The sequence below is a fragment of the Microcoleus sp. PH2017_05_CCC_O_A genome (assembly GCF_020738785.1).
Lineage (GTDB): Bacteria > Cyanobacteriota > Cyanobacteriia > Cyanobacteriales > Microcoleaceae > Microcoleus.
Genome location: NZ_JAEQCB010000048.1, coordinates 1 through 51,285 on the forward strand (window position 1 = coordinate 1; position 51,285 = coordinate 51,285).

The following is a 51,285-nucleotide window of genomic DNA, read 5'->3' on the forward strand; positions in this document are numbered from 1 at the left end:
CTTTACAACTAACAGGTATGTAGTATGTAGTAGTAGTTATGTAGGTGCACGCTGTGCACCTTATACCATTTGAGATTTGAGATTTGAGATTTGAGATTTGAGATTAAAGAATTGGAAATGACTGATGACTATAGCCTTTCTCAGTAACAGTGCGGTGCTCATAGGGCATAGGGCATAGGGCATAGGGCATAGGGCATAGGGCATAGGGCATAGGGCATAGGGCATACCTCACTTATTTGAGAAAGGCTATAGCGCGTCGCGTGAGAACCCCGGTCTTTCAAGCCGGGGATGAAACGCAGTTGCAACCTTTAGGTTGCCAGTAATCTGTGTTATAGTTTTTAACAATGTGGAACAAGTAGGCGTATCAACTACGCGTAGAACCATTCCTAGAACGGTGAAATTCCGGGCAGTAAGACACCCTCAACATCTTTGTTTGAGAAAGACTATGGCACAGCCAAGCAGCGCAGGATGGGGAGCGTACCGAACTGGCTTAGTGTTGAGAAGTGCGAACGAAAGCATAAATCAAAAAAGTAAGCGTAATTGCAACACCAAAAGGTAGTTGTTTTGAACGTCTAGATGTGTCTTGACAGCGTATTTAAGAGTGTCAAAGCTTCTTAAGAATCTCCGCACCTTCAGGTCGGAGAGTGTCAAATCATCGCTTGCAGCTTTAGGAAAGCTGTCTGCTTTTTGGGAACTGGAATCCTTACCGGGCGGGGATAAAACCCCGCCATTACTTTTATAAGTTCGATTTTTGAACCGCAAGCTTTTCGGTGATTACCCAGGGGTACCTGATTTTTCCGATCGCTATTCTACTCGCCCTGTGTCAAACCTGAATCTTGCTGCTGCTGAGAATTGCTATAAAAACTAGCAATAATCGCCACCATCAACCACCACAGCATATTAACTTCCGGCCGATACCAAACTGTATCGACAAAACCGTGAGCCATCATACCAGTTAAAGTGGCGATCGCCCCAATCAACCAAAACCCCTGATTTGATTTGAGATTTGGGGATTCTTCCTCTAAATGAGAGCTGTTAAATTGTGCGTCGCGCAATTTTTTGATCTGCAACAAACCTTGATTGACGGTAACAGTCATCAGCCACAGGAAACACATTAAACCGATAAAACCAGTTTCGACGGCAATTTCTAGCAGCACAGAATAAGCGCTCAAAGCAGTGAATTTTGGCTTCATATAAAGCGGATAAACTTTATTAAAAGCAGTATTTCCGGGCCCAATGCCGAGGATTGGCCGATCGCGAATCATGTCAATCACCGCCATCCAAACATTAATCCGAAAATTGTTGCTGCTGTCGCCGCGCCCGACAAACATACTCGAAACTCGATCGCGCAACGCTGGCACCAAAGCTACTCCCAAAATTAACGCTCCAGCCAAACCTCCTAACCCTAACGGTAGCGCCCAAGTGCGCCAGAACCTAGGCATCAAAGGGCTGTACCAGTACCAAAGCAGGACTAAAAACACTACTAGCAGTGCCACAAAACCGATCCAAGCACCGCGACTGTCGGTGTAGCGCAAACACGCGCAATTCACCACCAGCATCGTCAACGCTAAAAGTTTGGTTCCCCATCCTTGCCACACAAAAAGTGCGGCGGCGCTCAAGGCAATGGCTGGTAGCAAATAGGAACCGAGCAAGTTGGGATTGCCCAAAAAACTGTAAACTCGGGTGACATCGGCTTGAGTAGAAGTCGGATCGTTCCAAGTAGCTAATGGTGGCACTTTATCAATCCACTGCCGCACGCCGTAGAAACTGACAATTAAAGCAACATTAAGATATACGGCTATTAACCACGATCGCAAACGGGAATCTCGCAATATCCGCGCCATCAGTGCAAAAAATAGCAAATACAGCGTTAGCTTCGTCCAGCCTGTAAAAGCGGCGGCTTTCACCGGCGACATTGCTGTGGCGACGGTAGCAATGCCCCAGTACAAAAGTACCAGCAAGTGAATGGGTGTGAGGGCGATCGCGCGATCGTCCGAAACAGTCAGCAGCACCCAAAACGCAGCGGCAGCAGCCATCAACACACCCACCAGGGCGTTGTTTACAAATGGGCCCATACCGAACGTCAAGGCGAGCAAAACAAAACCCAGGGGCTCGGCCCACTGCATCAGCCAGCTACTCTGCCGCCAACTGCGCGCATTGCCGATCGCCAAATTCAATAAATAACTGCCACTTTGCCACTGAGAGAGCGGCAAATTTGCCAGAGTTAACTGTTGCCAAACTGAATTCATTTTTAGATTTGTACTTGGTAATTGGGCATCGGGAATTGGGCATCGGGCAAACAGGGAATTGGCCAAACAGGGAATTGGGCATCGGGAATTGGGCATTGGGCAAACAGGGAAAAAGGTATTTGTTATTTCTAACAACTGCCAACTGCCAACTGTCAACTGCCAACTGTCAACTGCCAACTGCCAACTGCCAACTGCCAACTGCCAACTGTCAACTGTCAACTGTCAACTGTCAACTGCCAACTGACTTCATCTTTCCAACAACTCGGTAGCATTGGTACAGGGGAGCCAGAGCACGTAGCGATATCCAGATTCTGGAGTGCCTTGAATCGAGAGTTTGCCGCCTTGAATTTCCACCAACTGGCAGCAAAGCAGCAGCCCCAAGCGTTCCCTAGCGCCGTAACCAGCTAACACAGGTGCCGTATCCGCAGCATTCTCGGCCACCAAAGCCGCCAACTCAGAAAACGCCAGCGTTAATCGCTGCGAAGCCTGTGTCTGTGACGGAAGTGGCGGTTCAAATTCCAGGGAGTCGGTTTCGGAGTTCGATCGCGCACCGCGATCGGCTCCGACCTTCAACAAGTAGTCGGAGTAGAGTTTAGCATGGGGCAAACTTTCACCCAACCAAGGATGAAAAACCCAAACTCCGATATTGATACCGTCTTGTTTCCGAGAAACGTGGACTCGAATCACGCTGCCTGCCCCAGCCGATTGAATAATGCTAAAAATTAAGTGGTGCAGCATTTGCTGAACTTTATCCTTATCGGCCAGCCAGATGCGCGGCCCGGGCCCCATTGACAAGTTAATTTCTTGCTCTCGTCTAGAGGCTGCTGGCGACAGGGTTGTCACAACTTGCTGAGACAAAGTTTCTATATCAACTGCGGTTCGCTTCAATGTGAAAGCGGTATCGTCTAGATCTGCCAGTTCCAAAATTTCTTCAACTAGCGATCGCAAAGATCGGCTGCTGTCTTGGATCACGTCGATATATTCTTTTTGCTTGCTCGTTAAGGGGCCGTAAATTTCTTGGTTCAATACGCTTGCCATGCCGAGGACAGAAGTGAGCGGGGTGAGCAATTCTTGCGCTAAATGATTCAGCAGTTTTACTTTAATTGAGTTAGTAGATAAATCGATAGGTTTGTTATTCATCGGTTATTTTTGTTGGTTCATTATCGAGCGCTTATTGTTAGATCGAGTCCGGTTAAATAATTCTAATTAAGTTTGTACTGAGGACGGCAGCCCTCAAAATCTTAAAACGCCGAACGAAAACAACTTTATTATCAGTGATTAACCGGCACTGATACTTAGTTACTTATTATACATCTTCCCCAAGTTTATAACAAGTTGTTTGCTGCACGAATTAAAAATAGAGTGGCAACCCAAAGGCAATATATAGCAGTTGACAGTTGACAGTTGACAGTTGACAGTTGACAGTTACATAGTACGAGAATCAAACCGTTTATGCTAAAGGGTTATAGGATCTATTCATGACATGATTTATGTCCTAACCTATGTGGCGGTTGCTATATCATCCTTATTTTTGCTTCTCTCTTCCTGCGTCTCTCTTCCTACTTCCCTATTCCTAATTGCAGATTCGGACTAATTAAGATTTAATCATTTCTTCTAAAGCGGATTGCAAGTCTTGAGTGAGTTCGGCAACTGCTACCCTGCGGCTGCTTTGATATCCCTCCCAGCGATCGCCCACTGATATCGGTTCGCCCACGGTCATTTGCACCTGCTGTTTGCCCAAAGAAGGTCGGCCGAAAGGATTTCCGCCTTTGATGCGAGTCAGTACGTCCCACAGCAGTAAAGTTGTTTCTGCCAAACGTTCTGCTGTGAGCTTTTCTTGGACGTATCTGCCCGTGACTGAGACGAAACTTTCGACAAGTCTCATGTGCCACATCCGCAGACTTGCTTCTTCAGCGAGGCGATCGGCTAATCCTCTTTCTAAGGCACAAAGTCCTGCAATATCTTTGATATCTTCTCGATAAATATAGTCCCAGCCTGCTTGTTCCAGACGGCGGCAGCGGTCTATCAAACTGCCTTTGGGCTTCAAGTTAAAATATTCTTCTGCTACTTGCAAGCCTACGTCTAACAGTGCTGTCAGTCGAGGAATCATCGCTTCATTTTCCGAATCGTTTGTCGTTGTTTCGGGCAGCGGTATTAATGTCAAAGAAGATGTTTTTAACTGTAAATTTCGATGATAAAAACGGGCGTAAAACTGTTCCATTACTGTTAGTAAATGGTTGCCAACTCGAATCAGGCGCAGATATTGGAATTTGTGATGCTGGTCTGCGGGAGCGAGATTTTCTGCCTCTAATTTAGCAATCTCGGTGGGTTCTAAGGCTGGAAGTCCGCAATCTATTTCTAATTGAGTTAAAAGTTTTTCTAAGGGTTCCCAAGGTGGATTGACATAGCGGTATTGAATGCCGATCGGCACAATCAACACTTTTTCATCAGTACGTCCGGCTTTTAGCAAGTCTTCAACGCACCAGAAGCCCATTTGAGCGATTCCCGGTTCCAGGGGGCTGACTATTTCATTGTGACCGTTGGTGGCGCCTTCTGGGGCGGCGGCGATGGGAAATTGGCTGTTGGCGAATAAATCGCGGGCCGATCGCAATCCAGCGCGATCGATCTTGCCGCGCACAATCGGAGTACCGCCGAGGCGAGAATATAGCCAGCCGACGCTAGAACCGGCCCACAGAGGAATTCCGCGATCGTAGATAAAGTGGGAATGTACCGGGAATTGCAGGGGAATGCCTTTGGCGCGCGCCGCCTGGGGAACGAGTTTCCAAATTAGTTGTCCCAAACAGTAGGGATCGTCGGAGTTGGGATGGCGGAAGGCGAGTAAGAAGCGAACTTTTTGATTTTGAAATTGGTGGAAGAGTTCGGCGAGGGTTTCGACGTTTTCGGCTTGAATGTGGCTGATATTTGTCTTAAATCGCAGCCACCAGGGGAGTATTTGCTGACAACCATTGACGATGAGGGGGTTGTAGGCTGGGGGTATGAATTCCAGCGGTGGCTGAACTTGGTTTATAGAATTGGGCATTTGGCGATTTTAAATTTTTGATTTTAGGAATGAGAATTAAATAAGCTGTCGTGCATTTCAATTGCATATTCGGGACGGGCTAGAAGCCCATCCCACAAGACTTGAATTATTTCTTGACATACAGTTTAAATGCACAACAGGATGGGCGTCCCGCCCGTCCAGAAAGAACGGGATCTTCTGGCCCATCCCACTTTTAAGAGTGTAAGTTATTAAATTTTAGTTCCTTAGTTAATCATGTGCGATCGATTTACCGCAATCAGATTCGATCGCGCGTGCGGACTTTAGTCCGCAGCCTGAAAGCGGACTTTAGTCCGCACTACAAACAAACGGTTTTTGTGATGGTAATCGACTCGACATGATATAAGACGGCGCTTGCAACCGCCCCTAGAGAAACAAAACCCACTTCAATGAGATTGCTAACTTAAGCTTATTGGTTTATAGCCGCAAACGCACAATTCCTGTCAGTAAGATTTTGGCAATCCAAAATCTAAAATCTAAAATCTAAAATCTAAAATCCTATTGTGCGGCTTCAAAAATCATTTCTTGGAAGTTAATCACGTCCGATCGCGGATCGCAGTGAGTGACTTTGACTTCTAGCCGATCGCCAATTTCGACCGATCGACCAAATCGCATCGCCAACTCCAAACCCAACTCTTCCAACAAAATCAAAGCCAGATTGCTATCTTCCCTCAACCAGCGCAGCATCAAAGCTTCCCAAACCTCATCAGGATTGCGCCGCAAATATTCCAATCCCCAATAACGGTTTGTTTGGCGTTCCACAGTAGAGGCTTCTCTAACTGCGGTACCGAGACACATCACAATATCCTGTATTTCTTGGGCCGAAAAAGGCAGTGGTTCGTCCCGCAGGTGGGCTTTAATTTGGAAGTGAGTCAGCAAGTCGGTATAGCGGCGGATGGGGGAAGTAACTTGAGTGTAGGATTCCAAACCTAAACCTGCGTGGCGTCCGGGGGTCAGACCCATTTCGCTGCGGGGCATACAGCGACGTACAGCGCAAGCGCGGGCTGGGCCAGCGGGCACGGCCAGCAGTTCTTCCTCTGGGGGGAGTTCCGGCTGCGGCTGATAGCGGTAGGGTATGGGCAGGCTGTGAGTTTGACCGTAGCGGGCGGCGACTTCGCCAGCTAAAATCATCATTTCTGCTACTAGCAATCTGGCTGTGGAGTCGTCGATGACGTGGATTTTGATTTCGTCGCCGTGGACTTTGATGACGGATTCGGGCATGAAAATGCTGATGGCGCCTTGGGCTTCGCGCCATTTTTGACGCAGTTTTGCCGCCGAGGCGATCGCGCTTATTTCCGGTTCTGCTTCAATTCCCAACTCCAGCATTTCGTCTACGTCATCGTAGGTTAAGCGATAGGTGGGTTTGATCTTGCTGATATGGATGCTGTAATCTTGGGCCGCGCCGATTTCATCTAAGGTGACACTAAAGCTGAGGGCGCTGCACTCTTTACCTTGAATTAAACTCATCGGCCCAGTTGCCAAAGCTGGGGGAAACATCGGGATCATGCCCGTGGGCAGATACACTGTAGTGGTGCGCTTTCTGGCTTCGAGGTCGAGTTCGTCTCCGGGGGAAAGCAAGCGTGTGGGATCTGCTATGTGTATCCACAGACGCTGCTGGCCGTTTTCGAGGAATTCTAGGCTGAGTCCGTCGTCGATTTCCGTAGTGCTTTCGTCGTCGATCGTGTAAACCTTGAGGTGAGTTAAATCGAGACGATCTGTGTCTGAGTCGGTTGAGGGTTCTTCTAGGCAGCTTTGCGCTACTTCTAATACCTTTGCCGATAGTTGTAGCGGAATTTGGCTTCGCCGCAAAAACAGGTTTTCGTGGGGACTCCACAGGCCGAGATCGACTAGGAGTTGAAATGCTGCTTCGGGGTTTTCGGGACGTTGTAAGCTGGCTAAAGTTTCTAAGGCCGGCGTGCGGTGAGTTGCTTCTTCTCCGAGGGTAGCAAAGCGTTCTAGGGCATCGAGGCGAGTTCGATCGCTAGTTGCCCAATCTACATTATTTTCCCCAGCCAGCCGCCGTTTAACTCGATCCCAAAATCCTTGGGATTCTTGGTGTCGGTGCTGTTCTACTTCTTGCTGGTGTTTGATTTCGGCTACTTGGGCAACTGGTCGCGGTTCGTAGCGATCGCCCTTTTGTTTAAAATACAGTTTATCTGTGGACAGCAAACAATAAGCTGCATAACATTGCGCCGGAGTGCGATCGGAAAATAGCAGCATAGCCAGGGCTTCTGGATCTGTATTTTCTCCGTCGCCCACTAGAAGTTCCCAAGCTACTTCTAGACTCGACGGATCTGAGTAAGCTTCTACTTCTTTAAGAAATTTGGAAATGTCGGAGGGTTTGTAAGTTTCTCCGACTGCTTCATAGCTGATTTGTTTTGGCGGAATGCTGTGCGGTTGACCGTTTTCGTCTACCACTACCCAGTTTTTCTTGCCGTCAGGGCGATCGGCAACGGCCAGGCGGCGGTCGCCGTGCACTCTAAATTCTACTAACGTTCCCTTCTCCACTTGCCCGCTTTATATTTGAGATTTTGGATTTTTACAGTTGCCACTTATCGAGTTTCTTTGCTTCCGATTTTAGATTTTGGATGTTTACATTTTTTAAATCAATTGTCAAAACTAACATCTAAAAAGTTCTGCTTTTTGTGCTTTAATTTTTAACTTTTGAGATTTTGATTAAGACTTACGCACCAGCGACTCAATACCAAATATTGCCAGCTATTAGCTACCATCGCTTGCGACAAAAAGACGTTGTTTTCGCGTAAGTCCTATTTTTGTCCAAAATCTAAAATCTAAAATCCAAAATCCAATTAGCCTTCTTGGTTTACGAAGGGCATCAAAGCTACAATTCTTGCTCTTTTGATGCTGCGGGTCAGGTCGCGCTGTTGTTTTGCCGTCAAACCGGTAATCCGGCGGGGCAAAATTTTACCGCGTTCTGTGACGTATTTTTTGAGCAAATCGACATCTTTATAGTCGATCGGGTCTCCTGGTTTGATTGGCGAAACGCGCCGGCGAAAGTAAGTCATGGTTCTTTGGTAATTGGTAATCTGTCATTGGTCATTGGTCATTGGTCATTGGTAATCGGTCATTGGTCATTGGTAATTGGCAATCGGTAATCAGTAATTCTTAAAAGATTCTTAAATGACTGCGATAGTAGAAACTATTAGCCATTAATCCTTAAATACTACTCATTCCCCATGCCCCATGCCCCATTCCCCATGCCCCATGCCCCATTCCCTACTTGATCTCTTTGTGAGTAGTGTGCTTGTTGCAGTGGGGGCAGAACTTTTTGAGTTCTAGCCGTGCCGTCGTGTTGCGACGGTTCTTGGTCGTGGTGTACCGAGACACGCCTTTGGAGCGTTTGCTCGCGTTTGTTCGGCACTCAGTACACTCTAGGGTAATTATGATGCGGACGCCTTTAGCCATAATTCTAAATAAATTTCGACTAATTTAAACACAATTTATTATCGTCTCACATTTGTCTGCACTTGGTCAAGCAATCTTCTAACTTTGATGTCGAGGGAGTAGCCGCGCTTGGTTCCGATGACGATCGTCCTACCGAGTCGATCGTGAAAAGCTTGGGGAAACCTTTCTGCGTCGGTGAAAGCAACGCTACAGTCGATCGCCAGTGGTAACATCAGCAGCAAGACGCCCGCGTTAGTGGAGGTGAGCCCACCTACACCTGCGAAGGCTAGGGCGGCGCAAAAGCCCAGCAATGCCTCGCGCTTGCACAATTCTTGCACTCCGGGAGTCCGTTGGAATCTAGGATCGAAAATTTTCATGTCCAGGGCCCAGCGCCCGAGACTTTGACCTTGGTTTTTCCTGACGATGGCTACGCGCATTATCATCCACAGCAGGACAAAAAGAAAGGTTTGGGCGATCGGATTTGTACCGAGAAGCAAACTGGGTATCCAAACGGCGATCGCATCGATGCAGAAGGCACCGGCGCGGCGATCGAGTGATACTTTGGGCAAGAGGGGAACTAGGTCGGAACTCATAGGCCAAAAAAAGAATTACTTTGAAATGGGTAAGTCCTATTTCTATCGTAATCGAAATCAAGGGGCTTGAAGCCGTAGGGCATAAGGTCAAGGCGCAGCTACATATTAATAAACCTCATCATGGCTTCCAATATCAACCAAGACAATTAAATCATCACCTGTTGTAGCATCTTTTTTGAAAGCAAAAATGATTCGACAATCATAGGCCACTGAACAAGACCATAAACCGTCCAATTTCCCCGTTAACTTATGAGATTTTAAAGCCGGATTAAAAGGATCATCGCCCAACAATTCTAAAACCTCTAATATCTGGTCTTGTAATTGCTTATTTTTTTTGATTAATCGCTTAAAACTTCTTTTGAAACTCGGATCTGTTGTTAAAATCATTCCTCCTCCAATAAATATGACTTCAACTCTTCAAAAGTTCCTCTCATGGCTGTTCCAGTCTCTACAGCCCTAAAAACTTCCTGAGCATTAGCCAAAATTTCATCCCTCCGATTTTCAATCCGTCGCTTGCGGATTAGCTCAAACAACTGATCCTGATCTTCTATTGATAAACTTTCGACCTGAGCAATAATTTCTTGTACAGTCATCATACAGCCTCCTTTAAACTAAAATCAACGAAATATTTCGCCTCCACCAAAACCCAATCCTTAATCAAACGGCTTAATCCTTATTCCGTTATAATCCACCAAAAGGTCAATATCACTACTCTCATCGACAACACCCCGCGCCACCGAACCAAACACCCATACATTAAACGCCCGATGTCGCAGCGCCACCGCCAGGATATCCTCGCCCTTGGACTTTAATAACTATTGTAACTTCAGCATAGGATTTCCTCAAGCATCAATTTAATTTGAAACTTTACAGGCTTACAGATCCATTCGTGGAAGCCCCCCGCGTTCACATCAGGAGTGTCAAAAAAGCCCTTAATATAATTATATAGCAACTGCCAAGACTGTTAGGATATTCTTAATCACTGAAAATCTTGCCCGGAAATCCCAAGCTCAAAACTTAAACTTTTCCTCAAAAACTGTGTCATGTCTCCAAATGTGCGATCGCCCCGTCCCAAATCCCCGCTGAAGCAAGTGTTAATCAGACTTGTCCTCGCCGTAATTGCTGCTGTTATCGCGTTCAACATTCCTCACTCCTTAATTCCCGTGTTTAAAGAACCTGTATCCGAAGCATCGCCGCCGCCCGAAATCCAAAACGTGCTCGCCGGGAAGCGCATAATTGTGACTGTGGGGGACAGCATCACCGAAGCGGCGAAATACCCAGGAGGTTACGTTTGGCTGCTCCAACGCTATCTAAATGCCCTGTATCCCGATCGCAAAATCGAGATCGTCAACGCGGGAATCTCCGGTAACAAGGCGAGTGATATGCAGGCGCGTTTTCAGAAAGATGCGATCGACAAAAAGCCAGATTTAGTCACGATCAACGCCGGAGTTAACGACGTTTGGCACGCTTTTTTCGACTTCAAAAACCTGCAATTTCATCCGCAAGGCAACCTAGCTGCGGGATTACCGCTGGCAGAATATATAGACAAAATAACTCAAATGGTACTGGCAGCAAAAGCCGCAGGAATTCGAGTCGTGCTGCTTTCTCCTACTCCCATCCGCGAGATTCTAGACGGCCCAGAAAATCGCAGGTTGCAAGAATATGTTGTGGCGATGCGAGAAATTGCCAAGCAAAATCAGTGCTTGTTTATCGATTTGAATGCGCCTTTTCGGGAAGTGATCGGCACCTATCAAAAACACGCCGGAAAAACTCTAAATTTGTTAGCAGCCGATGGAGTTCACCCGAATCCGTCGGGATATCGAATCATTGCTTTTACTATATTGCGCGGTTTGGGAGTACCCGCTAAGGATATTGAAAATTTGCAGGTGAAAAATTGAGCAGAAGGAAGAAGGAAGAAGAAAGAAGGAAGAAGGAAGGAAGAAGGAAGAAGGAAAGAAGTAGCTGTAGGGTGTGTCGCCCTTAACAATCTCTAAATTTGACAGACAATCTCACAGCGACGCACCTGACAAAGAGGGTTGAGGAAACAAGCCGTAGTCATTAGTATTTGTAGGGTGCGTCGCCATAAAAAATCCCTAAATCCAATCGACAATCTCACAGCGACGCACCTGATACTTAGGGTGCATGGAAACAAGTCATTTTTTTTCGCAGCCATATTTTTCATAAATGGTATTAATCATCAAGCGGCGGATGATAGCGCTTCAACCAACAGCTACCGATGATCACCAACGCTACCACAACAATCATTTCCGTCCAAAAAAATGACAGGAAATCGCTAGCAGTTCCCACTGGCGGAACTCCCGGTTGAGAGTTGCGAATGCCGGGAAAAGCAAACAGCATCACACCTGTCCAACTCAACATTCCGACTTCCGGCAACTTGCCAGATTTCATCACCTTTAATGCTAGCAACAGCGCCATGATTGACAGCACCCACATGATCACAATAATCACCAAGGAAAAGAATTTTACCGGAATCGATCGCGTGGCTGAAACATCGATATAAATAAATATAGATGAATTCTCTTCCATCGGCTTATAACTGATATCGAAGCCGGGAACATCGGCATTAAATTTAAATTCCAGCGGCACAGGATTTAGTTGGAAGGGAGCAAACTGTTTGCCAATTGAAGCCAGCGGGTCAATTGAAATAGCTACTTTAGCAATGTGCGTGTCAAACGGATAATTGTTGATTTTTCCCTTGACTAAGTTAAACTTTAATGCCGGGACAATCATCGGTTTGCCTTCTTTAAAGCTAATTTCCGAATCCTCGACATTGGCGCCGTTAACTGTCATTAACAAGTCTTGAGCGGGGTAAGTCGGCCCTTTTTTATAAATACCTTTGAGCTCGAACTGCAAGCGGGTTTCTAATTCGTTTTTAATCGGGTCTACGCCAATTACGGTCATTTTGACCTCAACCAAGCCTTTCGGGGCTACAGCGGGATCTGGAGATGGGCTGTAAGGCTCTTGGGCATTAGCATTGTGAGAGTAAATAGATAAGATAATTGCTAAACTTACGGCTACGCTGCAAATTAAAATAAGTATTTTTTTGATATTTGATTTGTTGACAGTTTGCATTAATTAGGGATATTTTATGTATTGACTTGTTGTTAGTATTCCCCGCAATACAAAAGGTTCGTAGTGAGGACTTTAGTCCTCTGACGGATGCGGACTAAAGTCCTCACTACAAACCTATTTTATCTTAGTTCTCGGGAAGCAGTACGTTTGGTGTAAAGCTGCCGTGCAAACCGTAGGGAATGTGCTGTTTTAAATGCAGGCGCGCTAGGGGGCCTTTGGTGATGTCGCGGGCATCTAGAATCGCTAAGGTCGATCGATGATTAGCCGCATCATACATCAAAACCAGCAGCCAACCGTCATCCTCAGCCCTTGCAGCCTCAGGCGAGACGGCTGAATCACGGGGAACAAAAACTGGTTCACCAGCAAAGCCGCGCGGCGCGACACTCCAAACTTGCCTTTCACCCGTGTGGAAATCTATTTTAAGAATAGCTTGCAAAGGAGCATTCCCAGTGGCAGAGTCAGCGGCGCCGATATAAAGATATCGGTAAGGTTGTCCGACATTATTCGGATGCAAAGTCGGAAACTCGCAGCAACGAGTTTCCACAACTTGATGCTGCACGGTTTTGTCTTGCAGATTTAACTTGAACCGCCACAACTCGCCCGCTGGAATGGTGTCAAAATCAATCTCCAGAAAATCGCCGTCATGTTCGACAGTGGGAAATGATTCGTAGCAAACTGAATCTACAAAAACTTCGCCGTTTTCTTCCCAGGCGTTGCAGTGGTGGAACACAAAACAAGGTTCGGTTTCTAATATTTTTACCTCGTCAGTGCCGTTGCGCGGAATTAAAATTGCTTGGGTGGGCTTGTTTGGCGAAAATTTAATGCACTGCGCTGCACTCCGAAATCCTAATAGGAAAAGTAGGGGATTGAAGCTGACAGGATTTTGGAAGAATATGCAGTAATTCTCGGTAATTACCATGTCGTGTAGGAAGGCAAAACCCGGGATTGCATGGGCGTGTTTCTGCAATAGTTTGCCAGTTTCGTCGAGTTCGTAAATCGTGATTGTACTTGACAAACCGGGCTTGACGGAAAAGTTGATTAATCTGTCTCCTTTGCCATTTTTCCCTTTTTCAATTCTGGGGTGGGCGGCGAAGGCTTCACCGGGTTGTAAGATGCCGTCTAGGGTGTCTAATCCGAGGGTTTCTAGGCTGCGGGGGTCGAGTCTGTAGGGCTGTGCTGCTTCCCAGAGTGCTAGCAGTTTGTCGCCCCAATAAATGATGTTGGTGTTGGCGATGTTTTTGATTTTGACATCAAAGATGTTGGCCAGCCAGCCTCCGGGTTTCTGTGTGCCGAATACGCCTCGGTGCAGGATTTTTCCGGCTTTTTGTTCGGCGAGGTAGCCTTCTGTGTGTACGAATCGGTTGCGGAAGTGGGCGCGTTTTTGGGAAATTGCGATCGCACAAATCATGCCGTCGCCGTCAAAGGGGTGGTGGATGCGCGATCCGTTGACATCCAATAATCCGGGCCCGTTACGAAAGAATGTGCCTTGTAAGCCTTCTGGGATCTCGCCTTCGATGTTGTCAATCCAGTAGTCGGCTTCGTTGGGTTGGGATTCGTAGCCACGCTGCCAGTCTTTGCGATCGTATGATAAGTTTGGGGCTACTGTTTTGGCTGGGGAAGTTTGTAAGTTTTGCATTGGTAGAATAAGCTTTTATTGATTTAACCGCAGAGGGCGCAGAGAGCGCAGAGAGAAAGAAAGAAATAAAGGAGAGAAAAATAGCAGAAAGAAAACTATCAAGATATTCGCAGTCTATTTTCTTCCTTCTTCCTTCTTCCTTCTTCCTTCTTCTTTCTTCCTTCATTTGCTTTCTACGGTGCGGGTTTCGGGAATTGATGTCGGTACTAAGTCGGGAAAGTATTCGGGCATGAAATGCTGTCCGCCCGGTTTTGCACAGCCCAGTTCGGGTTCTAATACTGGGAGAGATTGTTGGTAGTTTGGATCGCCGCTTTCTGTACTTTCTGCCGGGAGCCAGTTTAAGAAGGGGAGGGGTAGCAGTGTGGAGAGGTTGGCGATGACTACTAGCAGCCAGAGGTTGTCGAAATTGCGATCGGTAATTCCGAGCCAGTGTGTCAAAATTGCACCGCCTTCGTAGGAAATAATTCCTGCTAAATTGGTGACAGACATCAGCACTGCAAATAAGGTTGCTTCGACGCCTGGAGGACACAACCGCGCTGATAGTACCAGCACGGGCATATAGGCAATTTGTCCGATTACTGTCAGGATCAGGCTGTCTCCGATGCTGAACCATTGGTCGTCAATTCCTAATGCTCGGTTGGCATGAGTTACTAATAATAATGTAGTCATGCCCAAGGCACTTGCAATGACTGTTGACCAGCCGAAAATGACTCGAAATGGAATTGCTTTGAGGTAGCGCTGAAACAGCCAAATGCCAACGAGGGCGGCTATGCTGGTGACGAGGCGCACTCGTCCGAGAAATTCTGGCTGAAAGCCTAATTCGTTGGTGCTAAAAAAGAAGAAGGCGGAGTCCGAGCTTGGTGTGGATTGCCACAGAAATAGAAAGGCGGTGGGCAACCAAATTGTTTTTTCGGCAACAGCTTGCCGCAGTTGTTTGAGTTGGTCTTTTACTGTTTCAAAGTCGGTTCTTTTGTTGACTTTTTCTTCGGTAATTAACCAGGCTGTTGTTGATACGATTAGCGGGAAAGATGCAGTGATTAAAAAGATGGTGTGGGTGCTGAAGTGTTGCAGCAGGGAACCGCTGAGGTAAGCGGTAATTAGTCCGCCAATGGCTGATGCGCCCCAAGACAAGGATTGCAGGGAACCGGCGTCGCTAACTGTTTCCTTTCTCGCTCTTTCTACTACTAGGGAGTCGGCGATTACGTCGCTGACGGCTAGTGAAACGGAACTTAGGGCGATCGCCCCTGTGGCCGCTAAGGGCGTGTGTACGACTGTGGCCATCCCCACCCATGCTGCCGTTCCCAACAGCCCCGAGAGGACGATATAAGGCCGTCTGCGGTAGCCGAATATGGGCAACCCGTCGGACATGAAGCCGAACAAGGGTTTGATAATCCAAGGTATGGCGACGACGCCCAGCATGGCTGAGACTTCGGCGGGAGTCATGCCGAGTTCGTCTTTGAGGAAGAAGCTGACGGCTAAGCGGGCTAGTCCGAGGATGCCTTGGACGAAATAAATCAGTAAGATGGCTATGAGTTCCGGGGTTGGCTCATTCCCGAAGAATACTTTTTCTTTTAAGGATTCTTTGAGTTTGCTGGCGCCAGAGGGGGAAAGGAGCATTTGAGCAATATTTCTTAATGAATCTCAATATTTATAACACATTCTTAATGAATTGACAGTTGACGGTTGTGACGGTTGTCAGTTGACGGTTGACAGAAGTCCAAGGGAAGCAAGGGTTTCAGCAATTAGCACTTGGACGATCGCCAGGAGAGCTTGCTACGATTGTAATTAATCTGAATTTAAGGATTTTTTGTATCAATGAAAGCAGAAATCAGAATTTTCTCTCTGGCAGTAACTTGGATTTTAGGAGCGGGGGCTCATTTAGCCTTGGCTTTACCTGTTGCTAATCAGCAAGGAGATTATACGGGGCTGCTGGCGAGACAGCGGGGCAACAGGCAGGTGAATTGGGTGGTTGTTGACTCGGATTCTCAAGGGTTAAATTGCCGGATGGCTCAGCGATTTAGATCTGTTTCTGTAGATGCTCTTGATGCACCAGATGAGTTATTTGAAAAAAATAAACATAATGTTTCGCAGTGGCCTGTGGTGACCACTTTTCGGCGGGGACAGCGCTTGCAAGCGGTGACTGGAAATAATGCTAATCAAATTATGATTGCTGACTCTCAGGGTAAGCCTTGGTTGCCGATTTCCACTGATAAGGGTAATTGTTTTGTGCGGGCGAACAGCCGTTTTGTTAAACCGATTCGTGAAAATCCTACTACTTTGAAACCTTTGGAATAGAGAAATGAACCGCGAAGGCGCGAAAAACGCGAAGGAAGAGAAAGAAGAGAAGGAGTTTTGTATGATTATTCATCCTAATAATGTCCCAGAAAGTACAGGCTCAAATTATCCTCAGCAATTTAAATATGCTGTTGCGGGAAGAGTTAAAAAACGCTTGGGTGATGCTGCGGGTTTGCAGAATTTTGGGGTAAATTTGGTGAGGTTGGCGCCGGGAAGTTGCTCTGCTCTTCGACATTGGCACTCTCGTCAAGATGAGTTAGTCTATGTTCTGGAAGGGGAAGTTACTCTGATTACAAATTTGGGTGAGCAATTGCTAAAATCGGGTATGGCGGCGGGTTTTCCGGCTGGAGATGCTGACGGGCATCATTTGGTGAATCGCTCGAATGCTGATGTGGTTTATCTAGAAATTGGCGATCGCACTCCTGATGATTCAGCAAGTTATCCCGATGATGACTTAATCGCGAAAGCGGGCGATAATGGTTGGATTTTTACGCATAAAAACGGCGAGATTTACTAAATATCAAGGGTTATTAGCCCCCTTCAGGTGCGGGCGGATTGTTTTTATGGAGAGGTTTAAATCCCCGTCTTAAAAACCTCGCACTCATCTGTCAACTGTCAACTGTCAACTGTCAACTGTCAACTGTTTATGAGTCAAGTTAATCTTTGGAGTTCTGCGGAACACGCTTTGTGGTATCTTGCTAAGGCTGATGGTATTCCTCACCGCACTGAGGGTGAGGCGGTTTTGTTGGAGGAAGTGCCGAAAGATGTCAAACGGATTCTGGATGTGGGTACGGGTGATGGGCGGTTGTTGGGTTTGCTGAAGTGCGATCGCCCGAATGTTGCATCTGTGGCGATCGACTTTTCGCCAACTATGCTGGAAAAAGCCCGCATTCGCTTTGCTGATGACAATACTGTCACGGTAATCGAGCACAATTTTGACGCACCTCTGCCGGATTTGGGCAAGTTTGATGCGATCGTTTCTAGTTTTGCCATCCATCACGTAGAGGACGATCGCAAACGTTCGCTTTACGCCGAGATTTTCGAGCTTTTGGAACCCGGAGGCATTTTTTGCAATTTGGAGCACGTAGCGTCCCCAACAGAGGCTTTGCATGAGAAGTTTCGAGAGGCACTCGGTATCAGCAAAGAGGGTGAAGATCCTTCTAATAAATTGCTGGATGTGGAAACACAACTGCGCTGGTTTAGAGAAATTGGTTTTGACGATGTAGACTGTTATTGGAAGTGGCGGGAACTCGCTTTATTAATTGGGGTGAAACCAATCGCATCGCAATAATATTAGTTCGATAGTAAGGCGTGCATCTGCAAGCAAATATGCGTGTAGGGGCGAAGCATGACCGCAATCAATATGAGATTATAACTAATAACTTATATGCGGTCATGCTTCGCCCTCTTCAAAAACCAGATGCACCCGACTGTTCGGACTTTAGTCCTCTAAATCTGCGGACTAAAGTCCTCACTACAAACCGTTTTTGTCGCTCGAAGTCGAGACTCGCTGTGTCTGATAATGAACCTGCACCGCATTTGCACCTCCTTTCTAGCTTTGAATTGGGATGGAATGGTTTGAATCTGATTTATGAGCTAGAACCTGCTGACGAAATGCCGGAAACTGATTTAGAACACCACTTTATTCTCATCGCTGAAAATGATTTTCGGGCGAGTTTTATGTTGAATGGAAGTTTGCAAGAGGTAGATTACGCCAGCGGCGATATTGCGATTATTCCTGCTACTCAAACTATTCCGAGAACATTTGTCGATCGCGAAGTTCCATTAATTGAGCTGTTTCTCGCCCCTGAAATGCTGGCGCGCGCTGCTTTTGACTCTGTGGATGCAGATAAAATTGAGTTGGTGCCGCAGTTGCATCTACGCGATCCGTTAATTCAGCATATGGCGCTGGCTTTGAAGCAAGAATTAGCAGCCGGAGGCGCAGACAGTCGCCTGTATGCAGAGTCAATGGCAACAGCGCTTGCTGTGCATTTGCTGAGGCGTTATTGTTCTTTTACTCCTGAAATTAAAAACTATACGGGCGGGTTGTGCAAGTATCAACTAAGGCAAGTATTCAATTATATTGAGCAAAATTTGGATGGTAATTTGAGTTTGGAAAATCTGAGCAGTGCTGTGCAGATTAGTCCGCATTATTTTGCAAGTTTGTTCAAGCAATCTACAGGATTTACACCCCATCAGTATGTGATGAAATGCCGCATTGAGAGAGCAAAGCAGTTGCTTCGGCTGCGGGAGTTGACACTTGTAGAAATCTGCCACCAAGTCGGATTTCAAAGTCAAAGTCATTTTACCAGAGTGTTTCGCCAACAGGTTAAAACTACTCCAAAGGCTTATAGAGATGCGCTTTGAAGGTTGGGAAGATTAGGACATTTTTGGGAAGATTTGGCAAGACAGCGGCCACGGGCGATCGCTAAATTTAGTATGTACTGAGTTCGTGTCCTGTTAATTACTGGCAATCATAAGGTTTGGTTCGTAGTGAGGACTTTAGCCCTCTCTTTGATGCGGACTAAAGTCCTCACTACGAACCAATTTTTTCATGGTGTTCGATCGGACAGGATATGAGAATTTATTGTAAGGATTCATCACGGATGAAAGGTAGTAAATTTGCTGTGGAAGGATGGAGCATTGTTGGTTTGTCGGCGCTGACAATTGGGATTATGCTTGCTGTGATTTGGCTGATTTACGGTGTTGATGAGACAGCGATGCGGTTGGCGATTCGAGCAACTGCTCGTACTTCGTGTATCTTATTTCTATGTGCTTTTGTGGCTTCGTCACTTCGCAGGCTGTGGCCCAATATATTTACACAGTGGCTGTTAAAAAATCGCCGCTATTTGGGGCTATCGATGGCTGTGTCGCATACGTATCACGCGATCGCCTGGACTGGCTTGTGGTGGGCCACTTCTGGCGCGTCGCCCGGGTTTGACCCTCTGGGGATCTTGGGCTACGTGTTCCTGTTTGCAATGACTGTAACATCTTTTGAGCGATCGGCAGCATGGATCGGTCAACGGGCCTGGAAGATTCTACACAATGCTGGAATGCACTATTTCTGGCTGGCTTTTACCTTTGAATTCGGTATCAAGATTGTTAAATCGGCGATCGTATATTTACCTTTGACAGTGTTGCTAGTTGCAGCAATGATGCTCCGCTTAGTTGCTCCGAGAATACAGAGAAAATTAGTTGGTTAGGACTTCGATCATCTCCTGTATCCTTTAATAAAACTGGTTCGTAGTGAGGACTTTAGTCCTGATTTCTGAGGACTGAAGTCCTCACTACGAACCAGTTTCATCTGCTTGGTGTGTTAGTCCTGTGAATTAAATTAAATCCGGTACTTTAGGTTTAATTCGCCGCTCGTACCAGTTCATTAACGGGGTGGCGCTAATGCCGTGCACAATCACAGAAATTACGATCGTAGTAAAAGTAATCCAGGCAATTTTCTCGGCAGTTTCGCCTTTCAAACCGTGACCGAAAGCATAGGTAAGATAATAGATTGAACCGACGCCGCGAATGCCGAACCAACCGCAGAGCCAGCGACTGGCGGGATGCAAGCGACTGCCAATCGTACTAATCCAAGCTCCCACAGGCCGAATCAAAAAGATTAACAATCCAGCTATTAAAAGGGCGTAGCTTCCATGTGCAACGAGAGCTTCTAGGCGCAACATGGAACCCAATATTAAAATTGTTCCTACTTCCATTAACTTTTCTATGCGCTCAGTAAAGTGCAGTTGGGAAAGCGGTTTTTCGGGGTCGCGGTAACTGCGCTGCACTACAATTCCTGCTACAAAAACTGCGAGGAATCCGTAGCCGTTGACTACTTCGGTGAGGGAATATGTGAGCAGAATTGTGCTGAGAGCGATGAAATCTTCCATTAGTTCGTCGGCGGGCCTGTAGCGTTGCAATCGGCGATCGATCCAAGTGACGGCTTTGGCTACTAAAATGCCCATGACGATACCTGCGGAACCCGCCCAAAGCAAGTCAATAGCTACCCACTGCGAAAACCAGTTCGGCCAATTGTTATCTTTTAGCGCATAAATGCCAAAATAAACAAAGGGAAAAGCTAAAGCATCGTTTAATCCACCTTCCGATGTTAAGCCAAAGCGCAATTCATCGCGATCTTCTATATCAGCTATCTGAACTTCTGAGGCTAAAACTGGATCTGTGGGTGCCAGAATTGCTCCTAGTAAAATGGCAGGGCCCCAATCTAATTTCACAAACCAATGAGCGATCGCAGCAACAGCAAAAATCGAAATCGGCATTAAAAAACCGAGCAGCCGCGCGGTGGAATTCCAGGCCCAAAGTTGTAGCGGGCGATTCATTTTTAAGCCGCAACTGAACAGAGAAACAAGAACTACAAATTCTGTGAGTCTTTCTAAAAATTGAGCTTCGGGGCGCAATTCAACCAGCTTGACGCCGTAGGGCCCCAATCCGATACCGACAATTAGATAAATTAAGGCATAAGATACCGGCAATCGCGAAATCCATCCGGAGCCCAAGGTGACGGTGAGCAGGAGGATGCCAATCACTAGCAAATTTAGAATGTAATGATCTACCATAGCGATCGCACTTTTAATCAGCTTTAACAAGTGCAATCTTGACAGATAAAAGCTTCTGGCACATCCGCCACCAGCTAGAGCCTGCTATCCTCCGAAAGTTATATTTATGAGTTATTAGTTATGAGTTATTAGTTATTAGAAACAACAACAAACACCAAACCTAAGACAAATAACTAATGCCCTATGCCCTATGCCCTATGCCCCATGCCCCATGCCCAATAACTACCGACTTTTTTCCGTAGAGATGATGTGCAAATCTACGTGTTTGAGCGATCGCACTAACTGTTGAGTCAAAGAACCCCGAAACAGCAATTTCCAGCGTGATTGCTGGCTTTCGCCGATCACAATTTGAGTAATCCGATACTGTTTAGCTACCTCAGAAATTGCTTGTGCGATATTCGGACTTTCCACCCGCAGAAATTGGCCGTTAAATTCTTGGCAAAGCTTCTGGCAAGTTTCAACGTGCAAGCTTTCGGATTTTGTTAAGAAGCGATCGGGAGCATCCACAAACAAAGCATAAAATGGGGCATTCATGTAGTTCGCCAGCCTTGCACCCCGCCGCAGCAGTTGCAAGGAATTAGGAAAAGTCGATACGCATACTAAAACTCGTTCGTGAATGTTGCAAGATTGACCTTTTAAAGTTGCTGCATCGTCTTCAACACTATCTGCTACCTCCCGCAGCGCCAGTTCTCGCAATGCGATTAAATGACGGCGCTGGAAAAAGTTTTTTAAAGATTGTTCTATTTTTTCAGGAGCGTAGATTTTGCCTTCTCGCAACCGTTCTTCTAAGGTTTCGGGCGTGACATCAATAACGACTATTTCGTCAGCTTCTTCGAGAATGCGATCGGGTACTCGCTCTCGCACTACAACTCCCGTAATTCTCGCTACTAAATCGTTGAGACTTTCTATGTGTTGAATGTTGAGGGTAGAGAAAACATCTATCCCTGCTTTCAGAATTTCTTCGACATCTTGATATCGCTTTTCTCGCAGAGAACCGGGAACGTTTGTATGAGCCAGTTCGTCTACTAATGCTAGTTGAGGGCGGCGTACTATTAGGGCTTCAGTATCCATTTCGGTAAGTGCTTTTTCGCCGTGCAGCATTTCTTTTCGCGGGACTATTTCTAGTCCTTCGCCTTTAGCTGCTGTCTCTTTCCGCCCGTGAGTTTCTAACAGTCCAACGGCGACATCAATGCCTTCAGATTTGAGTCTGTGCCCTTCTTCCAGCATTCGGAAAGTTTTGCCGACACCGGGGGCCATTCCGATAAAGATTTTGTGCTTTCCCCGGCGGTGAGGGCGATCGTAACCGCGATTTGGTTGGGCGTAAATTGCGTCGGAATTGTTACTGAGTTCGCTAGAGTGAATCATCGCAGTTGGCAGTTGACAGTTGACAGTTGACAGTTGGCAGTTGGCAGTTGGCAGTTGATAGTTGACAGTTGATAGTTGACAGTTGACAGTTGACGGTTGACGGTTGACAGTCAATTACCGATTACCAATGACTACTAAGAGGGCGGGCATGGGGCACCGCCCCTACCTGACTAATGACTAATGACTAATGACTATTCACTACTGACTGCTGACTACTGACCACAGAGTATTATAAACCGTCGAGAGCCAAATTTAGTTTGAGGACGTTAACTCCCGGTTCGCCAAAAATTCCCAGAAATCTGTCTTCTGTATTCTTGGCTACCAAAATTTCTACTTGATTGAGATTGACCGATCGCACTTTTGCTACCCGTTCAATTTGCGATCGAGCTGATTCTACGCTAATGTGCGGGTCGAGGCTAGAACCGGAAGTGTAAACTAAATCCGCAGTCGGTTTGATACCAACTAAATTGAGGCGAGCCAACTCAACTTCTACCCCCTGAAAACCATCTTTTTCATTACCTCGCTTCACCAGATCCGAGTTGCTAGGAGCAAGATTGCTCGCTCCCGAAACGCCCGTTCTCTGACTTAAGTTTTCTGCCTTTGTGGGGTCGTAATCTATTGCCGCAAAGCTGCTGTAATTTGTGGTACTGGGGCGACCCCAAAAATATTTATCCGAGCCGAAAGACTGACCGATTAACGATGAGCCGACTACAACTCCTTGGTTGGTAATTAAACTGCCGTTTGCTTGGGAATTGAAAGCAAGTTGACCGATTGCGAGCAGGATTAAGGGATAAATAATCGCTGTGATTCCCCACAAAACTAAAGTAACGCGAATAGCTCTGATTAATTCTCTCATACATGACCTCAATGAAGGAAGTTCGGCAACGGATTGTGTAACGGATTGTGTAACGGATGTCATGAAAAACTGGATGCCCGAAACCGGGTTTTTGCGAAAATATTTGGTTTAGCCGCCAGATTCGGTAAAAAACCCGGTTTCTAAGGTTGACAATGGAAATGCCTAAAATCTTTCTGGCTGAAAAATCACGACAAACAAATAAACTGCTAGCCCAATAATTACTAAACCCAAAAGACTTAAACCCCACGCCGCTTTTTTGGTCAAACCTTCATCCGCAGCCGCATAAACCGCGGGTGCAATTATCAAGTTAAAGCACATTACCAGAAATAGCTGCACCGGGATTGGGTGGCGCGATCGCAGCATTTTCGCTAACTCAATTGTTTCTTGAAAGTCTCTGGGTAAAACATCATTCAGCAAATCATTCCGTTTCATGAATTCTCCTTTGTTGGGAACTAAATATCTGTCTTTCTCTTAGATTTTTTGTGGGAAAATCGAGGCATAGCCTCTGAATCTGCGTTCCCAGGCAGAGCCGGGAAGAGTCATCCGTTACATCCGCCCTGCGAATCGGTAGTCGAAGTTTTTTATGCTAACCCGATCGCAGCAATGAAAACATCAATAATTTTGATGGCGATAAACGGCGCAACTGCTCCGCCCAATCCGTAGATTAAAATGTTCCGCTGCAACAGTTGATTGGCACTTAGTGGTCTAAATTTGACACCAGTTAGTGCCAGGGGAATCAAAGCGGGAATAATCAAAGCATTGTAAACTAATGCTGACAAAACCGCCGATTGACCGCTGGCTAAACCCATGATGTTTAAAGCGCCGACGGGAGCAAACATTGCGGGAATAATTGCGAAGTATTTGGCGATGTCGTTGGCTAGCGAAAACGTAGTCAGCGCGCCGCGAGTAATTAGCAATTGTTTGCCAATTGTCACTAAGTCAATCAGTTTTGTGGGGTCAGAATCTAAGTCCACCATGTTTGCAGCTTCCTTCGCCGCTTGGGTTCCGGAATTCATCGCCAAACCTACGTTTGCTTGGGCTAGGGCGGGTGCGTCGTTGGTTCCGTCTCCCGTCATTGCTACTAATTTACCTTCGGCTTGTTGCTTGCGAATTACTTCGATTTTGTCTTCGGGAGTTGCTTCGGCGATGAAGTCGTCTACTCCGGCTTCGTCGGCAATTACTGATGCTGTAATTCGGTTATCTCCGGTGAGCATGATGGTGCGAATTCCCATTTTTCGCAGTTGGTCAAACCGATCGCGAATTCCGGGTTTAATCACATCTTTCAAATAGATAATTCCGTAGGTGTCGCTACCTTGACAAACGCCTAAGGGTGTGCCTCCCAATCGCGAAACTCGCTCGTAAGCTTCATCGAGATCCGGGCCGAAATTGCCGCCGCGCGATCGCACAAAACCTTTAACCGCATCCACCGCACCCTTGCGAACTTCCGTACCGTCGGGTAAGTCCGTACCAGACATCCGCGTTTTTGCGGAAAAATCAATGCCTTCAGATCCTTGGGAGTTGGTGCGATCGAAATCCACCTGTGCGCCCAAATTCTGAGCCAAACGGACGATCGACTTTCCCTCGGGAGTATCGTCAAAAACGCTCGCAGTCAGCGCTACCTGCGCCACTTCTTGCAGCGAATGACCGTTTACCGGAATGAATTCCTCGGCTAAACGGTTGCCCAGGGTGATTGTCCCGGTTTTGTCCAAAATCAGCGTGTTCACGTCGCCGCAAGCCTCCACGGCGCGTCCAGAGGTCGCTATCACGTTAAATTGAGCGACGCGATCCATCCCCGCAATGCCGATCGCACTTAACAAACCGCCGATCGTTGTCGGAATCAGCGCCACCAACAGCGAAATCAGCGTCACCACACCCACAGGAGTTTTGACATAATTGCCCACGGGCGGAATCGTCGATACCACAATCAAAAACACCAAAGTCAGCACAGCCAGCAGCACTGTCAGCGCGATCTCGTTCGGCGTTTTCGAGCGTTCAGCGCCCTCCACCAGCGCGATCATCCTGTCCAAAAACCCCTTACCGGGGTCGGCCATCACCCGCAGCGTCAGTTCGTCAGAAAGGATGCGCGTACCGCCGGTGACGGAACTGGCGATGTCCGAACCCGGTTCCTTAAGCACTGGCGCGGATTCCCCGGTGATCGCAGATTCGTCTACGGATGCGACACCTGCGATCACTTCGCCGTCGGAAGGAATGACATCGCCTGCGATCACTTTAATTTGGTCGCCGCGTCTGAGAGATGTCGAACTAACTTCTTGAATTGAACCGTCTGGTAAGAGTTTGCGGGCTGTGGTATCTGCTTTTGTCGATCGCAGGGCATCTGCTTGGGCTTTGCCACGGCCTTCTGCTACCGCTTCTGCAAAATTAGCAAATACTAAGGTGAAGAACAAAATAAACGTGACTAAACCGTTGAAAACTACCTGATTTTTGCCGGGAACCGGGCCGAACAGCGTGGGGTCGATCGTTAATAATGCAGTCACAATTGTGCCTACCCATACCACAAACATCACCGGGTTTTTCAGCATCACCCGAGGATCTAGTTTGATAAAAGCTTCTTTGAAAGCTCTTTGATAAAGGCCTTTAGTATTTGCTTTTGGCGTATGTTTGCGAGACTCGCGAGAGCCTCTGGAACGGGGATTTTTTGGGGAATCAGGGGTATTGGAAGTAGCCATAATTTGGAATTTTAATGAACCGCAGAGGACGCAGAGAACGCAGAGAAAGAGAATAGTGAGGTTGATGTTTTTTAGCTATTGAGGTTGAGCAGTTGGTGTTGCTAAAGGTGTTGTGGGTGCAGTTACGGGTGCGGCTTCAAACTTGCCGCTGCTGATTTCATATCCTTCTGCGATCGGCCCTAAAGCTAGGACTGGGAAAAATGTCAGCGCGCCCAAAATGATGATTACTCCTGCGGTGACGCTGGTGAACAAAATCGAATCTGTTCTCAGTGTTCCGGTTGTTTCAGGAACCAGTTGTTTGTTCGTCATGCTGTCAGCTAACAGCAGCAGTGCAACAATTGGAACGTAGCGCCCCATCAGCAAGCTAAAACAAGTGCTTAAATTCCACCAAAGTCCTGTCGGTGCGGGTTGAGAATCGCCCAATCCTTCAAAGCCAGAACCGTTATTAGCCGCCGCTGAAGCGTATTCGTACATCACCTGCGAAATGCCGTGAAATTCTGGGTTGCTGATGCCGCTCAAGCTGTCGGGAAAGGCGAGGGTAATCGCGCCGGGGATTAAAACTGCGATCGGGTGAATCAACAAAACAACGCTAGCTAAAACAATTTCCCGCTTTTCAATTTTTCGTCCCAAAAATTCCGGCGTTCTCCCCACCATCAATCCGGTGAGAAATACGCTCAAAATGGAGTAAATAAATAAGTAAGCCGTTCCCGTTCCCTGTCCGCCCCAAACAATTTGGAGAAACAAGTTAAACAAAGTAGCAAAACCCCCTGGCGGCATTAAAGAATCGTGCATTCCGTTGACAGCCCCGCACATTGTCCCAGTCGTAGTGACAGCCCAAAGTACAGTTTCTGCCCAACCGAATCTAACTTCTTTCCCTTCTAAGTTTGGTTGCACGGAACCGAGCAAACTATTAATTTGGGGATTGCCTTGATATTCGCCAACTGCTGCAATGCCGATCAAAATTACATAGATGGCAAACACCATCCCAAAAATCAGCCATCCCTGCTTTTTATTGTTAGCAAATCTGCCGTAGGTGTGAATTAGTGCTGCTGGTATAGAAACCATTGCTAGTGTTTCCAGCAGGTTAGTAAAAGGGTTGGGATTTTCAAAAGGGTGAGCCGAGTTAATGGCAAAGAATCCGCCGCCGTTTTCTCCCAGTTGTTTGATGCTTTCAAAGTGAGCGACTGGGCCGCGAGCAATTACTTGAGTGCCGCCTTCTAAGGTACGCGCAACTGCTGGGCCGGCTAGGGTTTCCGGCACTCCAGAAATTAGTAAGCACAAGCCAATTATCAAAGAAAGTGGCAGCAGAATCCGGGTGATAGATTGAATTAAATCGATATAAAAGTTGCCGAGGGGGCGACCTGTCAGTCCCCGAATAAAGGCAATTCCTACTGCTAAACCCGTGGCTGCTGAGGTGAACATTAAAAAACCCAGGGTTAACTGGGATAAATAACTGAATGTTGTCTCGCCTGAGTAATGTTGTTGGTCGGTATTTGTGAGGAATGAAATAGTTGTATGCAGCGCCGTATCCCAGGTTGGTGCGCTGAGGCTGGTGGGATTTAAAGGCAGCAGTCCCTGAAGCATGAAAATCAAGAATACAAATATGCCCATTGCTGCATTGCTGTATAATAGCGATCGGGCATACTGCCAGCCTGTCATGGAATCTACAGACCGAATATTGCTGGCTTTATAGATGAGTTGTTCTAGTGGTTTAATTGCGGGGTCGAGAATGGTTCGTTCTCCCATGTACACCCGTGCCATGTAGTTGCCGAACACGGGCGCGATCGCGATTAAAATGATTAGGGTTAATGCAATTTGAATTAAGCCTTGTAACATAAGTGTGTTAAAAATTCCTCGTTTAGTGATTACTTTACTGAGGTTTGGGGTTGTTGATAATCTGTCTTAAGGTATAAATTACTGTTTATTAATTCTGCTTTTTTTACCTATACTTTTACTGATAGGCGAATGTTTAGCCAATGTATTAAATCTATACTTGCAGGTATAAATGCTGTCTAAACGCTGTTTTTTGCGCCAAAATGTAGTTGATATTTCAATACGGTTTACTTAACGCTTTTTGACGAATTTACTATCGCGATTTTATAGGCGATGCAGGCATTTTTCATGAATCAGATTGTTTTTAAGTTAACTGTATTGGTTGATATTTTACAAGCTTAAAATGGATTAATTAGAGATGTTTGACAGCTTATTGAAAATTCCCAAAATTTTGGTGTTTCAAGAAAAGTATTTGCGCGGAAGGTGGTCGATCGCAATTTTATTCGCGATCGTTATAGCACTGGAATTTACCACGCCGTCAGAATATCTGTTTGGGTATTTGTATACAGGGCCGATTTTACTGGCAAATTCGCGGTTGAGTCGGTTGGGAAAGTTGCAAATTACGCTGTTAGCAGCAGCATTGACGCTGTTGAACTTGTTTGTTCCCTATGGAGAAACGATCGCCCTAGCGACTGTTGCAAATAGGGCGATCGCAGTTATGGCTTTGGGAGTCACGGCATATTTGAGCGATCGCACCCAGCAGTATCAAGAAGCGATCGCGATCGCCAAAGCGCAGTTGCAATCTCAGCAGCAGCTAGCCAGCATCCGAGAGGATTTTGTCTCTACTTTGAGTCACGACTTGAAAACGCCGATGCTGGGCGCAATTGAAACAATCAAAGCTTTTCAGGGAGCAAACTTTGGGGAAGTGACTACCAGCCAACAAAAAGTTCTCGAAACAATGGCGCGATCGCAAAAAATGTCACTACAATTAGTAGAAACGCTGCTGGATGTTTACCGCAACGATGCCGAAGGTTTAAAACTGCAACTTGCGCCCGTAAATTTAGCAGCTTTAGCAGAAGAAGTAATTGCCACACTCATCCATTTATCGGCAGCGCGCCGAGTTTATATTAGTATAAGTTACGGAGAGTCTGACTTTCGCCGTTCTTTGTGGGTAAACGGCGATGAAGTGCAACTCCAGCGCGTTTTTGTTAATTTGCTAACAAACGCGATCAACCATTCTCCCCGAGGTGGTAAAGTAGAAATAGTCATGGAATCTTACGCAACCGATCAGGTGGTGAAAGTTATCGATAGCGGGTTGGGAATTACTAGCGATGAGCTGCCCCACTTGTTCGAGCGTTTTTATCAAGGAAATGGCGATCGGCAAGCCAAAGGATCGGGATTGGGGTTATACTTATCTCGCCAAATTATTGACGCCCACGGCGGTATAATTTGGGCAGAAAACAAATTGCCTTTAGGTGCCTTGTTTGGATTCCGACTACCAGCTATCTCCGCCAATGAAACCTAATTCTCCCTTGCGAATTCTCTTAGTTGAAGACGACGAACTATTTCGGTTGGGACTGCAAACCAGATTGCAGCAAGAAAGTTCCTTGCAAATAATTGCCGAGGCGGAAGATGGAGAAACGGCGGTAGAATTGACTCAGGAACACTTGCCGGATGTGGTGGTTCTCGATGTCGGTTTGCCGGGAATTGGTGGCATTGAAGCCTGTCGGCAAATTAAACAGAGACATCCAGAAATTCCGGTTTTAATTTTAACATCTCACGCCCAAAAAACGTTAATTGAAAGGTTGATTGCTGCGGGAGCCCAAGGATATTGTCTCAAGGGAATTGCCGCAGAAACTTTGGTTTTGGCAATTCGATCGGTAGCGGCGGGCGCTTCTTGGTGGGACAAGGCCGCAACTGCGGAAATTCGGGCGGTTTTTAGTAATCCCGAACCTGTCAAAAGCGCGAGTAAATGGGAAGTTTTAGACAATCCGCTGACTCCGAGGGAACAGGAAATATTAGCCTTAGTTGCGGGCGGGAAAAGCAATCAGGAGATTGCACAAATATTGTACATCGCTCCGGGGACTGTGCGGGTGCACGTCCACGCGATTTTGCAAAAGTTAGAAGTGCGCGATCGCACTCAAGCAGCAGTGCTCGCTATTCAGAAAGGATTGGTAGCAGAGGAACTGTTAGGCAGTCAATCTTAAGTCTGGTAGTTTATAATGATAGACAAAACCTCGATCGCTAAAAACTATGGGTTTTATCAATCCCAAACTATATTTGGCCTTCACGAAGATATTCTGTTCTAACGAAAGCCGAGAAATTTTGATGAGTTTTTTGAACGCTATGCTTTATGCAGGCGAATCTGCGATCGAAGATTTAGAAATCATCCCTCCTTATTTATCTGCTGAGATTTTTGGAAGTAAAGACACTTATTTAGATGTCAAAGCTAAAATTAATGATGGCAAAACTGTGATTGTCACAATCCAAGTTTTGAACGTGGCAAAATATCGTAAGCGAGTTTTATATAATGCTGCTAAAACTTATGGAATGCAATTAAATCTAAGCGATCGCTATCAAAGACTCAGGCCAGTAATTGCTTTGAATATCACAGACTTTGAAATGTTTCCCAATCAATTGGAAGTAATTTCGAGATTTGCTTTCAAAGAAACACAAAGATTATTCGATTATCCCGATAGCGAGATTGAGTTGGTGTTTATCGAACTGCCAAAATTCAAAAAGGAATTGGATCAGTTGACAACGCTGACGGACAAGTGGATTTATTTTGTCAAAAATACCAGTAACCTAGAAACTGTTCCCGATACAATGGTTGCGGTGCCAGAAATTGAAAGAGCTTTTCAGATTGCTAACGACACGAATCTGAGTCAAAAAGACTTAGATGAATTGCAAAAACAAGAGTTTTGGATTCAAGATCAACAAGGGGCGATCGATCTAGCGGCTCAGCAAGCTATAGAACGAGGCATGGAACGAGGCATGGAACGAGGCAAGTCAGAATTAATAGTCCGGAATATTAGGAGGCTAATTGGTGAAATTTCTCCAGACATTCAGACACAGATATGCGAGTTGAATCTTGAGAATTTGGATGATTTAGGAGATGCGATGTTTGATTTTGAAAGTGTTTCAGATTTGGTGACTTGGTTGCAGCAACATTCCCGAAATTTTACGGATGACATTTAATATCTGAGTTTGGTATATTTGGCATATATTTAAGTTATCGACGGTCATCAAACCAGAGGTGTTTTGTGCCAAATTTTATCAATTCTGTTATGAGTTCGATCGCCTTTTTCGACTCTGCCGTACCCGATATCCACAATCTTTGCAACGGTATGGCCGCCGGAATAGAAGTAATTATCCTTGATGCAGCGCGGGATGGAGTAGCACAAATTACGGAAGTGCTAGGGAGTCGCAGCAATATTAAAAGCATTCATATTATCTCCCACGGTCGATCGGCGAGTTTGCAACTAGGCGCGATCGATCTAAACTTGACAAATTTAAACTTTTATGATGAAAAATTGCAGCAATGGTCGCGATCGCTGGCAGAGAGTGCAGAGATTTTGCTGTACGGGTGCGAGGTAGCGGCGGGCGATGCGGGCGCTAACTTCGTGCAGCAACTGAGTCAGCTAACAAAGGCAAAAATCGCTGCTTCCAGGGGGCCGATCGGCAATTCAGCTTTAGGCGGAGATTGGCTGCTAGATTATACAACGGGAAGGATTGTTGCTGGAATGGCGATCGACCCAGCCACAATGGCCGCTTATCAATTTATTTTCGGCAATATCCTCTACGACGGGGCAAGTAACTTTCCACCGCCTGCTGGATCTCCCGGTATAGGGGCATGCGTCTTAGCTACTGGTGCGTACTTCCCCAACAGTGGCATTGATACTGGTAGCGTAACGGGGGCTAATAGCACCACAGGTTATGCAGGGTACACGAATTATCAATACACTCCGCCACCAATAGGAATATTTACTCCAATCAACCCAGCTTTACCACCCCTGAACCGCATCAACGGTTACAGCGTTTCTTTTAGGATGCTGGTTGGGGCTGAAAACAGTAATAGTAACGATCGCGCCGGTTTCAGCATCATCGCCATTAGCAGCGACGGTCAAAACGGCATTGAACTCGGTTTCACCAACCGCAACCTCGACCCTTTTGGAGGCATTTTTGCTCAAAACGGTGGCGCATCCCCAACTCTGTTTACTCGCGGGGAAAATGCACCTGTTAATATCAGCAATCCAACCGACTACAAACTTGTTGTTCAAGGAAGCACTTACACCCTGTTTGCTGATGGCGCAGCCATACCAAACCTGACAAATCAGCCGCTACGGAACTACACGGCATTTAATCCAGCAACCAGCCAGCCACCTTTGCCCTACAATCCCTACAGCCAGCCAAACTTCTTATTTTTCGGGGATGCGACGGATCAAGCAAGTGCCAGTTTTAGGCTGGGCCAGATATCTGTTAATAGCTTCCCGGTGGCAACTCCTGACACTTATACCGTGTTGCACGATCGAGTGCTCAACGGATTTCCATCGTTTTTAATCAATGACACAGACAGCGATAACTTTTTTGGTCAGTTAGTTCTCGGCTTAGTAAAAGCTCCTAGCAACGGTAAACTCTTATTTAATCCCTTCGGCGATTTCACTTATACTCCTAATCCTGGCTTTGTCGGAATTGATACCTTCATCTACAGCCTTAGCGACGGGACTGATACTGTCCCCGGTACGGTGAGTATTAATGTTACTAACACTCCGCCAAAAGCCAATCTCGACATCTACAAAGTCACGCACGATAAAGTGCTGACTGGGTTTCCATCTGTCTTATTGAATGATTTCGACAGCGACTTTTTCGACACGTTGAGTGCCGCACTCGTTACAGCCCCGACTAAAGGTAAACTCGTACTCAACTCGAAAGGGGATTTCACTTACACTCCTAATCCAGGCTTTGTCGGAATTGATACTTTCATTTATGCCGTTAGCGACGGCATTGCGACAGTCCCTGGTACGGTGAATATTGATGTTACCAACAGTACGCCGATCGCCAATGACGACACTTACATCGTCAGGCACGATCGCGTGTTGACCGGATTTCCATCCGTCTTATTCAATGACTTCGACCCCGACATTTTCGACACGTTGACTGCTGCTGTTGTCACACAACCGACTAAAGGTAAACTCGTACTCAATCCCAAGGGTGACTTCATTTACACTCCCAGCCCCGGATTTGTCGGAGTTGATACTTTCATTTATAGCGCTAGCGACGGCGCTGCGACTATCCCCGCTACGGTGAATATTAATGTTACCAACAGTGTGCCGATCGCACAACCTGACACCTACAGCACCAGTGCGGGAAAAGCCCTCAGCGAAATATTGCCGGGAGTTTTAGCCAACGATTCCGACGCGGACTTGGACACGCTGACTGCTGCGTTGGCGGCCAACCCGACGAAAGGGTCGATCGCCCTCAGCAAAGACGGTTCTTTCACCTATACTGCTAAGGCAGGCTTTACTGGAACAGACACATTTAGCTACACAGTCAGCGACGGCATAGTTAGCTCTCCACCAGCTACCGTGACTGTAAACGTCAACAATAACCCGCCTGTCGCGATTCCTGACAACTATACAACTCCTTTTAATACCCCTCTCAATGTGGCCGGCTTGGGAGTCTTAATTAACGATACAGACCCGGAAAACGATCCGTTGACTGCGATTTTGGTGGCCCTGCCGACTAAAGGGTCGATCGCCCTCAATGCTAACGGTTCCTTCGGTTACACTCCGAATGCTGGTTTTGCAGGGACAGACTCTTTTACCTACAAAGCTAATGACGGAAAAGCTGATTCTGCGATCGTCACAGCAAGTATTGTTGTCAACAACTCTCCAACTCCAACTCCGGTAACAACTCCAACTCCGACTCCGACTCCGACTCCGACTCCGACTCCGACTCCGACTCCAACTCCGACTCCGACTCCGACTCCAACTCCGACTCCGACTCCGACTCCGACTCCGACTCCGACTCCGACTCCAACTCCGACTCCGACTCCGACTCCGACTCCGACTCCAACTCCGACTCCGACTCCGACTCCGACTCCGACTCCGACTCCAACTCCGGCGGAAAGTCCAACTCCGACTCCGACTCCGACTCCGGCGACAACTCCGACTCCGACTCCGACTCCGACTCCGGCGGAAAGTCCAACTCCGACTCCGACTCCGACTCCGGCGGAAAGTCCAACTCCGACTCCGACTCCGACTCCGGTAACAACTCCGACTCCGGTAACAACTCCGACTCCGGTAACAACTCCGACTCCGGTAACAACTCCGACTCCGGTAACAACTCCGGCGGAAAGTCCAACTCCGACTCCGACTCCGACTCCAAATCCTGTTGACTCTGACAGCGTTGGTGGCGGTAATGCCGACGATCGCACTTGCGACGAAATTACCTTACCTGCGATCGATTCGATTCCAGGGCCGAATTCAGTCGATCGCACTTTCAACGGCACTGAGGGCAACGATTTCCTCATCGGTAGCAATCTCAACGACGCTATCAACGGTTTCAACGGGAACGACATTCTGCTGGGCGGAAGCGGTAACGACAATATTTATGGCGGGCGGCCCAGCAATATCCCTCTTGGCCCGAATGCAGACAAAGACTTGCTATTTGGCGGCAGAGGTAATGATTACCTCAACGGGGATGCCGGCGACGATCTCATTTTCGGTGGTAAAGGCGATGATGTGGCGATCGGTGGCAAAGACGATGACTTGATTTGGGGTGACAAGGGAAACGACACTCTGGTGGGGGCTGAGGGTAACGACTGCTTGTTTGGAGGCAGTTTTGACCCGTCTAGCCCGGACTCTACCGGACGCGATTTGCTGTTTGGCGGTGCTGGTAACGACTTCTTGAATGGAGGAGATGCTGCGGATACTCTGGGCGGTGGAGAGGGCAACGATACGCTGAACGGCGGTAAGGGCGATGATGTTCTGGTGGGGGGTACGGGCAACGATCTGCTGTTGGGCGATCGCGGCAGCGACAGCATTTGCGGCGCCGATGGGGACGATACTATTTTCGGCGATCGCGCGATTCCCTACGGGATAGCTACGCTTCACGACTTAAACGGATCTCCAGATTCCCTCTGTGGCGGTGCGGGTAACGATTTGCTGTTTGGTAACGGCGGTAATGACAACCTCTGCGGTGATGAGGGCAATGATACTCTGTACGGCGGTAAGGGTGATGATACTTTGACTGGGGGTTTAGGTAACGATATTCTCAGTGGTGGCATTGGGCGCGATCGCTTTATTTTAACCGCAGGTGAAGGCAGCGATGTCATTGCTGATTTCACTAAAGGTGAAGATTTGCTAGTGTTAGCGGGCGGTTTAACTTTTGCTCAACTCACTATTACCCAAAGCCCTAATGCAGGTGCGATCGCGATTTCTCAGAACGGTCAACTGTTGGCTACGGTCAATAAAGTGGCTGGTAGTGCGATCGATCGCAGTGATTTTATCCTGTTTGGGCGATCGAACTAGCCGTAGGGTGCGTCAGTTTAATCTCAATCATCACGGACAATCTCGGAACTGACGCACCATGGAATAAATGGTGTGTCAGTTCCGAGATGATGAATTGGTCGCGAAAATCTCACGCTTCTGACACACCCTACTTCTACGAATACAGTGGCTGGTAGTGCGATCGAGCGCAGTGATTTTATCCTGTTTGGGCGATAAAATTAGCCGTAGGGTGCGTCAGGAAAGAGCATTCTCACATACAAAAAATCCCATTCTGACGCACCATTTATTCTGTGGTGCGTCAGTTTTTAGATTGTCATATCGTTTCCGGTTGTATGGGAATGATTTAACCGCAGAGGGCGCAGAGGACACAGAGAGAGAATAGAGAGATTAATAATAATTCCTATGCAACCGGAAACGATATCAGTTTGTCGCAAAAATCTCTCTAGCTGACACACTCTACTTCTAATTCTGACGCTGAAATAATCGATGTTTCCGGCTGATAAATTGAGAGGCTTTTAATAATCTCCAGAAATTGCTGCAAAATAGTCGATGAATCATTCTGCCGCCAAACCGCAGTTAAGTTAGTGGTTGTCGTTTGTTCCAGAATCGGACGATAGACCACTCCTTTGCGTTGAAGATTCTGGACGTGAGATGGCAGAATGCTAATACCAGTTTCGCCTGCAACCAACCCCAAAATCGTGACCATAAAGACGGCTGTTTGAACAACTTTCGGCACAAATCCTGCTTGCGAACATAGATGGTAAATTTGTTCAGACAAACCCGCCACAACTTGATGCAGGGGCATGACAAATTCTTCATTTTTTACGTCAGCAAGCGAAATTTGGGATTTGGCTGCCAGCGGATGGTTTTTAGGTAAAACGGCGACAAGTGGTTCTTCCGTGATAGACATCGTTTCTAAATCATTGTCTTCCGAGATTTCGTGGTAGAGATACAGAAAAATGATATCAGTTTGGCGATCGCGCAATCTCTGAATTAGAAAAGCACTATTTTCTTCCTGTAAAATCAGTTTTACCTCTGGATATCGCTGTCGAAACGTTCGCAGCATCTCTGGAAAGACACCATTCGCGATCGAACTCGTAAAACTCACCGTCAAGTGACCCAATTCACCTTGATGAATGCGCTGGGTTTTATGTACCCCTTGTTCTAACAGTGCCAGAGTTGCACGAGATTCTTCTAAAAACGCCTGTCCTGCTGGAGTTAGCCCAATTGGGTGACTTTTGCGATCGAATAGTTGCACGCCCAATTCAGTCTCCAAATCTTTAATTTGGTTGCTTAGGGGCGGTTGCGAAATGTGCAATCGCTTTGCCGCATTGGTAAAGCTCAGTTCGTCTGCCACTGCAATGAAGTAACGGAGATGGCGAAGTTCCATAGATTTTAGATGTTAAACTTTAAACTTGGAAATGAATAATTACTATAGCGGTTATTGAGTAGATACTGCCATACTTCTTGAGTATATTCTTATATTAAAAAAAGTATTTGACATCTAATAATAACTTGTTTATTCTGGAATTAATAGTTAGAAGGTTTGGCGAATAATTACGATTTTAATTATCACAAAACGAGGATTATTTATGTTGTCGCACGTAATTCGACGAGTTGCAGTTGTCGGAGGAACCCACGGAAATGAGTTAACAGGAGTTTACCTGACTAAGAAGTTTCAACAATTCCCAGACTTGCTGAAACGATCGACCTTTGAGACAGTTGCCTTATTAGCCAACCCGAAAGCGGTGGCGCTGAATCGGCGTTATGTCGATCGCGATTTGAACCGTTGCTTTAGCCGCGCAGATTTGGCTAACCCAGACTTGACGGGTTACGAGGACACACGCGCTAAGGAAATCTCCGCCCAACTATGTCCTAAAGACCAAAACGGGGCTGATTTCATTATCGACCTCCACAGCACAACGGCGAACATGGGGCTGACAATTTTACCGTCTAGCAAACATCCATTCAATTTACAATTATTAGCCTATTTAAGCGAACTCGATCGCTCAGTTCGAGTTTGTTTCCGAGATGAGGATGGTCAGGATTCGCCAATGTTGCGATCGCTATCTGCTTTTGGTTGCACGATAGAAGTTGGGCCCATCGCCCAGGGAGTCGTTAATGCCCATCTGTTTCAGCAAACCGAAAGGCTGGTTCGCACCATTGTAGATTATCTCGATGCCACAAATCGGGGCAATCCGCTAGTTATACCATCATATTTAACTGCATATCAGGCGATCGTTTCCGTAGACTACCCGAGAAATGCTGTAGGTGAAATGCAAGCCACTATCCATCCCCAACTTCAGTTTAAAGATTACGAACCCTTACATCCCGGTGAACCGATGTTTCTCACATTTACGGGAGAATCGCTCCCCTATCAAGGAGAATCTACAGTTTTCCCTGTATTCATTAACGAAGCTGCTTATTATGAAAAGCACATAGCGATGCTTTTGACGAAAAAACAACAGCTTCACCTTGAAACTGCATAAAATCCTGTCCCGTCAATTACCAGCAATAAAAAAGGTTTGTAGTGAGGACTTCAGTCCGCATCCATCCCAGGACAGAATTTCCAACTATTGAACCAATCTTACTAAGGTTTGTAGTGAGGACTTCAGTCCGCATCCATCCCAGGACAGAATTTCCAACTATCGAACCAATCTTACTAAGGTTTGTAGTGAGGACTTCAGTCCGCATCCATCCCAGGACAGAATTTCCAACTATCGAACCAATCTTACTAAGGTAATTCGAGCGGACATGATAGACAGCCTTTCTCAAAAATATGAGGTATGACTGAAAGCTTATATAACGACGAAACTAAGAGGGCTAAAGCCCAACTACATACCTCATCTTTCGATCGGGCATGATAGATATAACTCCCCAATGATTCAAAATATGACTTTTATGACATTAGGGTTATGACTTTTATGAATTCAAACAATGAATTTATGAAGTGACGTATCATCTCGCCTGTGTAATAATGTTAATTAACTTCAAGTCAATAAGTATTAGGTAAATGTAGGCAAAAAGGTGTGGGTAGATGGTGGGTAGGTAGGGTGAGAGGTAGTGAGCAAATCCCCCCCAAGTATGTTGGCGATGTAATCGGGCTTTAAGGGGCTGTTTTTACCCTTTTCCGGGGCTAATAAACGCGAGATGCTATCGGAAATGAATGATTTTGTATTACTGCGGGGAATGTGTACTACAGGAAGCGGTAGGTAGGTTTGTTTTGGCTGTTTATTCAGGGTGAAAACCCCATATGCAGATTACATATGGACTATCGAATGGGAATATAGACAATAAAAAACCCGCCTTATTAGGGCGGGCTGGATTGGGGGGGGTTAGATGTCAGTTAGTTGAACCGTTGTGTCAATCCCTAGGTAATGGCGTTGGATGACCTCTACGCTGTTACCGCAGGCGGTAGCTAACAGAAGTAAGTCAGTGCCAGCGTGGGCTTGTAGGGTGATGAACGTATGGCGGGTATGGTAGATAGATAAGCGAGAACTTATCGCGCCAGAATCAGCCAATCCCGAAACAATACCAGGGTAGACGTACTTAATACCATTCTTTATTGAATTCCTATGGTCTCAGGGACGTGGTTGCTTTTTGCTTGCATATTCAGTTTTCAACGTTCTGTAAGGGCTTAAATTTCTATCAGGCTTCTATCAAACTAGCTGTTTATTCCCACCTGATAGTCCATATTTAATGTACATATGTAGGTTATAGTATGAGTATAGCAGGTTGTTAGCAAGTTGAGTACATTTTGACAACAACAGCCAACCCAAATGGGATAACAGTCTAGAAACCACAGCAGCAACTATTCCGAAACATTAGACAAGATTGCAAAAGTCCTTATTAATCAAATTTTGGGACGGGCTAGAAGCCCATCCCACAAGAAAAAAGATTTTTGTGGGATGGGCTTTGAGCATCGTCCTAAATATTTTTGCAAGAAGTCTATTAGCCGATCGCCCTACAACCCCACGAATCTGTCTTCTGGGAGGCTTTGGGAGCCCGATCGACCAAATACCTGTCAATTAAACTGGTATTTTTAGCTTGGGGATTTATGGCAATTACTCGCGTTTCTGTAGACTCAGCAGGCAATCAGGCGATCGCCCCTGGAGATTTCCTCTCTGTTTAGATATCTGGTTAGCAAAAAAAATCGGTAGTGCTGTCCCCACGGGCGAATCTTGTATACAAGACAACACGCTTGCGATAAGACTGTCTTGCGGATAACAAGGATGTGAAAAAGAGACACTGCGATCGATCTCTGGGCAGCCCTATCATCAAAAAAGCTTAACCCAAGCGTATGGGAATGTATTCAGGTTTTAACCAGTAAAGTGCTGGGATTTTTTGTCGGTTAATTTCGGTTAATTATATTCACGGCGCTGGGACAAAAGGAAGAAACCGGGTTTTTCATCGATATTGAGAATTTTTAGGAAATATTTCCTAAAAAACCCGGTTTCTGGCCGCCTATGTCATTCTAATTTTCCGAATTGGGATTATTTAGTATCCCCAAACTTCTAACTTGTGACTTACGATACCTTGAATTTGCTGGGCGATCGCATCTTCAGGGCGATCGGCATCGATCCGGAAAATTCGAGATTTATGTTCCTCGGCCAACTCCGTAAAACCTTGCTGTACGCGCTTGTGAAACTGCAAATCAGCTTGCTCGATCCGATCGCGCTCTCCTCTGGCCCTTACCCTTGTCAAACCCGCCTCCACATTAATATCCAGCCACAAAGTCAGATCGCTTTCCAAGCCGCCGGTGGCAATTGCATTCAACTGCTTAATTAAATTTAAATTAAGATTGCGGCCGTAGCCCTGATAAGCAATCGTGGAGTCTGTAAAGCGATCGCATAAAACAATCGTTCCTTTCGATAACTCGGGTTTAAGAAAAGTTTCGACGTGCTGAGCGCGATCGGCAGCGTACATGAGTAATTCTGCTACATCAGATACAGATTCACCCGGATCTTGTTTGAGTAACAAATGCCGCAGTCCTTTTCCCAACTCCGTACCCCCCGGTTCGCGAGTAGCCACCAACCGGACTTTCTGAAAATAACTTACTTGCAGCCAATGTATCAATCGCTGCATTTGTGTAGTTTTTCCAGCACCTTCTACCCCCTCAAATACGATAAGTTTGCCCTTCATTGCCTAACTTTGCACCTCAATAAAATAAATATGAATCCTCCCGTATATCTGTTCTAGGTTCGGTATGATAATAAAGTCTCAGTGCCTCATGGTTGGAGTTTTCTATGGCTCGCTATACTGGTTTTTTTATCGTTGCAGTTCCGATCGACCGTCTCCGTCAATCCCTGATTGAAATTTTAGAGTCATGCAATCTTGATATTATCTACAATACAGGAGATTCCCTGATGGCTCGCGAACTTCCGGGTCAAGTTTCGATTCCGAAACTGGTCACCGCCGAAGTCCTAATTGAGAAAAACACGGCTAGTGACTCAGAAGTTCGCATGAACTTCGTAATCAAAAACGAGGAATTGCCCCTGCAAACCAATAACCACTGCCGTCAAATGTTCGAGCTAGTCAGTCGTTCAGTTATGAAAAACAATAACTGGCGGCTTTTGGAGAGTATGGCACTGTAGCCATAAATCATTAGTCATCAGTCATCAGTCATCAGTCATTAGTTCCTGGCTAATGACTAATTACTGATGACTTTTATTTGGAAGGTCTAAATTTAACCTCGAAACTTCCGGCGCAGCAGCAAAGAATTGGTAACAACGCTAACAGAACTAAACGCCATAAATGCGCCTGCTGCCGCAGGACTGAGTAAAATTCCAGTTGCAGGCAGCAAGAGACCGGCCGCAATTGGAATTCCCAGAGTATTATAAGCAAAAGCCCAGAATAAATTTTGGCGAATCTTATTAAAAGTAGCGCGACCAAGGTCGATCGACTCAACAACATCCATCAAAGCATTTCGCATTAGCACAATTTGAGCAGTCTCAACCGCGACATCAGTCCCGCAGTGCAAACCGATACCGACATCAGCTTGAGCCAAAGCCGGGGCATCATTGATTCCATCTCCCACTACAGCCACTTTACAGCCTTGGGCTTGCAAACTGGCGATCGCCCGAGCCTTCCCCTCCGGTCGCACTTCGGCCAAAACATCAGCAGCCGCCAAACCTAGCTGCTGCGCCACCACCAACGCCGCCGACGCCGTATCGCCCGTCAGCATGATTACCCGCAATCCCATGCCCCGCAGGCGATCGACTGCCGCCTTAGCATCTGGCCTCAGAGTATCTTTTAGCCCGATTACCCCCAGCAAAACACCCCCAGAAGCCACGTAAACCGCCGTTTTGCCTTGGCAAGACTCCAAAAGTTCCGCAGCCACAGCGACGCCCTGCTGGTTCATCCACTCAGCATTCCCCGCGAACACCCGCTGGCCCTCCACTAAAGCAGAAACCCCGAAGCCCGGTTCCGTGTAGAAATCCTCAGCAGCTAGCAGCGGCAAACCTTGCTGTTGAGATTCCAGTACAATCGCGGCGGCGATGGGATGACAAGCGCCTCTTTCCACCGCCGCCGCAATTTGCAGCAGTTTTGAGTCAATTGTGGAAATTGTGGAAATTGTGGAACAGATATCTTGTTTGTTTCCCACATTAATATCCGAGTTCAAATCCAACTCTGAATTCTGGAAAATCGGCAAATAATCAGTGAGTGTGAGATTTCCAGTTGTCAGAGTCCCAGTTTTGTCAAAAACCACAGTATCTAATTGATGCACTCGTTCTAAAACATCGCCACCGCGAATTAAAAGTCCGCGCTCCGCCCCGATGCCAGAACCGACTAAAATTGCAGTTGGGGTAGCCAGTCCCAAAGCACAAGGACAAGCAATGACTAAAACTGCGATCGCCAATTTCAAACTTAACAGCAAAGGCGATTGGTAATCGGTAATTGATAATTGATTTCCCATGCCCAATGCCCCATGCCCCATGCCCGATGCCCCATGCCCCATATTGTGTCCTAAAAGCACAGAAGGCCAAATATGAGTTCCGGCGAAATACCAAAATAGGAAAGTTAAAGCCGATATCGCCATTACGCCATAGACAAAATATCCGGCGACAGTATCAGCTAAGTGTTGAATCGGCGCTTTGCGAGTTTGGGCGGCTTGTACCAAAGCCACCATTTGAGCTACAGTTGTTTCCTGACCGGTGCGAGTTGCCCGCATCACAACTGCCCCGGATTTATTAATAGTTCCCGCCGCGACTGTATCTCCTGGTTGCTTCAAAACTGGCATCGATTCGCCAGTCAGCATCGATTCATCTACGGTTGTTTTACCTTCGCAGACTTCGCCGTCTACCGGAAATTTTTCACCGGGTAAAACTTGCAGCCATTCTCCGACTCGGACGCGATCGGCTGGAATTTCAATGTATTGTGGATTGTAGACCGCAGATGTCGAGTTTGCAGGCAATTCTTGAGAGTCCAAATCTAAAATCGGCAGTTTAAAATCAACTAAGCGGGCTGTCGCTGGTTGTAGTGCGATTAAAGCTTGCAAAGCTGATGCAGCGCGCCGTCTGGCTTGCTGTTCGAGAGTTTTGCCCAACAAGATAAAGCCCAAAAGCATCACCGGTTCGTCAAAAAAGCACTCCCATCCCATGCGTGGAAACAGCAGCGCCGCATTGCTAGCCGTGTAAGCCGTGACTGCGCCTAAAGCTACCAAAGTGTTCATGTTTGGTGCGTTTCGCCACAAACTGCGACAGCCGTCAACGATAATCGGGCGGCCAGGTAGCAGCAATGCGAGGGTGGCGAGTCCCCAGTGAAACCAAATGTTGCTGAGAATTGGGGCTTTGGTGCCGAGTATGTGTCCTAAACCGGATAGAATAATTAGAATAAGGGCGATCGACAATTGATTGATTTGCTGTCGAATTTCTTGCCGCCGCCGTTCAATTGCCGCCGCTTCTGCTTCCCGCTGATTTTCACCTAAGCGAGACTGAGAGGGAAATCCGTTATTAGTCAACTTTTTCGCTAAAGCCTCTGCATCGACAGTCCCCGGTTGACACTCAATTGTTGCGACTTCTACGGCCAAGTTAACGCAAGCCGAAATTACGCCTGAATGCTGCATGAGTTGGCGTTCAACTGATGCAGCGCAACCCGCACATTTCATCCCACCGACATCGAAAGTAACAACTTCTGGCGGGGGAGATTCTTTAACTGGGATGATTTGTGATTGATTTTCGGGGACTGTTTTGGGAATAAATTGCATGGGTTTCTTCGGTATTGATTAGAATATTTTGGTGAGAACAGAAAGTGCATTATATCAATTCCGTCTAGCCGAGTAATTATTCATCTCTCTCTTCTCTCCCTCTGTGTCCTCTGCGTTCTCTGCGGTTAAATAATTCCGATACAACCAGAATTGATATAATGCACAGTTTAGACAAATGTCTATATTTTTATCATAGATAAAATTTCTGGCATCTTCCGAAAGTGTTAGTTTTTTTTAATTCTTATCTTAATTCTGAAGATTGGATGTACGGTTGAAACTGTATCTATACAGACACTCACGCACTCTAAGAGGGGGTTGAAGATTAGACGGTAATTGTCTTTAGTCCGATTGGCACGGACATCGTTTGTACAGACGCGGTTTCAACGGTACGATTAGTTAGTATTGAACTTTTAGGTGAGAAATTTAGCTATGACAGAATCAGATAAATTTTATATTGTCAAACGTCCTGCTGGTAATTGCGAGATTTTGCCGGCTCAAATCGCACAGCAAAGCCCCACTATTATAGAACAGTGGGAACGATTATGTTATAATGCTTTTATATCTACATATGTAACCTACGTATGGACTATCAAATAGCAATAAACAGCTAGTTTGATAGAAGCTTGATAGAAGCTTAAGCCTTTACAGAACGTTGAAAACAGAATATGCAAGCAAAAAGTAACCATGTCCCTGAGACAATCAAAGTACAGTCTGACAATGGTAGCCTCCGGTTACAATTCAGTACAAAGTACAATCCCATCTTTGGCGGCAAGCGGAAGCATCAGGGGCTAGCTATGAAGGATACCCCTGAGAATTTCCAAAAGGCGATCGCAATTGCATGGCGAATAGAAGAGGACTTACAGCACTCCGACTGGCAGAAGCTGTTTGACCCAACCTTTGCCAAGTACGGCTTAAAGACCAAGTACGCTGCTGAGTTGAAGCTAGCGACGCCCATACCCGATCCAGGGCCTGAGATGACGGTAGGGACAATGTGGGAGGATTACCTGATTTGGAAGCAACCCCAGTTACAGCCAACTACGTTTGAGAATAATTTTCTTAAAACGTATACAAACATAGTTAAAGGGTTTAAGTGGAATAACAAACAGCAGACTTTTAGTGAAACTCAATACTCTATTTGGGATATGCCAATTTCCCATGCCGAAAGTGAGACCTTGCTAAAGAGCGATCGAAGCCTAGTCCAAAAAAAGGCCACGTTAGTCGCCCTCTCTGAAGCCTTTATCCGTTTACAGTCCTTAGGTAAAACCAAGTTAGCGGTTAACCCGTTTGTAATCGTTGGTGGCGTCACCGAAAACAAAACTAACAAGTATAAACCTACGGTTAACGACGATGGCAGTACCGACCTACGTTGGTGGGACTCAGTGGACAAAGAAACCGATTCAGAGGAACGAGACCGCCGTGCATTTGTCAGGGATGAACGAGACACCATTATCAATGCTTTTTATGAGCATAAAAATGCAGCGCCCCGGCTGTTAGCCCCCCTGGTTGAATTTCGATTCTTGACGGGATGTCGAAGTGGTGAGGCCTTCGCGCTGGAATGGAAAGATGTATTTTTGGGGCGAAATAAAGATTACATCCGGTTTAGCAAGTCGTACAATGGGCGTTGCAAAAATATGCAAGTTCCAAAAACTGGCGAAACTCGCATATTTAAGATATACCCTAAGCTATCCGAGTTTCTGAATCGGATCAAGCCTGCTGATGCTAAACCTACCGATTTGGTTTTCGTTAAGTTGAATGGCCGCTCCTGGGACAATAACTCGGTAAAGGATGTTTGGAATGGGAAATCTTCTGGTAGCGGCGGGGTAGTGACTCAACTTGCGGCCGACGGCTTAATAAATGGCTACCTACCCTTTTACAGTTGCCGTCACACTTTCATTACCTTGATGGCTCATAGTGGCGCTGACTTACTCTTGCTAGCCACCGCCTGCGGTAACAGCATAGAAGTCATTCAGCGTCATTACTTAGGGGTTGATACAACTGCTAACTTCCCCAACATCTAACCCAGCCCTACTTAGCCCGCCCTAATAAGGCGGGTTTTTTATTGTCTATACTCCCATCTTAATATACATATGTAGCCTACATATGTAATTTATAGGTAGAATAAACAGCCAATAAAGTTGCTATCGCACCTTACTTACCGGACTCTAGAATATTGATAGATAGGTTTGCCTGTAGCAAGTTGATAGATGGGTCAAGGGGTAATAGTGAATCAGCCCCACAAGGGCGATCGCGATGCCTAAAATAGCTGATTTGATAGAGCTGTGATAGAATTTGGGTGAGAAGAGGCTGAAAGCGTTGGCAAATAACAACTATATCACTATTATAAAACAGTGGGGCCCTTACGATTCTGCTGAAGATGCGATCGCCCGACGCATCGGTTTAATTCGCGCTGGTAAATGTCAACCGCAATAAACGAACTTGGAAGGACTAAAGTCCTCACTACAAACCAGGTTCGTAGTGAGGACTTTAGTCCTTCAAACCAGGTTCGTAGTGAGGACTTTAGTCCTTCTTTACTGAAGTTTTTGTGACTAAAAACTACTTAGATTTAGCAGGTGCCGCACTCGGTTTAGACTGCGCCGCAGCGGGCTTAGAAGGCGTCGCCTGCGGTTTCGACTCAGCCTTACTATCTCCTGTTTTACCAGTAACTTTATTGGTCAAAATTTCCAAAGCTTTCGCGTACTGCGGATCGGCCGTCGTAGCAATTTTATCGCGATCGCGCCGCAACTCCTGTTTTTGAGCGTCAGTGAGTTCAACCTGAAAATCCGGTTTAATTCCCATGTGGTTGATATCAGTGCCGTTGGGAGTAAAATACTTGGCAATTGTCACCGCCAAACCGGCACCATTTCCCACACCGCGTACTGACTGAACCAAACCCTTACCAAACGTCTTGGTTCCCACCAAAACCGCGCGCTTGTTGTCTTGCAAAGCGCCGGATAGAATCTCGCTAGCACTTGCTGAACCGCCGTCTACGAGGACAACTAAAGGTTTGTCGGTAATCTCTCCTTTGTTTGCGGTTTGTCGATCGGCTTCACCGACGCGATCGACCGTAGAGACGATCGTACCTTCTTTGAGCCACATCCGAGCAATTTCAATACTGCCGTAGAGCAACCCACCCGGATTGGAACGCAAGTCTAGAATATAACCCGTCACCTTTTTCTGTTCCAAATCCTTAATTGCCGATCGCATTTCCGATGCAGCGTTCGCGCTAAACTGATTTAAGCGAATATAGCCGATTTCGCCGATCGGGCTTTTCTGCACCGACTTCCGCACGGGATGAATTTCAATTTTAGCGCGTTTCAGCTTAAAATCTATTTCCTTTTTGTCCCGCAAAATAGTCAGAGTCACCTCAGTATTAGCCTGGCCGCGAATCAAACTTACCGCTTGATTCGTATCCATCCCTTCAGTAGTTTTGCCATCAATCTTAGTAATGATATCTTTTGCTAGAATACCAGCAGTAAAAGCAGGAGTATCCTCAATGGGAGAAATCACCACCAACTTCTTAGTTTTCTCATCTTGAGTCAACTGAATCCCAACTCCTGTGAGTTCACCAGAAGTTTCAACCTGCATATTTTTGAACTCTTCCGGGTTCATAAACCGCGTATAAGGATCGTCCAGCTTCTTCAGCATTTCTCGAATTGCTTTATAAGCTTCCTCATCGCTAGTATAAGTCCGGTTCAAATAATCATTCCGCACCGCTTTCCAGTCAACCTGGTTAAAAGTGCCATCAACATAACTTTTGTCAATAATCTGCCAAACTTCATCAACCAATTCTTTAGGACTTCCCCTAAAAGAAGCCAGGGATTTAGAACTGCAACCAGTGTTGGCAAGAGTTGCAGCAGTGAGTAACACCGCTGCTGCACTTAGAACAAGCCCTCGTTTTGTTATAACCATTTGTCTGACGCGCGGGAGGAAAAGAGTTCAGAATAATCACGCCCAATCTAACACAGGCAAGGCTTGGTCGGATTTTGGATACATATTTATTCAACTTTGCCGAGTTGTATTCCCAAAAGCCACAGGCAAGATGCCTGTGCCACCACAAGAGTTGTGGGGTGGGCATCTTGCCCGCCCCCAAAAGCCACAGGCAAGATGCCTGTGCCACCACAAGAGTTGTGGGGTGGGCATCTTGCCCGCCCCAAAAGCAACAGGCAAGATGCCTGTGCCACCACAAGAGTTGTGGGGTGGGCATCTTGCCCGCCCCAAACCTCAAAACTATATCCAGTCAAGCCTACTCTGGTTCAAACCAGCGATCGTCCGACTTAATCAAATTAATCAATTCTGCCACACCTTCAGACTCAGGAACCTTCTTAATTTCATCCCGCCCCCGGTACAGAGAAATAAAACCCGGTTGCTTCCCGACATAGCCATAATCAGCATCAGCCATTTCGCCCGGCCCATTGACAATACAGCCCATCACTGCAATATCCAAACCCGTGAGATGCTTCGTCGCCTCTCTCACTTGATGTAACACTTCCTCCAAATTAAACAAAGTGCGGCCGCAGGAAGGACAAGCCACATACTCAACCATAGTTTTCCGCAATCCCAAAGCTTGCAGAATGCTGTAGCAGACAGGAATCTCCTTTTCCGGCGCCTCAGTCAGCGAGACGCGGATAGTATCGCCGATACCGTCAGCCAACAGCGGTGCGATACCAGCCGTGGATTTGATGCGCCCGTATTCGCCATCGCCAGCTTCCGTAACACCCAAATGCAGCGGGTAATCCATACCCAATTCGTCCATCCGGTGCGCCATCAAGCGGTAAGCAGCCACCATCACCGGCGCGCGGGAGGCTTTCAGGGAAATCACGATGTTGCGGAAGTCGAGGGATTCGCAAATTCTAATAAATTCCAGGGCCGATTCCACCATACCTTCCGGGGTGTCACCGTAGGTAAACAGCATCCGTTCCGCGAGGGAACCGTGATTGACGCCGATCCGCAAAGCTTTACCTTGATCTCGCAGGGAAATCACCAGAGGTTCCAGGGTTTCGCGGATTTTATCCCCAATTTCGGCGAATTCCGCGTCAGTGTATTCGCTTCTGTCGGCTTTCGGCTTCTCGAACACGTAAAGCCCCGGATTGATTCTCACTTTGTCTACGTGTTTTGCCACTTCCAGCGCAATTTTCATCCCGTTGTGGTGGACATCAGCAACCAGGGGCACGGCTTGGTAGGTTTCGTGCAATTTTTGCTTAATTTCGGCTAAAGCTTTGGCGTGGGCCATACTGGGCACCGTAACGCGGACGATTTCGCAGCCAATCTCGTGCAGTCGCCGAATTCCTGCGACCGATCCGTCGATGTCGAGGGTGTCTTCGTTAATCATCGATTGTACGACGACTGGGTTGCCTCCGCCGATCGTGATACTGCCGACTTGGACGGGACGGGTTTTGCGGCGTTTGATGCTGGTGTCGAATACTGGTTGGCTAGATACGGTTTTAGTTGGATTGGGCAGAGTTTGCATAATTGATGGCTGGTGTTCTCTAATTAAAGTTTATAAAATTGTGTCTGCTGTTTTTTAGGTTGCCATAGAAATGACCTGTTTGGACAAACAGGTTTTGGGTTTTGGGATAAAAATGCTCCCGTACCTCTCACTCACATGATGTAGCTTGGCCCCGTCGTGTTACGCAGCCATCACCGGGAAGGCGAAGATAGGTTGATACAGATTTTGGGTAAAATTTCTCGTTACGATCTGGGTTAGGATCTGGCAAAATTATATAAATAGTTTGGAGTCTTCAGCAGTTATGCCCGATGAAATGATTAGCATTGCGACTAGCAGCGATACTCCCGATGAGTCACCGGAAGCACCCGATTTGGAGGGTGCGAAGATTGGGGCACATACAGGGCTGGATTACTCTAGTTATTGGGATGCACAGCCAACTGAGTCTGCACACAAGCAGGTGACAAAAGCAGTGGATAGCTTGCGGCTGCACAAAGTCAGTATCAAAAAATTAGAAAAAGAACTGGCTGAGTTCATGAAAACGGTTGATAAAATGTTCAGTGCAGCGGATCAGGAAGCTGACATGAAGGCGATCGAGTTATCTGAAATTGAGTTGTCGGTTGGTATTAATGCTGAAGGTTCTTTCAGTTTAATGGCTATGGGGGCAAAAGTTGCAGATACCAGAACTGTATTGTTAAGGTTTAAACGTAAGTCTTAAGGTGAAATGGGAAGAAATAGGGCAATATCAATTGGCATTAATCAATATGAGTTCTCGCAATCGCTGAAGTATGCCAAACGGGATGCACAGTTAATGCGAGACTTTCTTGTCAAAGAAGCGGGATTCGATGGAGTTTTTTTGTTGTCCGATGACTTGCCGCCAGATAAAGGGATGTCAACTCGTCCTTCTTTTACCAATTTGAGACGAGTTTTGAAGACAATGTTTGAAAAACCATCTATGGAAGCTGGGGATAACTTTTGGTTTTTCTTTAGCGGACACGGAATGCGCCATAAAGGGTGTGATTACCTGATGGCTTGTGACAGCGATCCGGGGGATGTTGAACATACAGCAATTTCGATTAATTACGTGACAGAACGCTTGGGTCGCTGCGGCGCTGATAATATTGTCCTAATTCTAGATGCTTGTCGTGAAGGTGAAGGAAGTAAATCGGGAGAAGGAGTGGGAAATCAAGCCGCTCAAGTTGCGCGAGAAAAGGGAGTCATTACAATTTTCTCTTGCAGTCCTGATGAGTATTCCTATGAAATTGATGATTTACAGCAAGGGATTTTTACAAAAGCACTGCTGGAAGGGTTAGGCGCTCAAGAAGGTCGATGTGCAACTGTTGAACAATTGAATGATTATTTGAAGGGGCGAGTTCCCGATTTGATTCGGCAATACAAAAAAAGTGATACGCGACAAACACCTGATATTATTGCTGAGCCTGCCAGCAAGTATCACTTGATTCTTTGCCCGCAATATGCAACTAAAGCTGATGTTGCAATGATGAAAAATGATGCTTTCTATGCTGAAGTCCATAAAGATTTGGATCTAGCAAAACAATTGTGGATTCGCGTGTTAGCAGTATCTCCGGCTGATATGCAGGCTGTGAATGCGATCGAAAGAATTGCCGTTGCAAAGATACAGGCAGAAGTTATACCAGATCAACCAAGTTCTAAAAATAGTGCTGCAACCGATAAATATTCCCAGCCTGCACCTCCAAATCCTACTCCTATACGGGCACTACCAATACTAGATCCCCTGACTTCGGAAAATCCTACTAAAACTAACAAATCCCCGCAAGCTGCACCTTCTAATCCTACTTCTATTGAGCCTGATGTTCCCCTCAAGTCCGAACGCGGAGTAGACTACACTAAGTTGCGCGATTTACTGGCAACTGAAGAGTGGGCAGAAGCTGATGAAGAGACAAATAGAATTATGTTGCTAATCGCAGGTAAAGAAAAAATAGGCTATTTTGATATCTTCGATATTAAGGAAAATTTCTGTGAAGACTTCCGCACAATCAACCAACTTTGGATAAAATATAGCAATGATAATTTTGGTTTTAGCATACAGAAGTTTATTCGTGATGAAGTCAATGAAAAGTTGTATGAATTTTTAGATCGTGTTGGGTGGGATTTAGACTGGGGCATGGGTGACAAGTATCGGGGAAACCCACACACATTTCCAAAAGGACATTTCCCTGGTAGGTGGTTTTTTGGTTGGTACTCTTATCAGGGGGAAGATTTAGGTATGGCAAGAAAACCCGCAACAGAAGATATGCTTTGGTTCAACTTGGATTGCTTCTAAAATTCTTAACATAATGTTTCCTGTAGAATGAACTTTAAAATGATCGGAAACATTACTAATATTGAAACAATAGCAGTCGTAGGGTGCGTCGCCTCGAAAATTCCTAAACAAAAATCGACAATCTCATAGCGACGCACCTTACAAAATACTCGATCAAATAAATGTTGGCGTAGTTAAATCTTCAAAATATTTTACTTTCCCGCGCATATCCTTAAATAATTCTTCAGTTGAAAGAGACTTTT

The 51,285-nt window shown here is 46.4% G+C and carries 42 protein-coding genes; 16 read left to right on the top strand and 26 right to left on the bottom strand.

What is annotated here, in order from left to right; translation table 11 throughout:
* Positions 1-809 precede the first annotated feature (809 nt).
* The 3 genes from JGK20_RS12880 to JGK20_RS12890 all read right to left on the bottom strand — a co-directional run bounded on the left by JGK20_RS12880 (position 810) and on the right by JGK20_RS12890 (position 5,289).
* Entirely contained in the window at positions 810-2,249 is a 1,440-nt protein-coding gene (locus tag JGK20_RS12880) for an IctB family putative bicarbonate transporter (RefSeq protein ID WP_293230728.1), read from the bottom strand.
* 246 nt (positions 2,250-2,495) lie between these two features.
* Positions 2,496-3,389 carry a histidine kinase dimerization/phospho-acceptor domain-containing protein gene (locus tag JGK20_RS12885; RefSeq protein ID WP_293207332.1) on the bottom strand — a complete coding sequence of 298 codons (894 nt, stop codon included), beginning with the start codon at positions 3,387-3,389 and terminating at the stop codon, positions 2,496-2,498.
* A 454-nt stretch (positions 3,390-3,843) separates the two neighbouring features.
* Positions 3,844-5,289, bottom strand: a complete 1,446-nt coding sequence (locus JGK20_RS12890; protein ID WP_293230688.1) for a 1-acyl-sn-glycerol-3-phosphate acyltransferase — start codon at positions 5,287-5,289, stop codon at positions 3,844-3,846.
* Between the two features lie 236 nt (positions 5,290-5,525).
* On the opposite strand from JGK20_RS12890, the gene JGK20_RS12895 reads away from it, so the two are divergent.
* Entirely contained in the window at positions 5,526-5,648 is a 123-nt protein-coding gene (locus tag JGK20_RS12895; RefSeq protein WP_293191917.1) for a hypothetical protein, read from the top strand.
* A gap of 157 nt (positions 5,649-5,805) precedes the next feature.
* On the opposite strand, the gene JGK20_RS12900 is transcribed toward JGK20_RS12895, so the two are convergent.
* The 7 genes from JGK20_RS12900 to JGK20_RS34510 all read right to left on the bottom strand — a co-directional run bounded on the left by JGK20_RS12900 (position 5,806) and on the right by JGK20_RS34510 (position 10,087).
* The gene (locus tag JGK20_RS12900) at positions 5,806-7,815 is read right to left on the bottom strand and encodes a ribonuclease R family protein (RefSeq protein ID WP_293230690.1); all 2,010 of its coding nucleotides are present in this window, start codon (positions 7,813-7,815) and stop codon (positions 5,806-5,808) included.
* A gap of 302 nt (positions 7,816-8,117) precedes the next feature.
* Positions 8,118-8,333 (bottom strand): 30S ribosomal protein S18, encoded by a 216-nt coding sequence (gene rpsR, locus JGK20_RS12905; protein ID WP_006631377.1) that lies wholly within the window; start codon positions 8,331-8,333, stop codon positions 8,118-8,120.
* Positions 8,334-8,544: 211 nt separating this feature from the next.
* Positions 8,545-8,733, bottom strand: a complete 189-nt coding sequence (gene rpmG, locus JGK20_RS12910; RefSeq protein ID WP_293182798.1) for a 50S ribosomal protein L33 — start codon at positions 8,731-8,733, stop codon at positions 8,545-8,547.
* Positions 8,734-8,771: 38 nt separating this feature from the next.
* Positions 8,772-9,281, bottom strand: coding sequence for an RDD family protein (locus tag JGK20_RS12915; RefSeq protein ID WP_293196260.1), 510 nt, complete (start codon positions 9,279-9,281; stop codon positions 8,772-8,774).
* A 129-nt stretch (positions 9,282-9,410) separates the two neighbouring features.
* The gene (locus tag JGK20_RS12920; RefSeq protein ID WP_293182794.1) at positions 9,411-9,692 is read right to left on the bottom strand and encodes a type II toxin-antitoxin system mRNA interferase toxin, RelE/StbE family; all 282 of its coding nucleotides are present in this window, start codon (positions 9,690-9,692) and stop codon (positions 9,411-9,413) included.
* Complete coding sequence (locus JGK20_RS12925; protein WP_293182792.1) at positions 9,689-9,901, bottom strand: hypothetical protein; 213 nt, start codon at positions 9,899-9,901, stop codon at positions 9,689-9,691. Before JGK20_RS12925 ends, JGK20_RS12920 begins: the two co-directional genes overlap by 4 nt.
* A gap of 57 nt (positions 9,902-9,958) precedes the next feature.
* Positions 9,959-10,087 (bottom strand): nucleotidyltransferase domain-containing protein, encoded by a 129-nt coding sequence (locus tag JGK20_RS34510; protein WP_363319198.1) that lies wholly within the window; start codon positions 10,085-10,087, stop codon positions 9,959-9,961.
* Between the two features lie 261 nt (positions 10,088-10,348).
* On the opposite strand from JGK20_RS34510, the gene JGK20_RS12930 reads away from it, so the two are divergent.
* Positions 10,349-11,203: an SGNH/GDSL hydrolase family protein gene (locus JGK20_RS12930; RefSeq protein WP_293191907.1), complete on the top strand. Its 855-nt coding sequence runs from the start codon at positions 10,349-10,351 to the stop codon at positions 11,201-11,203.
* A gap of 292 nt (positions 11,204-11,495) precedes the next feature.
* On the opposite strand, the gene JGK20_RS12935 is transcribed toward JGK20_RS12930, so the two are convergent.
* From JGK20_RS12935 to JGK20_RS12945, 3 genes are all read right to left on the bottom strand, one after another.
* Positions 11,496-12,398 (bottom strand): DUF4436 family protein, encoded by a 903-nt coding sequence (locus tag JGK20_RS12935; RefSeq protein WP_293230692.1) that lies wholly within the window; start codon positions 12,396-12,398, stop codon positions 11,496-11,498.
* 124 nt (positions 12,399-12,522) lie between these two features.
* Positions 12,523-14,034: a carotenoid oxygenase family protein gene (locus JGK20_RS12940; protein ID WP_293191901.1), complete on the bottom strand. Its 1,512-nt coding sequence runs from the start codon at positions 14,032-14,034 to the stop codon at positions 12,523-12,525.
* A gap of 162 nt (positions 14,035-14,196) precedes the next feature.
* Positions 14,197-15,651 carry a folate/biopterin family MFS transporter gene (locus JGK20_RS12945; protein ID WP_293182782.1) on the bottom strand — a complete coding sequence of 485 codons (1,455 nt, stop codon included), beginning with the start codon at positions 15,649-15,651 and terminating at the stop codon, positions 14,197-14,199.
* 198 nt (positions 15,652-15,849) lie between these two features.
* Between JGK20_RS12945 and JGK20_RS12950 the strand changes: the two genes are divergently transcribed.
* The 5 genes from JGK20_RS12950 (at position 15,850) to JGK20_RS12970 (ending at position 19,532) form a co-directional block, all read left to right on the top strand.
* On the top strand, positions 15,850-16,329 hold the full coding sequence (locus JGK20_RS12950; protein ID WP_293182780.1) for a hypothetical protein: 480 nt from the start codon (positions 15,850-15,852) through the stop codon (positions 16,327-16,329).
* 4 nt (positions 16,330-16,333) lie between these two features.
* Positions 16,334-16,846 (top strand): cupin domain-containing protein, encoded by a 513-nt coding sequence (locus JGK20_RS12955; RefSeq protein ID WP_293182778.1) that lies wholly within the window; start codon positions 16,334-16,336, stop codon positions 16,844-16,846.
* Positions 16,847-16,975: 129 nt separating this feature from the next.
* Positions 16,976-17,620, top strand: a complete 645-nt coding sequence (locus JGK20_RS12960) for a class I SAM-dependent methyltransferase (protein ID WP_293196254.1) — start codon at positions 16,976-16,978, stop codon at positions 17,618-17,620.
* 221 nt (positions 17,621-17,841) lie between these two features.
* Positions 17,842-18,696 carry an AraC family transcriptional regulator gene (locus JGK20_RS12965; RefSeq protein ID WP_293182774.1) on the top strand — a complete coding sequence of 285 codons (855 nt, stop codon included), beginning with the start codon at positions 17,842-17,844 and terminating at the stop codon, positions 18,694-18,696.
* A 239-nt stretch (positions 18,697-18,935) separates the two neighbouring features.
* A complete protein-coding gene (locus JGK20_RS12970; RefSeq protein ID WP_293196252.1) occupies positions 18,936-19,532 on the top strand; it encodes a ferric reductase-like transmembrane domain-containing protein in 597 nt (198 codons plus the stop codon).
* A gap of 126 nt (positions 19,533-19,658) precedes the next feature.
* On the opposite strand, the gene JGK20_RS12975 is transcribed toward JGK20_RS12970, so the two are convergent.
* From JGK20_RS12975 to kdpA, 6 genes are all read right to left on the bottom strand, one after another.
* Positions 19,659-20,927, bottom strand: coding sequence for a sodium:proton antiporter (locus JGK20_RS12975; RefSeq protein ID WP_366038864.1), 1,269 nt, complete (start codon positions 20,925-20,927; stop codon positions 19,659-19,661).
* Between the two features lie 192 nt (positions 20,928-21,119).
* The gene (locus JGK20_RS12980) at positions 21,120-22,262 is read right to left on the bottom strand and encodes a universal stress protein (protein ID WP_293182816.1); all 1,143 of its coding nucleotides are present in this window, start codon (positions 22,260-22,262) and stop codon (positions 21,120-21,122) included.
* A gap of 229 nt (positions 22,263-22,491) precedes the next feature.
* Entirely contained in the window at positions 22,492-23,118 is a 627-nt protein-coding gene (gene kdpC / locus JGK20_RS12985) for a K(+)-transporting ATPase subunit C (RefSeq protein ID WP_293230694.1), read from the bottom strand.
* A gap of 162 nt (positions 23,119-23,280) precedes the next feature.
* On the bottom strand, positions 23,281-23,550 hold the full coding sequence (gene kdpF / locus JGK20_RS12990; protein WP_293182768.1) for a K(+)-transporting ATPase subunit F: 270 nt from the start codon (positions 23,548-23,550) through the stop codon (positions 23,281-23,283).
* Positions 23,551-23,699: 149 nt separating this feature from the next.
* Complete coding sequence (gene kdpB / locus JGK20_RS12995; protein WP_293230697.1) at positions 23,700-25,805, bottom strand: potassium-transporting ATPase subunit KdpB; 2,106 nt, start codon at positions 25,803-25,805, stop codon at positions 23,700-23,702.
* Positions 25,806-25,880: 75 nt separating this feature from the next.
* The gene (gene kdpA / locus JGK20_RS13000; RefSeq protein ID WP_293230700.1) at positions 25,881-27,641 is read right to left on the bottom strand and encodes a potassium-transporting ATPase subunit KdpA; all 1,761 of its coding nucleotides are present in this window, start codon (positions 27,639-27,641) and stop codon (positions 25,881-25,883) included.
* A 355-nt stretch (positions 27,642-27,996) separates the two neighbouring features.
* On the opposite strand from kdpA, the gene JGK20_RS13005 reads away from it, so the two are divergent.
* From JGK20_RS13005 to JGK20_RS13020, 4 genes are all read left to right on the top strand, one after another.
* The gene (locus JGK20_RS13005; protein WP_293230703.1) at positions 27,997-29,103 is read left to right on the top strand and encodes a HAMP domain-containing sensor histidine kinase; all 1,107 of its coding nucleotides are present in this window, start codon (positions 27,997-27,999) and stop codon (positions 29,101-29,103) included.
* Positions 29,093-29,785, top strand: a complete 693-nt coding sequence (locus JGK20_RS13010; RefSeq protein WP_293225486.1) for a response regulator transcription factor — start codon at positions 29,093-29,095, stop codon at positions 29,783-29,785. The genes JGK20_RS13005 and JGK20_RS13010 overlap by 11 nt, the downstream gene beginning before the upstream one ends.
* A gap of 46 nt (positions 29,786-29,831) precedes the next feature.
* Positions 29,832-30,776: an Rpn family recombination-promoting nuclease/putative transposase gene (locus tag JGK20_RS13015; RefSeq protein ID WP_293230706.1), complete on the top strand. Its 945-nt coding sequence runs from the start codon at positions 29,832-29,834 to the stop codon at positions 30,774-30,776.
* A gap of 65 nt (positions 30,777-30,841) precedes the next feature.
* A complete protein-coding gene (locus JGK20_RS13020; RefSeq protein ID WP_293230709.1) occupies positions 30,842-35,110 on the top strand; it encodes an Ig-like domain-containing protein in 4,269 nt (1,422 codons plus the stop codon).
* Positions 35,111-35,531: 421 nt separating this feature from the next.
* On the opposite strand, the gene JGK20_RS13025 is transcribed toward JGK20_RS13020, so the two are convergent.
* Positions 35,532-36,479, bottom strand: a complete 948-nt coding sequence (locus JGK20_RS13025) for a LysR family transcriptional regulator (RefSeq protein ID WP_293192009.1) — start codon at positions 36,477-36,479, stop codon at positions 35,532-35,534.
* Positions 36,480-36,681: 202 nt separating this feature from the next.
* On the opposite strand from JGK20_RS13025, the gene JGK20_RS13030 reads away from it, so the two are divergent.
* Entirely contained in the window at positions 36,682-37,578 is an 897-nt protein-coding gene (locus tag JGK20_RS13030; RefSeq protein WP_293230711.1) for an aspartoacylase, read from the top strand.
* 1,462 nt (positions 37,579-39,040) lie between these two features.
* Here JGK20_RS13030 and JGK20_RS13035 read toward each other — a convergent pair.
* Both JGK20_RS13035 and tmk read right to left on the bottom strand, forming a co-directional pair.
* Positions 39,041-39,184: a hypothetical protein gene (locus JGK20_RS13035; protein WP_293182746.1), complete on the bottom strand. Its 144-nt coding sequence runs from the start codon at positions 39,182-39,184 to the stop codon at positions 39,041-39,043.
* Between the two features lie 402 nt (positions 39,185-39,586).
* Positions 39,587-40,231: a dTMP kinase gene (gene tmk / locus JGK20_RS13040; RefSeq protein ID WP_293196238.1), complete on the bottom strand. Its 645-nt coding sequence runs from the start codon at positions 40,229-40,231 to the stop codon at positions 39,587-39,589.
* A 104-nt stretch (positions 40,232-40,335) separates the two neighbouring features.
* Here tmk and JGK20_RS13045 point away from each other — a divergent pair, with 104 nt between their 5' ends.
* The gene (locus tag JGK20_RS13045; RefSeq protein ID WP_293158409.1) at positions 40,336-40,683 is read left to right on the top strand and encodes a hypothetical protein; all 348 of its coding nucleotides are present in this window, start codon (positions 40,336-40,338) and stop codon (positions 40,681-40,683) included.
* A gap of 92 nt (positions 40,684-40,775) precedes the next feature.
* Here JGK20_RS13045 and JGK20_RS13050 read toward each other — a convergent pair whose 3' ends face one another.
* On the bottom strand, positions 40,776-43,295 hold the full coding sequence (locus JGK20_RS13050; protein ID WP_293230713.1) for a heavy metal translocating P-type ATPase: 2,520 nt from the start codon (positions 43,293-43,295) through the stop codon (positions 40,776-40,778).
* A 665-nt stretch (positions 43,296-43,960) separates the two neighbouring features.
* On the opposite strand from JGK20_RS13050, the gene JGK20_RS13055 reads away from it, so the two are divergent.
* Complete coding sequence (locus JGK20_RS13055; RefSeq protein WP_293230716.1) at positions 43,961-45,313, top strand: tyrosine-type recombinase/integrase; 1,353 nt, start codon at positions 43,961-43,963, stop codon at positions 45,311-45,313.
* 535 nt (positions 45,314-45,848) lie between these two features.
* Here JGK20_RS13055 and ctpC read toward each other — a convergent pair.
* From ctpC to ispG, 3 genes are all read right to left on the bottom strand, one after another.
* Positions 45,849-47,204 (bottom strand): carboxyl-terminal processing protease CtpC, encoded by a 1,356-nt coding sequence (ctpC, locus tag JGK20_RS13060; RefSeq protein WP_293182738.1) that lies wholly within the window; start codon positions 47,202-47,204, stop codon positions 45,849-45,851.
* An 86-nt stretch (positions 47,205-47,290) separates the two neighbouring features.
* Positions 47,291-47,536, bottom strand: a complete 246-nt coding sequence (locus JGK20_RS13065) for a hypothetical protein (protein ID WP_293192015.1) — start codon at positions 47,534-47,536, stop codon at positions 47,291-47,293.
* 2 nt (positions 47,537-47,538) lie between these two features.
* Positions 47,539-48,762 (bottom strand): (E)-4-hydroxy-3-methylbut-2-enyl-diphosphate synthase, encoded by a 1,224-nt coding sequence (ispG, locus tag JGK20_RS13070; RefSeq protein WP_293230719.1) that lies wholly within the window; start codon positions 48,760-48,762, stop codon positions 47,539-47,541.
* 280 nt (positions 48,763-49,042) lie between these two features.
* Here ispG and JGK20_RS13075 point away from each other — a divergent pair, with 280 nt between their 5' ends.
* A complete protein-coding gene (locus JGK20_RS13075) occupies positions 49,043-49,456 on the top strand; it encodes a hypothetical protein (protein ID WP_293230722.1) in 414 nt (137 codons plus the stop codon).
* 6 nt (positions 49,457-49,462) lie between these two features.
* Positions 49,463-51,043: a GUN4 domain-containing protein gene (locus JGK20_RS13080; RefSeq protein ID WP_293230726.1), complete on the top strand. Its 1,581-nt coding sequence runs from the start codon at positions 49,463-49,465 to the stop codon at positions 51,041-51,043.
* Positions 51,044-51,285 lie beyond the last annotated feature (242 nt).

Coding starts and splice junctions, on each gene's coding strand:
- kdpA (WP_293230700.1), bottom strand. CDS start 27,641: ATGTTACAAGGCTTAATTCAAATTGCATTAACCCTAATCATTTTAATC.
- kdpF (WP_293182768.1), bottom strand. CDS start 23,550: ATGAAACGGAATGATTTGCTGAATGATGTTTTACCCAGAGACTTTCAA.
- JGK20_RS13030 (WP_293230711.1), top strand. CDS start 36,682: ATGTTGTCGCACGTAATTCGACGAGTTGCAGTTGTCGGAGGAACCCAC.
- JGK20_RS12885 (WP_293207332.1), bottom strand. CDS start 3,389: ATGAATAACAAACCTATCGATTTATCTACTAACTCAATTAAAGTAAAA.
- JGK20_RS12925 (WP_293182792.1), bottom strand. CDS start 9,901: ATGATGACTGTACAAGAAATTATTGCTCAGGTCGAAAGTTTATCAATA.
- JGK20_RS12970 (WP_293196252.1), top strand. CDS start 18,936: ATGAAAGGTAGTAAATTTGCTGTGGAAGGATGGAGCATTGTTGGTTTG.
- JGK20_RS13010 (WP_293225486.1), top strand. CDS start 29,093: ATGAAACCTAATTCTCCCTTGCGAATTCTCTTAGTTGAAGACGACGAA.
- tmk (WP_293196238.1), bottom strand. CDS start 40,231: ATGAAGGGCAAACTTATCGTATTTGAGGGGGTAGAAGGTGCTGGAAAA.
- JGK20_RS12920 (WP_293182794.1), bottom strand. CDS start 9,692: ATGATTTTAACAACAGATCCGAGTTTCAAAAGAAGTTTTAAGCGATTA.
- JGK20_RS13025 (WP_293192009.1), bottom strand. CDS start 36,479: ATGGAACTTCGCCATCTCCGTTACTTCATTGCAGTGGCAGACGAACTG.
- JGK20_RS13045 (WP_293158409.1), top strand. CDS start 40,336: ATGGCTCGCTATACTGGTTTTTTTATCGTTGCAGTTCCGATCGACCGT.
- rpmG (WP_293182798.1), bottom strand. CDS start 8,733: ATGGCTAAAGGCGTCCGCATCATAATTACCCTAGAGTGTACTGAGTGC.
- JGK20_RS12890 (WP_293230688.1), bottom strand. CDS start 5,289: ATGCCCAATTCTATAAACCAAGTTCAGCCACCGCTGGAATTCATACCC.
- JGK20_RS12880 (WP_293230728.1), bottom strand. CDS start 2,249: ATGAATTCAGTTTGGCAACAGTTAACTCTGGCAAATTTGCCGCTCTCT.
- JGK20_RS13080 (WP_293230726.1), top strand. CDS start 49,463: ATGGGAAGAAATAGGGCAATATCAATTGGCATTAATCAATATGAGTTC.
- kdpB (WP_293230697.1), bottom strand. CDS start 25,805: ATGGCTACTTCCAATACCCCTGATTCCCCAAAAAATCCCCGTTCCAGA.
- ctpC (WP_293182738.1), bottom strand. CDS start 47,204: ATGGTTATAACAAAACGAGGGCTTGTTCTAAGTGCAGCAGCGGTGTTA.
- JGK20_RS12955 (WP_293182778.1), top strand. CDS start 16,334: ATGAACCGCGAAGGCGCGAAAAACGCGAAGGAAGAGAAAGAAGAGAAG.
- JGK20_RS13005 (WP_293230703.1), top strand. CDS start 27,997: ATGTTTGACAGCTTATTGAAAATTCCCAAAATTTTGGTGTTTCAAGAA.
- JGK20_RS13015 (WP_293230706.1), top strand. CDS start 29,832: ATGGGTTTTATCAATCCCAAACTATATTTGGCCTTCACGAAGATATTC.
- JGK20_RS12935 (WP_293230692.1), bottom strand. CDS start 12,398: ATGCAAACTGTCAACAAATCAAATATCAAAAAAATACTTATTTTAATT.
- JGK20_RS12940 (WP_293191901.1), bottom strand. CDS start 14,034: ATGCAAAACTTACAAACTTCCCCAGCCAAAACAGTAGCCCCAAACTTA.
- ispG (WP_293230719.1), bottom strand. CDS start 48,762: ATGCAAACTCTGCCCAATCCAACTAAAACCGTATCTAGCCAACCAGTA.
- rpsR (WP_006631377.1), bottom strand. CDS start 8,333: ATGACTTACTTTCGCCGGCGCGTTTCGCCAATCAAACCAGGAGACCCG.
- kdpC (WP_293230694.1), bottom strand. CDS start 23,118: ATGAGAGAATTAATCAGAGCTATTCGCGTTACTTTAGTTTTGTGGGGA.
- JGK20_RS12980 (WP_293182816.1), bottom strand. CDS start 22,262: ATGATTCACTCTAGCGAACTCAGTAACAATTCCGACGCAATTTACGCC.
- JGK20_RS13055 (WP_293230716.1), top strand. CDS start 43,961: ATGCAAGCAAAAAGTAACCATGTCCCTGAGACAATCAAAGTACAGTCT.
- JGK20_RS12950 (WP_293182780.1), top strand. CDS start 15,850: ATGAAAGCAGAAATCAGAATTTTCTCTCTGGCAGTAACTTGGATTTTA.
- JGK20_RS12945 (WP_293182782.1), bottom strand. CDS start 15,651: ATGCTCCTTTCCCCCTCTGGCGCCAGCAAACTCAAAGAATCCTTAAAA.
- JGK20_RS13050 (WP_293230713.1), bottom strand. CDS start 43,295: ATGCAATTTATTCCCAAAACAGTCCCCGAAAATCAATCACAAATCATC.
- JGK20_RS13075 (WP_293230722.1), top strand. CDS start 49,043: ATGCCCGATGAAATGATTAGCATTGCGACTAGCAGCGATACTCCCGAT.
- JGK20_RS12960 (WP_293196254.1), top strand. CDS start 16,976: ATGAGTCAAGTTAATCTTTGGAGTTCTGCGGAACACGCTTTGTGGTAT.
- JGK20_RS12930 (WP_293191907.1), top strand. CDS start 10,349: ATGTCTCCAAATGTGCGATCGCCCCGTCCCAAATCCCCGCTGAAGCAA.